A 57671-nucleotide genomic window follows, 5' to 3' on the forward strand; every position below is an offset into this window, starting at 1 on the left:
CATAACAGTGTGTATGCAATACATAATATCTATAAATATCTGACTAAGAAAATCTAAATATTTTTTTGAAACTCACTCCTCTCTGATTTTAATAGTTAACTATTCCTCTTCTATTCTCAATTGTAATAATACGATTCACTTATCCAAAAAAATCCGTGCCACATTTCCGTGCCACTTTGAGAAAATCATGCACAATTATAGACCATCTACATTGATTCAAGTCTCCAAATTTTTAGAGAAATATTCTAACTACAAAAAAGAGAAACACTGATTTATCAACGTTTCTCTTTCATTATCTATGAAATTTGGGCAACTCTTCTATTCTTCTGAAAGGCTAAAAGACGTGCAGTCACAGTAGTAGCATATGTGTTCACAGAAAGGTATATGTATATACGCAGAAATATTTTGCGCGCTTTTTGTAGATGGATCGTTTATTGTTTGACCTTCAGGCATTCCTAAGTAATTCTCCTCTACCTTCTTTTTTGCTCCCACCGCTGAGAGCACCGGCACTCATTGTAGCATAGTTCTTAGAATTCTCCTATCACTTGGACTATTTTTAAGCAAGAAAAAACACCACTTCCAAGAAGTGATGTCTTCAAATATTCATAGAAAAAATAAAGAGCACTACTCTTATTAAGTACGGTAAAATACCGCTTTTGTTCTTATCCCGCCCAGAAAAAAATCTGTTTGTTACAAGAACTAACACTTCCCCCAAACTGTTAGCGCCACAATAGATAAGCTGTTGTTGACGGCTTACTTAACAAGAGCAGGACTCTTATTCATGAAAGACAATTGCTTGTCTTATCTGACTTAAGTATACCTTTTTAAAAAAATTAAGTCCTATCATCTTTTTCACCAGTCTATGAAAACGATGAGAATCTTCACCTTGGTAACAGTTATAAAATGTGCAGCAAAATATCGATCAGATAGCGGATCAACCGATACGCAATAAATAAGAAGAAAATATTTCCCAGCAAGAATTGAAAGACATTGCCAATCGATCCCTTAAAGGAGCGAAAACTGAAATAACGCGACCAACGATTGAACCCGTTTTGGCGGTTTCGTTTCAAACGATACGCTTCATCATACTTCATCTCCAAGAGGTCATAATAAAAAATCATCAAGGGTTGTTGCACAAAGAAAACTTTTTTATAGCCTGCCATCAACGTGTACTGCTTATTATTGGAAGGAAAGTTGCGATTGCCGTTTTTCTTCACGCGCATCGTTGTTCCATCATTCATTTGGAACGCATAATGATCCTCAAATTCTGTCAGTTGATGAATTTGCGGCACCTGATTTTCTTCTTCGAAAGCAAGTACGACCTCACTCGCTCGCTGATAAAGTGAAACCAACCACGCCATTATGCCTAGCAATATAACTAGTAAAATGATATTTAAAAGCAAACTTTCTTGTAACAAAAGTAAATAACCTAAGATAATCAAAATCGCCACACCAAGGGCAATCATTCTTCTACGGAAATAACTGCGATACATCAATTCAAAAGAGCGCCGATAATAGGCAAAATCTTCTTTAACAAAATCCATTTTTTCCACATCTTTCTGTGTTTAGGTTGCTGATAATGTATCAAAGATCCTTTTGAAAGTCAATTTCCCTCAAAAGTTTCAGCGTCTGATTTGTTTCAAACAAGAAAACGTTTTATAATGGAAGATGTAACAAAAAAAAGCGATGAAAGTAGGTTGAGATACGTGATATTACAAGAAACATTTACCTTGCAGAACAAACTGGCAATTCCTAAGATTGGCCTTGGAACCTGGCAATCTTCTCCAGAAGATGCTTACAACGCAACAAAATTTGCCATTCAAAATGGTTATCGACATGTCGATACAGCGGCAGCTTACAAAAACGAAGAAGCGGTTGGGAAAGCTGTGCGCGATTCAGGCGTTGCCCGCGATGAAATTTTTGTTACCACGAAAGTACCTGCTGAGTTAAAGACCTACCAAGAAGCGGTTGATAGCATTGATGCCTCTCTAAAAAAACTTGACTTAGGGTATATCGATTTGATTTTGATCCATGCCCCTCGTCCTTGGAAAATCATGGGAAACAATCCAGAAAACAAAGATTTTTATCTTGAAAACATCGATGTTTGGAAAGCATTAGAAGAAGCCTACTTAAGTGGAAAAGTAAAATCGATTGGTGTTTCCAACTTCGATCAAAAAGATTTGCAAAATATTTTTGATCATTGCGATGTGAAACCGATGGTCAACCAGTTTATTTACCATATTGGCCGCACAAATGAAGAACTATTGACATTTTGCAAAGCGCACGAAATTTTAGTGGAAGGCTATTCACCAATCGCTACTGGTCGTTTACTCGGTAACGATGCAGTGAAGACGATTGCTGAAACCTATGGAAAATCTATTCCACAACTTTCAATTCGTTACTTGCTACAAAAAGACATTCTGCCATTGCCAAAATCCGTTCATGAAGAATACATTGCTGACAATGCCAAAGTTGACTTTGAAATTTCTGAAGAAGACATGAAGAAATTGGATGAGTTGCAAGCTTAAGAATACTTGCGTTTAATTGAAAAAAGCAGTCCGATCAAGTCCAGTAAATGCTGGTCATGGATCGGGCTGCTTATTTTCTTCTACAACTCTGTTTAGAAAAACAACCGTTTCTTAGTCTGTTAAAACTGAATTCTTCTTATGTTAGTTGTTCAAAGGTACCCCACACTTTTACTTCTTGTTCTTCTACCATTGTTCTGCCTTTTGCTAGAACCGTTTCTACTGCTAATGAGTCTTTGTTCAGCAAGCAAATATCAGCATCCATCCCTGCTGCAAGACGTCCCTTTTGATCAAGCTTCAATACTTTCGCTGGATTGGAAGTGATTGCTCGAATGGCGATCTCCAATGGAATCTGCTCTTTTTGGACTGCTTCTTTAATGCCTACCATCAGCGCTCGCGAACTGCCGACACCCAGACCTATGAATTGATTGTTTTCATCAAAGTACGGGAGGCTGCCTTGCCCATCAGAGGTCATGGTAAATTGATCCAGGCCGATCCCTTCTGCTAACAAACGTTTCAATCCTTTACTGAAGCGAACCTCATCGTCTTCTTTTTCCCAGAAATCAGGATCTTCACTCGCCGTAAAATCAATCGTTCCACCCATTTTTGCAAAAGCAATACTTGCTTCGAAAAGCTCGCTGGTCCGATTGGCATGTGTCGGTAAAAATTGGCTGATTGGAATCTCTGTCTCTTCGATGGTTCGTAAAAGCAGCTCATATTTTTTCTTTCCTCCACCTAAGTGGACGTTTACGATACCTGCTTTTCCAGAAAGCATCCCACCAACACGAGCATCCGCAACCGCGCGGGTAAATTCTTCGAAACTTGGTTGTGAAGAACGATGGTCAGAAACGGCAATTTCACCGATACCAATAATTTTATCGATAGTCAAAAAATCTTGGATGATGGAATCCGTGACGGGCGCCAAAGGCAATCGATACGAACCGTCATAAAGATAAGTCGTGATGCCTTCCGCCTCTAGTCCACGCGCCTTACTGATCAAGGCAGTCATATCTCTGCCTACTCCGTCAGTACCTAAACAGCCAACCACTGTCGTTACTCCTGCAGAGGTCAATTGACTCAATTTCACTTCTGGTGTCCGGTTTTGAAAGCCGCCTTCCCCGCCACCTCCTAAGATATGAAAGTGGCAGTCAATAAAGCCGGGCACAGCGAGTAACCCTGTGCCATCGATTTCTTCAAGAGGAACACCTGAGAATCCTCCTTCAATCGAATCTTGAATAGCAATGATCTTGTCTTCATTTAATAAAATATCTTTTTTTCCTAAATAGTCAGGAGCGTAAACCTCTGCTTGTCGTATCACCTTCATAAGTGCTTCCTCCTTGTGGCTGATTACTTCTTATTGCAAGCCGATTGCGACCGCAATAAAGATAAAAATCGTTCCTAATACAAATAAGAAACCTTGCATTTTGATCTGGAATTTCGCCCATTTCACCCATTCGATTCTTGCGACACCTAAGACACCGATCAGACTTGCCGATACTGGAGTGAAGGCATCCATAAAGCCCGAGCCTAATTGATAAGCCAAGACAGCGATCTGTCTAGAGACACCTAAAAGATCGGCTAATGGCGCCATGATCGGCATGGTTAATGCAGCTTGACCTGAATTTGAAGTCACGATCAAATTGAAGAAGCTTTGGAAAATGTACATGAACCAGGCACCAATAAAAGCTGGAACATTGCTTAACAATCCGCCGATGCTGTGCAAAATCGTATTCAACGCTGACGGCACATTGGCATCAGAACCGCCGAGAACCAGAAGAATCCCTTTGGCCATCCCTACAACGATTGCAGTTCCTGCCAATTCTGAGGCACCAGATTGAAAGGCACTCGCCACATCATTCAAGCCCATATTTTCTAATTTGAAAAGAACCGCTATGATTCCTGCCCCTAAGCCCATAACAAAGAATTGAGAAGCAATCTCGGGAATATAGTAGCCTTTCTGCGTCACACCCCATACGATCCAGATCAAAACCGCCAGCATTTCAACCAAGATCAATTTATGACCTAATAAAAATGGTTTTTGCTCACTGGAGGTTTTTTCAAGATGATTTCTAAAATACGCATCCGATTGATACGTTAGCGATTTCTCAGGATTCTTGCGAATTCTTTCGGCATAGATCATGAGGTACCCTGCGGATAGTGCGGTAACCACGACCCACATGATGATTCGGAACGTTGCGCCTGAAAGAACGGGAATACCTGCGATCCCTTGAGCTACTGCCACACTAAACGGACTCATCCACGAGGTGGCATTTCCAATCTGGGAGGCGACATAGGTGACGGTGACCGCCACGATCGAATCATACCCCAATGCGATCACGAAAGGCACCATGACCATCGAAAACGGAATGACTTCTTCTGCCATCCCAAAGGTAGCGCCCCCAAATGAAAAAGCAAAGAACAACAGCGGCAATGCCAAGCGTTCTAATCCACGAGTTTTGCTGATAAATGCAAAGATCCCCGCATCAATCGCTCCGGTTTGCATGATAATACCAAACGCACCACCGACCACTAGGATCAGTGCTGCGATCCCAACTGCTGAGCCGTATTTATCACCAGAAACCAATCCTTCAAAAACAAAATTTAAGAAGCCGAAACCGTTAAAGTCATCAGTTCCCCAAACCTTGGCTGTTTTGTGCAGTTTTTCAGAAGTATCATAAATTTTTTCGCCGTAAAGACTGTAAAGCGTGTCATCGGTCAGTCCCACCTCATCTAATTGACTCTGGGACAACTCTTTAGGCCCTTCAGCTAGAACAGCTGCTAAAGCCTCAGGATCGACATCTAATTCTTCCAACTCTTGTGGATCGTCTTCCAATTGATTCAACTGTTGATAGACGTATTCGTTATCTAACGGGTAGGCATAACGAAACGAATCTTGCATCAAGACCGTTCTGGTACTTATTTCCCCATTTGCATCGGTATACTCGATTTCTTGTGTACTGAATTTTCCAGCGGGAACTAAGAAAGTCAGCAACCACGCCAACAATACGACCCCAAAGATGATGACATACGTATGAGGCGTTTTCATTTTAGTTAAATCTTTCTTTTCTTTCCCCTTTTTCGCTTTTTTTCCAATTGTCACTTTTTCTCTCCCTTTCCCTTTGCAGCGTTCTGCATAAATTATCATTTTTGCCTATTTTTTAGTATATCGAAAAAACGTTTTTTCCTCATGGGGAAAGCATTAGAATTCAAATAAACTACGTTATAAAAAGAAAGAAAAAGAAAAAGTGAAAAGAAGCCAGAAACGCTTCTTTTCACTACGAATGCTTAGTTTTCTTCAGAAAGCCCATCAAAATAAGTTTCAGTGTCTCGTTCATCTTGCTTTAATTGTTCGATCAACGCTTGTGCGCCATTGAAAGCGACTTGATCACGTAAGAAATGATGCCAGCGGATCGCCACGGTTTCACCATAGATATCTTGGTGAAAATCGAGAATATAGATTTCAACTGTTAACTGGCGCCCCTGACCAAACGTATCATTGTGACCAATCGATCCCATCGATGGATACCACTTGTCACCGACTTTGATTTCCGTCACATAGACGCCTTCTTTTGGCAACCGAACGGTGCTCTTTACTTTGATATTCGCGGTTGGAAACCCAAGTTCTCGTCCTCTAGCATCACCGTGAACGACGGTTCCTTCAAATTCATAAATATACCCTAACAAGCGATTGACTTGTGCCATATCGCCATTTTGTAGGGCAGAGCGAATGCGTGTGGAGCTAACCTTTTCTTCATCAAACGATTCTTGCGCGACAGTCACAACTTCAAAACGATTTTCTGCATATGTTGGTAACAGCGCCATGTTGGCTATCTCTTTCTTGCCGTAGGTATAGTCGAATCCAGCAACAACAACTTTTGCATGCAGACCGATCATGTATTCATCCACAAACACCTGTGGTGCCAGATTTGCAAAAGCAGAAGTAAACTCAATGATATAAAGAATATCTACTCCAAGCTTTTCCATATGCGCTTCCTTTTGAGCCAAGCTGGTCAGGTATTGCATTTTTTCAGGATCGACTTTTTGAAAAACGATCGAGGGATGTTGATTAAAGGTCATTAATGCCAATTTTAACCCTTTTTCTTCTGCGATCTTTCGTCCTGTTTCAATGACTTTCTGATGACCTAGATGTACGCCATCGAAAAAGCCTAACACTAAGACGATCTCCTCATCAGGAATCGTTTCGTGATCATAAGGGTGTCTCATTTCAATGATTTCCATGTTCATTCTCCTATTTCTGTACGGATGACTTTTACCGGTTTCATCATATCTTGGTATTTGTCATGAGCTTTATAGATACTGATCAATTGTTCTCGATAAAAAATCGCCACTAATTCCTCTGGGCGCTTTGGTAATCCAAACACGCTGAAAGGCAAGCGCATGCCATTTTTTACTTTCTGCCAGAGGTCCGCATCGATCGTCACTTGAACAAACTCCGATACCCCATATTCCACCGATAGCAGTAGTTCCGAAACACGTTGTTCATCGACTGCCTTTTGCACCTCTGCAATCGTGTAAGATTGTTCTTTAGAAAAACCACCGCTTTTTAAGCGAGTCAAATCAGACATATGCGCGGGTACACCCAGCAATTTTCCTGTGTCGACCGCTAACGTGCGAACATAAGTCCCTTTTCCACAAGAAACTTCAAAACGCCAGCTTTGCGTATTGTCCTCATGAAAAACCGGTTCTGAAATTCGTTTGAAGGAATAAATTTCTGCTTTGCGCTGTGGTCGCTCGACAGTTTCATTGTTGCGAGCATATTCGTAAAGTCGTTTGCCATTGACTTTGACCGCCGAATACATCGGCGGGATCTGGGTAATCGTCCCCGTCAACTGTTTCATTGCCTGATCGATTTCTGTCTTCGTAAACGGACGAGTTAGTGCTTGTTGTTCAACGATATCCCCCGACCGATCTTCTGTAGTGGTACTGAAGCCCAAGGTGATTTCCCCGGTGTAGACTTTTCCAGAATCAACCAAGTATTCGACGATCTTCGTTCCTTTTCCGATACAAATGGGCAAGACACCATCCACGTCAGGATCTAGTGTGCCGCTGTGTCCGATTTTTTTTGTCTTTAATATTTTTCGTAATTTAAACACGCAGTCGTGACTTGTTTGTCCACGCTCTTTCCATAATGGTAAAATCCCGTCCATCGTATTCCTCCATTTCACTTCAACTTGCTTATTATAACATATAAAAAAAATTCATTGCACGACAAAATCCTTTTCGCTCCTTCTCATTACATGATAAACTAAGCATATAAGGAGGTCCTAAAATGGTTGTTTTAACGATAGGGTCATTTATTGGATTTGCCATCTTTTTGATCATGATTCAGCTCGGCACGATGCAGCGTTGGGAAGAAGCGTTTGCTTTGCAGATCATCCAAAGCCGTACGCCTTCTTTGACGCGCATGATGCACTTTTTTACCAATTTAGGAAAAGCCTTTCCGACAGTTGCGATCGCTTTACTATTGTTTGTCTTTCCATCATCGCGGGCGGATCTTGCACCAAAAACAGCAGTCAGTATCTTCATAGTATCAGCAGCTGCTTACCTGATCAAACGGATCGTCCGACGAGATCGTCCGATCGATCATCGTTTAGTTGAAGAAAAAGATCACAGCTTTCCTAGTGCCCATGCTGCCACATCCGCTGCCATGTACGGAACGATCGCCTTGAATCTTGGACAATTGGTTCCCTCAGCAGTCCTTCCGATGACTCTGCTGGCAGTTTTGTTAAGCTTTATGATCGGCTTTAGCAGAGTCTACTTAGGGATCCATTTTTTAACAGATGTGATCGGAGGCTGGCTCTTGGGGACAGGTGTTGCTGGACTGGTAACTTTACTGATGAATACCTGATGCTCTTTTCAAATAAAAAAGAACAGCTTCGATTGGAAGCTGCTCTTTTTTTTATTCTTCTGAGTGCAATGCGCGAATCATTTCATCAATTTTATTCCCGTATTGTACTGATTCATCCAATTCGAATTGGATTTCTGGAACTTTATAGAGCGTTAACGCTTGACCTAATTCACGACGAACCAAGCCAGTTGCTTTTTCCAGTCCTGCTTGGGCTTTTTGCTTATCTGAAGCTAAGTCCGTTAGGGTGCTGTAAAAGATCGTTGCTTGCTGTAAATCTCCAGTTACTCGTACATCTGTGATCGTCACATCTTGCACGCGAGGATCACGAACTTTTTTACGAAGAATTTGATTGACTTCTTTTAAGATTTCTTGTGCCACTCGGCGATCTCGATAGTTAGCCATTCAAAAAGCCTCCTTGTATAGTTGTCATTCCGTTATTTTGTCGGTACTTCTTCCATGACATAGCCTTCGATCACGTCATCAACTTTAAGATCGTTGAATTTCTCGATCATCGCGCCACATTCAAACCCTAGCTTCACTTCTTTGACATCATCTTTGAAGCGTTTCAAGCTGGCAAGTTTGCCTTCATAGATAACGATGCCGTCACGGATCACGCGGACGCCACTGTCACGGCGAATACTGCCTTCCGTTACGTAGCAACCTGCGATCGTGCCCACTTTAGATACTTTGTATGTTTCACGAACGATCATTTGACCAGTGATTTTTTCTTCGAATTCAGGATCAAGCATCCCTTTCATCGCAGTTTCGATTTCTTCGATCGCTTTGTAGATGATGCGATGCAAACGAATATCGACTTTTTCCGCTTCCGCTTGCTGTTTGGCTTGCGGTGTTGGACGGACGTTGAATCCGATGATGATGGCATTACTTGCTGCTGCTAGCGTTACATCACTTTCATTGATTGCACCAACAGCTGAATGGACGATGTTCACTCGCACACCTTCAACATCGATTTTCTTCAATGAAGCAGCTAATGCTTCAGCTGAACCTTGTACGTCTGCTTTGATGATGACATTTACTTCTTTCAGTTCGCCTTCTTTTAGACTTTCAAACAAGTTATCCAATGTCACACGACTGCTTGATGCGCGTTGCTCCATCAAAGCACGTTTTGCACGTTCTTCACCCGCTGCTCGAGCTGTTTTCTCGTCTTCAAAAGTAACGAAACGATCACCTGCTTGAGGCACATCATTCAATCCTGTGATTTCGACTGGTGTAGCAGGTCCAGCTGCTTTATCACGACGACCTAAATCATTCGTCATTACGCGAACACGACCGAAAGTATTCCCTACAACAATTGGATCACCTACATGAAGAGTCCCTTGTTGAACCAATAGTGTTGCTACAGGACCTTTTCCTTTATCAAGGCGCGCTTCAATGACTGTACCGATCGCCCGTTGGGTAGGATCAGCTTTCAAATCTTCGACTTCTGCTACTAAGAGGATCATTTCAAGCAATTCTTCAATGTTTTGCCCAAATTTCGCTGAGATTTCAACGAAGATCGTATCGCCACCCCAAGCTTCTGGGATCAACTCATGTTCACTTAATTCTTGCATCACATGTTGTGGGTTAGCACCTGGTTTATCGATTTTGTTTACTGCAACGATGATCGGCACTTTTGCTGCTTTCGCATGGTTGATCGCTTCCACTGTTTGTGGCATCACTCCATCATCAGCTGCGACAACAAGAATCGTGATATCGGTGATACTTGCTCCCCGTGCACGCATACTAGTGAAGGCCGCGTGTCCAGGAGTATCTAAGAAAGTAATTGGTTTGCCATTGATGTCGATTTGGTAAGCGCCAATATGCTGCGTAATTCCCCCAGCTTCACCACTTGTTACGCGTGAATGACGTAAAGTATCAAGCAATGTTGTTTTCCCGTGGTCAACGTGACCCATGATCGTCACAACAGGTGGTCGTGATACTAAATTATCTTCAATTTGTTCTTCTGCTTCGAAGAATTTATCGATGTCTGCGATATCCACTTGAACTTTTTCTTGTGGTTCGATTCCGTAATCGGTAGCAAGCAGTTCAATCGTATCTTTATCTAAAGGTTGGTTTTGATTGACCATAACCCCCATCATAAAGAGTTTCTTGATGATCTCTGCTGGTTCACGGTAGATTTTTTTCGCGATATCCGCTACGTTCATGCCTTCTGAATATTCCAATACTTCTGGTAGCTCACGGAATTTACGTGCTGGAACTGGCGGTTTCTTTTCCGTCTGCTGACGGCCTTTTTTGCCTTTTTTATTGAATTTGTTGCGATTGTTATTGTTGAAATTATTGTTGCGTCCACCGTAGTTTGACTTGCCGCGGTTTTGATTTCCTCCACGAGAATCATTCGATCCTTGCGGACGGTTATTGTTACGGTCTGCCCCTTGCGTATTTCCTGCAGATTGAGCGGCCGGACGGTTTTGTTGCCCTTGGTTATTTGGACGGTTTTGCTGTCCTTGGTTTGTTGGGCGATTTTGTTGCCCTTGATTATTCGGACGGTTTTGTTGCCCTTGGTTTGTTGGGCGATTCTGTTGCCCTTGATTATTCGGACGGTTTTGCTGTCCTTGATTGTTCGGACGATTTTGTTGTCCTTGGTTGTTTGGACGGTTTTGCTGTCCTTGATTGTTCGGACGATTTTGTTGCCCTTGATTATTCGGACGGTTTTGCTGTCCTTGGTTTGTTGGGCGGTTTTGTTGCCCTTGATTGTTACGATTCTCTTGGTTATTCACTCGATTATGACTTCCTTGGTTATTTGGTCTGTTACTTCCTTGACTGTTCGTGCGATCTACTTGTCCTTGACCAGCAGGACGGTTATTGCTTTGCGTAGTTCGCTGTTGACTTTGATTGTTATGACGGTTTTGGAAGTTAGGATTATTTCTTTGCGTTTTAAATTTCTTTTGTTCTTGTTTTTCCGGCTGGTTGGCTGGTTTCTGATTTGCGGGATTTGAGTTTGCAGATGTTTTACCATTTGGATTGCCGCCTAATGACTGCTGCAATTTTTGCGCCTCTCCATCTGAGATCGCGCCCATATGATTTTTGACATCAAAGCCTAAAGATTGTGCTTTTTCAACAACCTCTTTGCTCGACTTATTCCATTCTTTTGCAAGTTCATAAATTCTTTTTTTTCCCATGCAATCACCTTCCTAACCTAATATTAATTCCTGCACCTTCCTTGCAAATCCTTGATCTAAGATGCCAATGACCATTCTTGGTTTCCCAATGGCCGCACTGATTTCATCAGCAGAAAATGCATCTAGGAGCGGAATTTCGTAATAAGAACTTTTGTCCTTAATTTTCTTTTGTGTATTTTTACCAGCATCACTGGCGATAATGACTAAAGCAGCTTTCTCATTGCGAATCTCTTTTAAAGTCATTTCTTCACCAGTTACTAATTTCCCAGCACGCATGGCTAGTCCTAACATATTTAATGCTTTGGTTTTATTCATTTGCAAATAACTCTTTTCGCGCTTTTTGGTGCGTTACATAGTCCAATAGTTCTTGGTAAAATTCATCTGTCAATTTCGTTTCCAGCACTCGATCCAAGATACGCTTATCCCATGCTTTCTGGGCTTCAGCCGGTTCGATCGCTATATAAGCTCCCCGACCTGGCATTTTTCCTGTCGGATCGATGGAAACAACGCCTTCTTTTGAACGAGTGATACGAAGCATTTCTTTCTTAGGTAGCATTTCGCCTGAAATCACTGATTTTCGTAAAGGAATTTTTCGTTTCTTCATCACGATCTCACCTCAACTATTTTTCGTCAAACTCAACATTTTCATAATCATCCGCAGTCATGTCTGATGGAAGGATCGCTTCATCAACTGTTTCTGCAGATTCTGTTGCTTCTTTACTGATTTCTTCAGCAGCTTCTGAAGCATTGGCATCATACTCATCGATATAGTCGCCTTCATCCAGCTTCGCATAAAATTCTTCCATGTCTGTTTCTGATTTGATATCGATTTTGAAGCCAGTCAATTTGGCTGCTAGGCGAGCATTTTGTCCGCGTTTACCGATCGCTAATGATAGTTGGTAATCAGGCACGACAACAGTACAAGCCTTCGGATTATCAACATCAAAAATAACGTCGCTGACTTCTGCTGGATTCAACGCATTGGCGATGAAGATCGCTGGATCTTCATTCCATTCCACGATGTCCATGTTTTCGCCTTTTAGTTCATTGACGATCGCTTGAACCCGTTGACCTTTAGGGCCAACACAAGTGCCGACTGGATCGACGTTGGCATCAAAGGAACGAACAGCAACTTTGGCACGATCCCCTGCTTCACGAGCAATACTTACGATCTCTACAGTACCATCATATACTTCTGGCACTTCTTGTTCAAATAATCGGCGCAGCAAATCTGGATGGCTGCGGCTAACGAATACTTGAGGTCCTTTTGAAGTATTTTCAACACGAGAAACGAATACTTTGATCCGATCATGGGGTTGATAAAACTCATTTGGCATTTGGTCTTGTTTTGAAAGCACGGCTTCAATTTTGCCTAAGTTTACATAGATATAACGATTGTCTTGGCGTTCAACGATTCCTTGCAAAATGTCTTTTTCGTACGCACTAAATTCGTTATAGATAATGTTTCTTTCCGCTTCACGGACCCGTTGCAAAATGACTTGTTTTGCCGTTTGCGCCGCAATACGACCAAAGTCTTTAGGCGTTACTTCAAAGCGGATTTTGTCGCCGATTTCATAAGCGGGGTTGATTGTCATCGCTTCTTTTAATGAAACCTCTAGTTGCGAGTCCATGACTTCTTCTGTCACTTCTTTGACTGCATAGACGTGGATATTGCCTTTTTTCTGATCAAATTCTACTTCCACATTTTGTGCTTGCCCGTAATGACGTTTGTACGCTGAAACCAATGCCGCTTCCAAGGCATCGATGACAATCTCTTTTGAAATGCCTTTCTCTGCTTCTAATGCATCCAATGCATTCAACATTTCTTTACTCATGATTCTTTCATTCCTCCGTGTTTAAAATTGAATGGCTAAACGAGCTTTGGCAATATTTTTCCGGTCGATCGTTCGTTCTTTTTCTCTGGTTTTGATTCGGGTCTTCATAACTAGCTGATTTTCGTCGAATGACTGTAAAAAGCCTTCGAACTGTTTTTCTCCATCAATCGGTTGATATAAAGAAACATGAATGTACTCGCCGACTGCCCGTTGATAATCTGCTTCTTTCTTCAATGGACGCTCGGCGCCAGGGGAAGAAACTTCCAAGAAATAGGCCTGTGGAATAGGATCAGGTTCGCATTGGTCTAATTGTTCACTAAGTTGTTCACTGACAAAGGCACATTCCTCGATATCGATTCCGCCTTCTTTATCAATGAACACACGAAGAAACCAATTTTTCCCTTCCTTCACGAATTCTACTTCAACTAATTCAAATTTTTGCGCATCCAGAATAGGGGTCACTATATCTGTAACAGTTTCCACTACCGTACTCACAACATCGCCTCCTTTATTTCTCAACGAAACGAACTTCATTCCATTAAAAAGAGTGAGCGAAAAAACCGCTCACTCACTCTAAGTATCATTACATTGTAAATATAACACAATTTTCATAAAGATTCAACTACTGTCGCATGTTCCCTTCGCTTTCAGAAAAAAACAAAGTATTTTCTTAAAGATTTTTAATGCTTGGGTGAATGGCTGTTAGTGAATCACTTGACCAATCCGACGTAGTAGTTGTGGGAAAATGCTCTCTGGATCAAAGTCCATTGGCGCGTCATGTGGGAAATGAAGCCAGAGCCGACCACCATAAACCACTAGTACCAAAAGTGTCAATGTCACCCACAGGTTGTGACTGTAGTAAAGTTTGCTGATTTTCGGATTTTTTTTGAATAAAACAATTCCGAATACGATCGGCACTAACCAAAACAAGGGATGAAAATGCAGCGCACCTTCAAGATCACCCTGAAATAAGTGCAAATAGGCGCGCGTCATGCCACAACCTGGACAAGGAAACCCCGTTAACCATTTAAACGGACAAATCAATAATCTACCCAATCATCTGAATCAGACGAATCGTTTGTATTGTTAGATGAGGTCATGGCATTTTGATCAGCCGCTTCCCACATTTGGTTCATATCACCTTGTAAAATCGCCATGTTGATGAAATCAAAAGCAAACAGGCTCAAGACGACAAAAAGAATTTTGTTGTCACTCAGACGAGGCATATTCGCTCGTTGTTGTGCACTCATAAAGATATCCGCAATTCGGTACCACCAATAAATTTGATACAATCCACAAGTAAGGATCGTGAGTAAAATCGACGTTTCTGGCGAAAGACGATTATCCCCGCTGTATTCTGCCAGCTCTTTGGTTGTTTGGTACATCCAAAAGAATGTATAAATGCCACAAGTAATAAATGTTAATAAAATGACCGATACAACCGATTTCTTTCTAACTCCGTAATTATAATTCATCACAAACTCCTTCTAGTTTATTCCTTTTTATCACTTACTAATTATACACGATTTTATTCACAAAAACAAAAAAAATCTAATTATTTTATTTTATATAGATTAAAAAAGGTAAATAGCACCTGCTGAAAGCAGGTGCCTATACTATAAAATCATTCGTTTTCTTTGAACCAAAAGCTATGCTCGACTATAATTTTTCACTTCAGCAGCCATTGCATCAACAAACAGATTCAATTCTTCGACTTGGGTCTCCTTGCTGCCGTAGCGACGGATATTGACTGTCGCATCATTGACTTCTTGATCCCCAACAACAATTTGGTAAGGAATTTTTTGGGTTTGTGATGCACGGATCTTATACCCCATTTTTTCGTTGCGGTCATCCACTTCCACTCGCAGTCCTTGCGCTTGCAGGCGTTCTTTGATTTCGTAAGCATAGTCGCTGTGGGCTTCGACTGAGACCGGAATGATCGATGCTTGGATTGGTGCCAACCAAGTCGGGAATGCCCCTTTATAGACTTCTGTCAGGTAAGCCACAAAACGTTCCATCGTTGAAACGATTCCGCGGTGGATCACCACTGGACGGTGATTGTTTTCGCCATCTTCACCAACATATGTTAGATCAAACCGTTCAGGCAATAAGAAATCCAATTGGATCGTTGACAAGGTTTCTTCCATACCTAAAGCTGTTTTCACTTGGACATCTAGTTTAGGTCCGTAGAAAGCTGCTTCACCGTCAGCTTCAAAATAATCCAATTCTAATTCATCCATGGCCGCTTTTAGCATTGTTTGCGCATTTTCCCACATCGCATCGTCATCAAAATATTTGTCTTTGTTTTGTGGATCGCGATAACTTAAACGGAAACGATAGTCAGTAATATTAAAGTCTTCGTAAACGCCCACCATAAGATCCAGTGTCCGTTTGAATTCTTCTTTGATTTGATCAGGACGAACAAATGTATGACCATCATTTAAGGTCATTTCCCGAACCCGTTGCAACCCTGATAGTGCCCCTGATTTTTCGTAGCGGTGCATCATTCCTAATTCAGCGATCCGAATTGGTAGTTCACGATACGAATGGATGTCATTTTTGTAAACCATCATGTGATGCGGGCAATTCATTGGTCGTAGAACCAGCATTTCGCCATCCCCCATATCCATTGGTGGGAACATGTCCTCGTGGTAATGATCCCAGTGCCCTGATGTTTTGTATAAATCCACGTTTGCCATGATTGGTGTGTATACGTGTTGGTACCCAAGGCTAACTTCTTTATCCACGATATAACGCTCGATCGTACGACGGATCGTTGCTCCTTTTGGCAACCAGAAAGGCAAACCCGCGCCGACTTCAGGGGACAACATAAACAATTCTAATTCTTTCCCTAATTTACGATGATCGCGTTCTTTTGCTTCTTCTCGTAAACGAATAAATTCCTTCAAGTCTTTCTTATCGAAAAAGGCTGTTCCATATACCCTTTGCATCATTTGATTATCAGAACTTCCACGCCAATAGGCTCCGGCTACTGATAACAATTTGTACACTTGGATACGACCTGTCGATGGGACATGAGGGCCGCGGCATAAGTCAACAAATTCTCCTTGCTGATAGGCAGTAATCGTTTCGTCATCTGGTAATTCTGTGATCAACTCAACTTTGTATGGATCTTCAGCAAAAAGAGCCAAAGCTTCCTCTTTTGTTAATACACGTCGTTCAATTGGCAGATTTTCTTTAATGATTTTCATCATTTCTGCTTCGATTGCTGGTAGATCTTCCGCAGTTACTGGGTTTTCCCCATTGTCTGTGTCATAGTAAAAACCAGAATCAATTGCAGGTCCTACTCCAAAATGGATCGATGGATAGAGTCTGCGCATGGCTTGAGCCATTAAATGAGCTGTCGAATGACGAAGTAAACCTAAGGCGTCTTCATGATCGGGTGTCACGATCTCAATCGTTGCATCTTCTTCGATCGGACGTGAAAGATCGATCAGTTGTCCATTGACTTTTCCAGCTAAGGCTTTTTTTGCAAGACTTTTCGAGATGCTTTCAGCAATCTCTTTAGTTGTTACCCCAACAGCAAATTCTTTTTTTGCGCCATCAGGAAATGTAATAAATAATGACATATGAATGTCCTCCTTTGAATGATTTCAATCAATAAAAAAGTCCTAGTATCGGTTACGATACTAGGACGATCACTCGTGGTTCCACCTATTGTTCGAAAACAGAAAAAGTCTGTTTTCCTCTTCATGAGATAACGGTTCAACCGCCTCCGTTTCGACAGAGGTCTAAAAAAGTGGTCATCCTTTGGTTTTCTTCCAGGAAATTTTCAGCCAAGATTTCCCTCTCTTATCGAAGACTCTCAAACTCAGGTGTCTTTTTTATTGATCGATTATGGCTCAATTAAACCACTACCTACAAGAAAAAGCAAGAGAATTATTTCCAATCGCCATTCACAGCATAGGTTCCTTGCTTCATTTCATTGATGATGACATGGATATGCTCCTTAGGGGCACCCGTATTTTTATGGACCGCCTCAGTGATTTCTTTCATCATATTCGTCAGTTGTTCTTGCGAACGCCCTTCAACTAGTTCGACATGAATAAATGGCATACGATTTCCTCCTTTGTTTGCTTTTGATTATACACCTTTTTCAAAAAGACAAAAGCTATTCCCATGATTTCCAAAGAAAAACGTGTCTTTATTCCTCCTGATACACGACAGAAAACTTTTCACAAACGCATAGCATTTGATCGTGAAAAGACAACCCCGCTGAGGCATAAGCTCGTCGAAAAAAAGCTTCATGAACACGGCGCCAATAAGCCAAAGTGCGATCTCCTTCCCCTTCTAAAAAGGCAAACGCTGCTGTCACTTCATCAAATGGCACGATCGACACTGACTCTAAATAAAGAACAGCTCTTGGTACATCCGAACCATCTAAAAGGACACTATACGTTTCTGATTGTGGCAATGCTTCTTGCTCGATTTCATAGAGCGCAGCGGCGGAGGTCGTCGCTGTCTTTTTGCCAGCTAAAACAAGTGCTGCCAGTTCATCCGCCATTTCTGAAGTATCACCAAAGGACCAAGCATCTTCATAGGTCAGAGAAGATTGATTTCTTGGATTTGCTTTTAAAAACCGCTGCCAAAACGCTTGAATCTGACTGTCTTTTATTTTTGGTTCTCTGGTCTCATCTGCCAATTTTTTTCACTCCAATACTTCGTATATGTTTGGACATTCTCAGCTTCTTGCCAATCATAGGCCAACCCTAATTTCTCGCTGATTTTCTTTGCTTGCTTATCAAATCGTTTTTGCATCTTCAAAAGGGACTGACCGCAAGCAGTGATCGTGGGAAAATCAAGCAATGAGGTCAATTCCCGCCACTCCTTTTCCGTTAGAAACGACTGCAGGTATTTATGATTTTTCCCAGTACTCACCTGAAATTGCTGAGCATGGGCAACAAACAAATCTTCTATCCATAACAATTCTTGCCAACAAATGGTGTATAAATGATCCGTAGCATAAATTAGTTGCTTTCGAAGCAGCCCTTTCACGACATACGTGCTTACCCACCAAAATTCGTTGCAGTGTTCTTGAAAAGCGGCTTGGGTTGGGCGCTTGATCCAGTAATGCGAATGATTTGCTTGATTAGCAAAACTTAGTAATTGGTCTGGATCAAGCAGCGGCTGCAAGCCTGGTTCTTTAGCAAGACGATCGACCAGTGCAAGTGGACATAGCATGAGATCGATTCTTACTCCGTCTAAAAAATGCATCAAGTACGTAAAACACCCGCCCAAACTCGGCGGATAAATCGTGCTAGCTTCCGGTGTTTGCCTGATCATGATTGATCCAAAGGCTTCTAACCATGAAGAATCATCGACCAAAGGCTGAATATCCTCCATCACGAAGACCACGTCAAAATCCTGCAAAATATCTTTTGGCGCCTGTGGATCGGTCCGTGAACCAGATAAACCGATGGCACGTGCCCCAACACGTTTCCCAACAGACAGGATCAATTGGCGCAATTCTGCTTCTTCTCTCACCTTTTCCACCTCTATTTCGTTTCGTTTTTGAACACCTAAGCTCTTTTTATAAATATTAGCATAGTTTCTTTTTTTCCACGACATTCACAGGGAAAATATGCTATAATTTTATGTCGCAATTTTTTTAAGGAGGATCCTTCGTGAACGAACGTCAAAAAGAACAACAACATGTCAATGAAACCATTGCTCTGATCCACAGAGAACAAGCGATCCTTTCGCAGCAAAAACAAGAATTAGCCGCTAAAATGGATGATCAATTAAAAGAAATCGCCGATAAGAAAATTCGCGGAGGCGACAGTGAAGCCTTTTATGAATCAGTTATCGAGTACCAGCAGCATGAACAAGAACTGCTGATCAAGTATCAAACCGCAGAATCACAAGAAAAACGCGTCAAAACCCTAACAACGATGGCAGGCAATCCCTACTTTGCTCGAATCGATTTCAAAGAAGAGCAAGAAACCGAGACCCTCTATTTAGGGATCGCTTCTTTACGAGACAAAGAGGAAGAAACGATCGTCATTGACTGGCGCGCACCGATCGCTAATCTTTACTATGAAGGAGAACTTGGTGAAACATTCTACGAAACAGACACCGACCGTTTTACTGTAGAGCTGCTCTTAAAACGCCAGTTTAAAATTCAAAATGGTGAGATCTTATCGATGGTCGATACTTCGGAGATCATCAATGACGAATTTTTATTGGAAATCTTGGATGAGGCCTCTTCTTCTCAAATGCGTAACATCGTTTCAACGATCCAAAAAGCACAGAACCAAATTATTCGTGATACCACCAATAAATTTTTACTGATCGAAGGGATTGCTGGAAGTGGGAAAACCTCTGCTTTATTGCAACGGGTCGCCTTTTTACTTTACCGTAATCGCAAATGGCTGGACGAAAAACAAGTCTTGCTGTTTTCACCCAATCATTTGTTTTCTGACTATATATCCATGGTCCTGCCTTCATTAGGGGAAAGTGAAGTGCCCACAAGAACCTTCCACCACTTTATCCAATTGATTCTGACTGGCTATGAAGTAACAAAAGAAACCCAACAAGAAGAGAACTTTTTACGCGGCGACGATGATGCCATTGAAAAAATCAAAAGTAGTCTTTTCTTGGTGGAAAAAATCAACCGTTATGTCCGTTCGATTGCACCGATCGGCCCCTTGTTCCGTGATCTAAAAATCCAAGGGCAAACCTATTTGACAAAAGAACAGATTCGCCGCTGGTACCAAGAAACCAATCATGAATTGCCGATTTACCAAAGAACCCAACTGCTTCAAACAAAATTATTAAAAAAAATCGGCGGCTTGGAAAAAGATGAAGCCAAAAAAGACTGGGTCAAAGAAGCGACCGAAGAGCAATTGCAACAAGTATTTACCAACGATCCTCATCAAGAATACAGCGAAGAAAACGAACGCCGTTTGCGGAAGAAACTCAGACAGCAGATCGTCCGCAAGAAATTCCGTTCCTTGACGCGGGGAGTGAAAAACTTTCAGTTTATCAACCAAGCCAAGCAATACTTACACTTTTTACAATCGGTTGAGTCTGCTGCAGTCAAAGAAACTGGCATCGAGGCTGCGGCTTGGCAGCAAAGTATTGCCAACATTCGCCAAGGAATGCGCCAAAGACAAATCAAACAAGAAGACGCCGTTTTGTTTTTCTTACTGATCAAACAGCTTTATCCTGTTCACGTCGAAGAAAAAGCTCGGTTTATCTTTATCGATGAAATGCAGGATTTTCCACCAGCACAAGTGGCTCTGCTGCGTCAGCTTTATCCAAAGGCTGGTATCACCCTGTGCGGCGATTTGAACCAAAAAGTTTATGGCAATGAAACGATCGTCGGAGCATTAGCAGAATTATTCCCCCACGAAAGCGTGAAACGTTATCAATTGAAAACCAGCTATCGTTCGACTAAGGAAATCACAGATTTCGCCAATCAATTTTTAGTTGGCAGTGATCAAGTGGAATTGACGGCTCGTAAAGGTGCGGTACCAACAATTGTTAAAGGAACTGAATCTGAAAATCTGGCTTTCCTAGAAACCAGTATTCGAAAGGCAGCGGAGAATCAGCGTTGGCGCACCGCGATCATTTGTAAAACCGCAAAGGATTGCCAGCAGTTATATGCCCAGCTGACAGAAACAATGCAGGAACAAGTGCAGCTGATCACCTCTGAAGAAGACTTCATGAAACGCAATGTCATGATCTTCCCGGCCTTTTTAGCAAAAGGGCTAGAGTTTGACCAAGTATTTGTCTGGACACCAGGTGCCACTTTCGCGACTGAACAAGACCAATTGATTTTTTATACAATGGCGACACGGGCGATGCATCAGTTGACCGTCCTTACCCAAGAAGAATTGCCGCTTCTAGTGAAAGCTGATCCTGCCACTTATCAGTTTCAAGAAGCATCACGGATTGACGAATAACCTAACAAAAAAACATCACTTTCGACTGATTCTCAAATGAAACCAGCCGATTGTGATGTTTTTTAGCCTTTTAATTCGCCAATAAATAAGCGGGTTTCTGGATAACGCATCCCAACGATTGTTAAAATCATCTGCAGCTCAGAAACGTGTTCCGGATCTTCTGGAACAAATAATTTTGTATGACGTCCGATACTGCCATTATCGATCAAACGATGGGTACGATTCCATTGACTAAATTCCTCGATCGTTGTAAAGCGACTAAGAGGAAAACCAGCACCGTCGAGAATTTCCGTCAATCGAAAAAGCACATAAGAACTATCGATCACCAATTCTTTTCTGTGAGGTAAAGCACGCGTTCGCTTATAATCAATAATTGCTTTTTCTGGTCGGTGTTCCAAAAGCCAATCCAACAGCATGAAGAACCCTTCCATTCGATAATCATCGATAAAGAGCCGTTCAGAGTATTCCGACATGCGAAAGACCAAAGGAATCAAGAATCGCTCTTTATAAATTAACAAGGGTGCGCGATCAACGACGACATTTAAATAACGATTCAAATAAGAAGAACCACGATAATCGCCTAGACGATACCCTTCCACCCCATACTTTTGATATTTCCGACAAAGAGCCGAGCAGTCAGAAATCGATACAGACACTTCTGCTAGCTTTTCAAAACCACTTAAGATTCGATTAAATGGCTCTAAAACGATTTTTTCTTCCATGTCTGCCCCCCTAACGAGTTGTTTGCTTATGTAGTAAATCATAACATATAAAATGTCTGGAAACCAACTGAAAAGACGATGAATATTGAAGAATTTTCAAGAGAAGTGCTTCTCGCTCTCTTGTTTTTTTCACTTGACTAAACAACGGAAGGTTGATGAAAAAAACACCAAAAACTGGCAGCCAGATCACCTCTAGGCTGCCAGTATGTCTTATTCTTCAGCGTCTGCCACATTGTGATAGACATTTTGAACATCTTCAAGATCTTCTAATACATCGATCATTTTTTCGAATTTTTCTAGATCATCGCCAGTTAAGGTTACTTCATTTTGAGGAATCATTTGCATTTCAGCAATTGAAAATTCGGTGATTCCTTTTTCTTTCAAGGCTTCCTGAATGGCATGGAAGTCACTTGGTTCACCGTGAACGATAATTTGTCCATCTTCTTCAACAACATCACGAACATCGATCTCTTTGTCCATCAAGTATTCTAAGATCTCATCGGCATCGTCACCAGCAAAGCCAAATAATGCTGTGTTATCAAACATATAAGCAACTGCCCCAGAAACACCCATATTCCCGCCGTTTTTACCAAAAGCGGCCCGAACATCGGCTGCGGTACGGTTGACGTTGTTTGTCAAAGTATCGACGATCACCATTGATCCATTTGGTCCAAATCCTTCATATCGAAGTTCTGAGTATTGTTCATCGCCAGAACCTTTGGCTTTTTCAATCGCACGGTCAATAATGTGTTTTGGCACATTGTAGGTTTTCGCACGTTCGATAACAAAGCGTAATTTTTGGTTCGCGTGAGGATCAGGATCACCCGATTTTGCTGCTGCGTAGATTTCGATTCCAAATTTTGCATAAACTCGGCTATTGTTTGCATCTTTAGCAGTTTTTTTCGCTACGATATTTGCCCATTTACGACCCATGATTTCACTTCGCTTTCTTGTTTTTAAAAATCCTTATTCATTATACTTGTCAAATGGCGTTCTGTGAAGCAATTTTCACTTATTTATCAATAAAAAGCGGAATTCTTCGAAAATTTTGTTCTGAGATTTGAGCATTCCCTTGCTGATAAATCTGGTCGATCCGCAATGACAAGCCGTAGCGCTGTGCTTCTTTCTTACCGAATTTAGCGATCAGCGGCAGGGTCAGCTCTTTTTTGACTTCTTTTAAATAGTGCTGCCCTTGCTTTGTATAGCCTAAGACTCGAATAAAGGGATGTGCTTGGGCTTCCTTCATTTCAGCTTTTGTCACTTGGAACAATACATAACAAGCAAGACGCTGCAGTCTCGTTTGGGTATAGCGTTTTGTCTTTAACAACTTGATAAAATCTGCAAACAAATCCGCCGCAGTCACATATTGTTTTAGTCGATATTCTAGTCCTTCTTCCATCTGGTAAATAGCAGCTAATTTTTCGAGGGGGGCAGAAATGATCTGGTATTGAAGATAAGGCCAAAAGGCTTCCCAGTCGACTGTTGTTTGCGAAAGAAATTTTTGTGTTGCTTCAGGAACAAAATCCACAACAGCTTCACCTTGTTTGAGTCCTTGACGAATGGCTGTGGCACTAGCGATCGTTGGATGCTTAAATTGTTCTGAATGATAAGAGGCCGCAATTCGTTGAATGGGAACAAGCCTCATTGGTTTTTCATAACACAACACTTCCCGTGCATACGCCATACCCAACAGATGATTCGGCTGGTCTTTTTCTGCATGGTACTCAGGATAAAGCTCACTGAGGACCATACTCATTTTTTGACTATAGGTAGCATTTTGCCTAGCTATGCGTTGAAATGCGTCATCGATCATCCGCTGATTTTCTTTTTCAAACTGAGCGAACTTTGCATAGTCAAAGGGTTGTTTCGCATCTGTACCAAAACACAAAGAATCACATTGCAGATTTTGTAAGATCCTAATCGCTCCCGCTGCAAAAAAATCAGCAGACTGGACGGCCCAAGCGGATGGCAGTTCAACGACCAAATCGACGCCATTTTGCAATGCCGCTTGGGCTCGTTGCCATTTATCGATGATCGCCGGTTCACCACGCTGTAAAAAATTTCCACTCATCACGGCTACAATGACATCGGCGTTGGTTTCTTGCCTGGCTTTGTCCACGTGGTATTGATGGCCATGGTGAAAAGGATTATATTCTACGACTAGTCCGCAAGCCTTCATCGACATCCCTCCTGTTTTACATAACGGTTACTTATGGCAGACAAAAAACCAGCGACGGCTTTTTTCATTTGGTTTTGTATCGATAAAATCAGCGTAGCATTCAACATTAGCAAAACCAGCATTTTCTAACATTCTTAAATAGCTTTCGAGAGGATAGGTTCTTTCTTGATGAAGCTCATCTAAGCGTTCAAACAACCCATTCTCTTGTGCAACAAAAAAGGTCAAGAAATGTTCAATGCTATGGTCTTTTTCTCCTTGATAGCTTTCCCAAAGAAAGGCAAATTCATCCGTCTGGTAATGGTAGCTATAATCAGGAAACACTTCATTGATTTGATATAAGGAATGCACATCAAATAAAAAGACGCCATCTTCTTCTAAACAACTGTAAACACCATCAAAAACTTGCTGCACACTCTGCTCGTCTTCCATGTAGCAAAGGGAGTCAGAATAGCAAGTAATAGCTTGATAGGTGCCAATATCTACGAGATCCAGCATGTCACCCGCAACAAATTGCACAGCCGCCTCTTCTTTTTCAGCCCGTTGACTAGCGATCATCAGCATCTCTTCTGAAAGATCTAACCCAGTCACATCAAACCCAGCCTTGGCAAATTCAACGGCTAACGCACCGGTTCCACAAGCCAATTCTAACAGCTGTTTTCTTTTTCCTAAATGACGACAAGAAAAATCCAGCCACTTTTTATAGAGACTGGAATCCATTACTTCGTCATAGACAAATGCGAAGGTTTCGTAAGCCATTACGCCACGACCCATTCATTAAGATCCACAAGCGGCGCATCAGACCATAATTTTTCTAGGTTGTAAAAAGCACGTTCTGAGGCACTGAATACGTGAACGATTACGTCACCTAAGTCGATCAAGACCCATTTTCCACCATCTTTTCCTTCGACACGGCGAACAGATACTTGACTTTCTTCTTCTTTATCGATGACTTCATCAATGATCGCATTGATTTGACGTTCACTATTTCCTGAACAGATCACAAAGTAATCTGCTAGCAAAGAGATTTCCCGCACATCTAATGCCATAATATCTTCGGCATGTTTTGAATCGGCGGCTTTTACAGCAATTTCTAATATTTTCTGACTATCTATGGTAATTCCCTCCTATATTTGGCTACCCAAAAATTGTAGGTTTCGATCGTTTTTGGGTAGATAACTGCTTCTGTTTCGATCAAATGAAGCAAGGTATGTTTCGTTTCGTAAGCAACAGCGGCATCTAAGTCGATCATTGCGATTTCCCTAGCCTCAACGACTCCAGGAAACGTACGCCCGGGTTCGATATAATCTGCTACATAGATGATTTTATCTAGTAGGCTCATCTTGGCAGCTCCGGTTGTGTGCAAACGGATCGCTTGTAAGATTTCTTCGTCATCGATTTCTAATTCTCGTTGAACGAAATCAGCACCGACGAGTCCATGCCAGATAGCATTGTTCCAGTTCAAGAGATCCAATTCAAATCCGTCTCTACGAATGACTAATTGAAATTCTTCATCGCTGCGTTCCTTCGCATAATCATGCGTCAAAGCAGCGATGCTGGCTTTGACCGGTGAAGCACCATATTTTTCCGCAAGGGCAACGGCCGTTTTTTCGACACCCAACACATGCTCAAAGCGCTTTTGACTCATCTGCATTTGGACCTTTTGCATCAAAAGTTCCCGTTCTGCTTGTGTGTAGTGTTCACTCTTCATCCAAGTACAACCCCTTTTCTTGAATATAGTGTAACACATTATCTGGCAATAAGTAGCGAACCGAACAACCTTGTTGCACTTTTTTACGAATTGTTGTTGAGCTGACATCCATTAGAGGAATATCGATCCAAATAATCGGGTATGGGCTATCGATCGGCACTTCCGGGCGGCGAACCCCCACAAAAGTTACCAATTCCATCAGCTCATCGATTTGATGCCATTTTGGTAAATAGTTCACCATATCTCCGCCAATGATAAAATAATAATTAGTATCTGGATTCTTAGCTGTCAATTCCCGCATCGTATCAACCGTATAACTCTTACCTTTTCGTTCCAACTCAATGGTCTCTACAGCAAATCGCGGATTATCGGCGATCGCCAACTTCAACATCGCTAAACGATGCTCAGCGGGGATTGTCTTTTTCTCATCAACATGAGGCGGTAAATACTCAGGCATGAAATAAACTTTATCCAGCCCTAATGCTTGCCCTACTTGCTCACCCATGACCAGATGTGCGTAGTGTACTGGATTAAAATTTCCACCAAGAATGCCCACTTGCTTTTTCGGTACAAGTTCTTGTGTTTGTGTCTCTAAAACCGTTTGTACCTTTCCAAATGTTTGTCCTTGCATGCCTTCTCCCTCCTAAATTGAACGAACTTTGCTTGAAATCGTTTGGTATTTTTCTTTACTAGACGGTTTGAATAAAACGATCACTCGTCCGATGATCTGGACCACTTCACAGCCAACTTTCTCACGGATCGTTTCAGCTGCTTCGTCAGCAACCTCATCGGTATTTTGGAGTAATGAGACTTTGATCAATTCTCGTTTTTCTAGTGCTTCTTCAATTTGCGCCATCATCGCGTCATTCAAGCCGCCTTTGCCGATTTGAAAAATCGGGTTTAGATGGTGCGCTTCACTTCGTAAAAATCTTTTTTGTTTTCCTCGTAAGTCCATATTCTTCCTTCTTCCTTATACTAATGCTTTACGTCTAAGCACATCGACACCCTTTGGCGCCCACCCGGCGATGACACATGGTTTGGTGATCGTGATCCAGCCAAGTCCAGCAAAAACGATATCGGTTTTTTCTTTGATTGAAAATTCGAAACGGACGAGTTCAGGAAAATCCGCCACTTCATCGGCTCGTGGCGGCTGCAGCAGCCCACCAACATGTTTCTCATAAAATTCATCGGCTTTACTTAATTTGGTCCGATGGATCGCCACATCATTCGCTACATAGGCAACAAACGAACTTCGTTCTCCTTGTATGAAATCAAAACGGGCAAGTCCCCCTAAGAACAAGGTTTGTTCAGGGTTCAATTGATACACTTTCGGTTTAATTTCTTTGGCTGGTGCCACGATTTTCAGATCTTTTTTACCTAAATAGTGTGCCATTTGATGACGATGAATGATTCCTGGTGTGTCGATCAAAAAGTGCCCGTCGTCCAATGGAATCTCAATTTTATCCAATGTAGTTCCAGGGAATCGCGAAGTGGTGATCAGCTCGTTGATCCCTGCTGTTTGTTTGATGATTTGATTGATCAATGTTGATTTTCCAACATTCGTCACACCAACCACATACACATCACGACCTTCACGATACGTTTCGATCGCTTGTAGCAACGCTTGGGTTTCACCCGGTTTCTTGGCACTCGTCAACAATACATCGACGGGTCTTAAACCGACTTCGTGAGCCCGTTCCTTCATCCATTGGGTCATTTTCGATTTTTTCAAAGATTTCGGTAAAATATCCACCTTGTTGCCCACTAATAAAACAGGATTATCACCAACAAAGCGGTGCAGTCCTGGGATCAATGAACCATTAAAGTCAAAAATATCGACGACATTAACGATCAAGGCGTCTTTTTCCCCGATTTCATTCAGCAAACGTAGGAAATCATCGTCTGTCAGCGCGACATCTTGAATCTCATTATAATGGCGCAAGCGGAAGCAGCGTTGACAATAGACTTCTCCTGATTCAAGTCCTTTTTCTAATGCAGATTGCGGGGTGTACCCCAATTCGTTAGGATTTGTTGTTTGAATCAATGCCCCGCAGCCGATACAGTGAATTTGTTCGATTCCTTCTGTCATATTAAATTCCTCCACGCCATTTTAACTCTGGGTTGTGTTTCAATAAATAGTTCATGATTTTTCTTTCTGCTGCTCGATTAAACTGGGTTTTCCAAGAATCCGTTGGGATCACTGGTTTCACTAGAATGCTGCGAACACCAGCACGATTGGCACCTCGTACATCCGTCATAATCTGATCGCCGATCATGACAACCTCTTCTTTTTTCAAGCCTAATTGCTGATACCCTTGTTTGATCCCTCTTGAAAAAGGTTTTAATGCGCGGTGTACGTACTTTAAACCAAAAGGCGCAACAGCCCGTGCCACGCGTTCACTATTGTTGTTAGAAACGACAATCACCGGTATGCCAGCGTTTTTCATTTCCAATAACCAGTTTTTTAATTCTTCGGTTCCATCAGGATTATTCCAAGCAATCAAGGTATTATCAAGATCGGTCAAAATCCCTTTGATCCCCTGTGCCTTTAGTTGGCTAGGGGTGATTTTATAAATCGCATCGACCATCCAAGTCGGTTTATAATTTGAAAACATAGAATCTCCTTTACTATCTGATTTCTTCGCATGTTAAAAGTCGGCGACTAGTCATCGATCCACATAGTCGATCTTTAAAAAGAAACCGTACTAGCTGTTGACAAGCAAGCAGGCAGTTTCTAAAAGGATCAGACCTCTTCAACCTGTAATTATACAATAGAATCTTTTTGAATACTAGCAAGTGCGCTAGTTTCTGCAGGTTTCTTGTAAAAGAACTGAAAAACGAAGGTGTCGAAACAACAGTTTGTTCCATCACTTCTTTAAAGTAGTCTTTTTTTCCGTCAAAAAAGCATCCTTTTACTGAAAGGATGCTTAGAAAAAGTCCAAAATTGTCATTTGCAACTGCGAGCTTCTCGCATTTTACAATACTTTACTTAAAAAATCAATGGTTCTCGGGTTTTTCGGATGATCAAAGAGCTGTTCTGGCGTTCCTTCCTCCATAATGATTCCCTGATCCATAAATAAAATCCGATCCGCGACTTCCTTCGCAAAGCCCATTTCATGAGTGACGATGACCATCGTCATTCCTTGCTGAGCCAAACGCTGCATAACGGACAATACTTCGCCAACCATTTCAGGGTCTAACGCAGAAGTCGGTTCATCAAAGAGCATCACATCCGGTTCCATCGCCAAGGCACGTGCAATAGCGATCCGTTGCATTTGTCCACCAGATAGACTTTGTGGATAGGAGTTTGCCTTATCAGGCAGACCTACATCATTCAATAGTTGCTTTGCTAGTGTTTCAGCAGCTGGTTTTGCTACCTTTTTGACTTTCGTCGGGGACAAAGTAATGTTTTCTAAAACCGTCATATTCGGAAAAAGATTGAAATTTTGAAAAACCATGCCCATTTTTTCCCGCATTTTATACAAATCATTCTTTGGATCGGTAATATCGGTTCCTTCAAAAAAGATTTTTCCGCTTGTCGGTACTTCTAGTAAGTTTAAACAGCGTAAGAACGTGCTTTTTCCTGAACCAGATGGTCCAATCACCACAACGACTTCTCCTTGCTCGATCGTCGTTGTGATCCCTTTTAGCACTTGATTGCTGCCAAAGGTTTTGTGTAACTCTTGAATATCTAACATCATAGCTTGTCTTCTCCTTTTAACGACGATAGCCTTTTCCTAGTTTCTTTTCCCATAAACTCAATAGTCGCGAAGTCGTAAACGTCAAGATGAAATAAATGACCGCCGCCACATAGAAAGGCGTTAATGGTTGGAAAGAACTGGTGACAACGATCTGCGCACTGTTCATCAGCTCGTAGATGCCGATCGTTGAAAGCAAAGAGGAATCCTTGATCAAAACGATAAATTCATTGCCTAGTGGCGGCAAGATGTTGCGTAGTGCTTGTGGCAATACGACATAACGCATCGTTTGAAAAGGCCGCAGCCCTAAAGAACCAGCCGCTTCTGTTTGACCGTAATCAACGGCATTGATTCCCCCTCGGACGATCTCAGCAACATATGCCCCAGAATTAAGCGAGAGCGCAATGATTCCAGGAAATAACCGCCCAAAATCAAGACTCAACACACCGATCGAGACTGTCGGCAAGGCAAACATGCCTTGCAAAAGACCAAAAGCGATCAATATCTGCACCAACATTGGTGTGCCGCGGATGACTTCAATATACGCATTAGCAAACCAGCGCAAAGGCGTCACTTTTGATAATTTCATTAGGGCAAAAATCACCCCTAGAATCGTTCCAAAGATCACGGTGATGATAGAGATCACGATGGTGATCACCACACCAGAAAGAAAATAAGGGTAATATATCGCTAAAAAGGATAAATCCATAATTGTGTCTACTCCGTTCTATCTATTGCGCCGCATTTTCGTTGGCTAGATCTGTGTTCTTTTGTACATACTCATCGATTGTACCATCTTCAATCAATTCTTTCAAAATACTGTTTAGCTCTTCTTGTAGTTCGGTACTCCCTTTAGGTAAAGCAATTGCATAAGAATCGCCTTCAGACGCTTCTAATGCTACATCAGTGATCACGAGGTCATCATTTTGTGCAACATACGATTCAGCCACCGCACTTTCAAGCACCAAACCGTCGATCGATCCTTGTTTCAATTCATTGACTAGATTCGGAACTTTGGCGATGGAAACCAATTGCGAATCCGCTAATTGGTCTTGAACGATCATTTCTTGGATCGAGCCTTTTTGAGCGCCCACCTTTTTGCCAGACAAGCTTTCGATTGAATCAAATGCCGACTCATTGTTTTTATTAACAACTACTTTTTGTTCTGGTGTAAAATAGTTATCGGTGAAATCAAAAGTCTGTTTACGTTCGTCAGTTGCTGAGATGCCTGAAACAGCGATATCGGCTTTTCCTTGTTGCAAAGCAGTCAAGACAGCATTGAAATCAAGGTCCAAAATATTCACTTCGACACCAAGACGATCAGCGATCTCATTGACCATATCGATATCTGCGCCCACGATCGTATCTTTGCCATCAATCAAGGCATGAAATTCAAAGGGGGCAAAGTCAGCAGAAGTTGCCACATTTAACACACCGGCTGCTTTGATGGCTTCCAATTGGTTATCCGCCGAACCGCTGGCACTAGAACTGCCAGTACTCGATGAGCCGCCATTTCCACAAGCTCCTAAAACCAAAATCCCCGTCAATACAACAAGTGCTCCAAATAATTTTTTCATTAAAAACGCTCCTCTTCAAAACAAATATTTATGCAATATAATCTTCTTATATTCAGAATATATACATAATAGCACAGAATAATTAAATTTTAAACTAAAAACTTCGTCATTTGCACGATTTATTCAATAACACTTTTAATAAAAAAATACTAGGATACCCTCTCTCTAATCAGAGTGGATATCCTAGTTGTTAAAATCGGCGAAAACGCTGATACCTTGCCTCAAGCAATTCTTCTGTTTGCAACGTAGAAAGTTCAGCGAGTTTCGTTGAAATTGCCGCTTTCATCTGTTCCATCAATTGCTCTTTCGGTAAAAAGGCCTCTTCATGGGTTTCAGCAATCACTTTTTCAATAACGCCTAATTCAAATAGTTCTTGGGCAGTGATCTTCATTAAACCAGCAGCTTCTTTGGCCCGGCTACCATCTTTCCATAGGATCGAAGCAAAGCCTTCGGGAGATAAAATGGCATAGATCGAATGTTCCATCATCCAAACCTCATCGCCTAATGCCAGTGCTAAGGCACCGCCGCTGCCGCCTTCACCAATGATGATTGCCAAGATCGGCACCGTTAAATCGGACATTTCCATCAAGTTACGGGCAATCGCTTCACCTTCTCCCCGTTCTTCCGCGCCAATACCACAAAACGCCCCTGCTGTATTGATCAATGTGACCACAGGTCGCTGAAATTTTTCTGCTTGCTTTATTAGGCGTAACGCTTTTCGATAGCCTTCAGGATGTGGTGAGCCAAAGTTTCTGCGTAAATTTTCAGGTAGATTACGGCCTTTTTGAATACCGATCACGGTCACTGGCTTGCCATCTAAACAAGCTATCCCGCCAACAACGGCTTCATCTTCGCCAAACAGACGGTCTCCATGAAACTCTTCAAACTCAGAAAAAATGCCTTCAAAGTAATCCAGTGCCGTCAAGCGGTCTTTGCTGCGAGCGAGTTCAACGATTTCGTGGGCTGCTCTAGTCATTGCGATTCCATCCTTTCCGCGTATGCAAAGAAATCAAATGGTAGATTTTCTCCCGCAAGTTCGTCCGTGGAACGATTTGATCGACAAAGCCATGATCTAACAGGAACTCTGCCTTTTGAAAATCTTCAGGTAGTTCCTGACGAATGGTTTGTTCAATCACACGTCGTCCAGCAAAACCGATCAATGCTTGCGGTTCTGCCAGGATGATATCCCCTTCCATCGCAAAACTAGCGGTAACGCCACCGGTGGTCGGGTCCGTTAAAACCGTTAGATAAAACAAGCCAGCTTTACTGTGGCGTTTTACCGCCGCAGAGATTTTTGCCATTTGCATCAGTGACAAAATCCCTTCTTGCATCCGAGCCCCACCCGAAGCGGTAAAAAGAACAACTGGTAGCTGTTTTTCGATCGCACGTTCAAACAAACGGGTGATTTTCTCCCCCACGACCGTTCCCATACTGCCCATGATGAAATTCGCATCCATGACACCGATTGCTAACGGCAATCCTCGAACTTTGGCTTCTCCCGTTAGAACAGCCTCATGCAAACCAGTTTTTTCTTGCATTTGTGCGACTTTATCCAGGTACCCTGGGAAATCAAGGGGATCTTTTGTGGTAACATCTGTGTCCCATTCTTCAAAACTTTTTTCATCAATCGTGATAGCGATCCGTTCCCAGGCGCTGATCCGGAAATTATACCCGCAGTGGGGACAGACTTTTTCTGCCCCCATCTCCTTCGTATAAAGCGTTCGTTTGCAACTAGGACATTTCGCCCAAAGATTATCTGGGACGACTGGTTCGTTCGTTGGCAGCTGACCTCGATTAGGATTGATGCGAATGTAGTTTTTTTTCTTAAATAAAGCCACTCAACTTCCCTCCTATTGTTCAGGTGTCCAATTTGGCAAAAATTCCTCTTGTAAAAAGGCGGTTGTATAGTCTCCCGCAATCACTTTCGGGTGACTGATCAAGTCCATTTGGAATTCTGCATTCGTAATGACACCATCGGTCACTAATTCAGCTAATGCCCGCTGCATTTTCATCAATGCTTCAAAACGGTTCTCGCCGTGAACGATCACTTTAGCGATCATGGAATCATAATAAGGCGGGATCGTATAGCCGGAATACATGGCACTGTCTACCCGTACACCCAAGACTCCACCAGGCAGAAATAAATTGTTGATCTTTCCTGGTGACGGTGCAAAATTGAAGGCTGGATTTTCTGCATTGATCCGACATTCGATTGCCGCACCTGTCATCTTGATGTCTGTTTGTGTCAAGCCTAGCGGTTCACCACTAGCAACTTCGAGTTGTTTTTTGACTAGATCAATGTTCGTCACCATTTCAGTGATGGGGTGTTCCACTTGGATTCGAGTGTTCATTTCCATGAAATAAAACGCCCCAGTGTCTGCCATTAAAAACTCGATCGTGCCGGCATTGCGATACCCTACCGCTTGTGCGGCACGTACCGCTGCTTCTCCTAGCTCTGCTCGTTTGCTTTCAGAAATCACCACAGAAGGAGATTCTTCCAACACTTTTTGGTTGTTGCGTTGCAGCGAGCAATCGCGTTCACCAAGGTGGATAATATTACCAAAAGAATCACCTAACACTTGCACTTCTATGTGTCGAGCAGGGTAAATGATTTTTTCAATGTACATTTCATCGTTGCCAAATGCCGCTTTCGCCTCTTGCTGTGCCGAAGCAAAATGATGTGGTAACGCTTCTTTATCGGCGACTTTCCGTATCCCTTTACCGCCACCGCCGGCTGCTGCTTTGAGCATGACCGGGTAACCAATCTCTTCAGCGATCGTTAAAGCTTCTTCCACATCAGAAATCGCGCCTTTGCTTCCGGGAATGACCGGTACTTCTGCTTCGATCATCAAGCGTCTTGCATTGATTTTGTTTCCCATTGCATCGATAGTCTCACTCTTTGGCCCAATAAAGACGATATTGCATTCCTCGCACATCGCAGCAAAACGGCTATTCTCTGAAAGAAAGCCAAAGCCGGGATGGATCGCCTCAGCCTTTGTGACGATCGCAGCGCTTAGGATCTGCTGTACATTCAAATAAGAGTCAGCTGCTTTGGCAGGTCCGATACAAATCGCTTCATCGGCAAGCTCTGTGTGCAACGCTTCTTTATCTGCTTCTGAATAAACGGCGACCGTTTGAATACCTAATTCGCGACAAGCGCGAATGATACGTACGGCGATTTCGCCACGGTTTGCGATCAATACTTTAGAAAACATATCTCACCTATCCAATCATGAAAGTCAATTCTGCTTCCGCCACTTTTTTCCCATCAACATAGGCAATTCCTTTGCCGATGCCGGCTGCAGATTTTACTTTGATTATTTCTACTTCTAAGATCAAGGTATCGCCTGGTGTTACTTTTTTTCTGAATTTTGCTTTGTCTAAACCGCCAAAGTAGGCAGTTTTCCCACGAAAGTCTTCCAATGACAATAATGCCACAGCACCTGCTTGCGCCATTGCTTCCACGATCAATACTCCAGGCATCACTGGTTCATGGGGAAAATGGCCTTGGAAAAACGGCTCATTAATGGTAACGTTTTTCTTCGCAATGACCCGTTTGCCTTCTTCTAACTCCTCAACGCGATCCACTAAAAGCATCGGATAACGATGAGGGATGATTTCTTTGATTTCTTGAATCGTTAATGCGCTCATTGCTTTACCCTTCTTTCACACGGAATAATGGTTGATTGAATTCAACGATTTGTTCGCTTTCAACCAAGACTTCAACCAATTCGCCATCGACGTCGCTGACGATTTCATTCATGACTTTCATCGCTTCAACGATACAAAGAATATCGCCTTTTTTCACGTGATCGCCGATTTGCTTAAAGTTATCTTTGTCAGGACTTGGTTTCAAATAAACGACACCCACTAATGGCGAGACAACTTCTTTGCCCTCTAAGACAGGTTTTGCCGCTTCTACTGTGTCAGGTGTCGCTGAGACAGCAGGCGTTGGTACAACAGGAGTTGGCGCAGCATTCGCTGCAGGAGCAGGCGCAGGTGTAGATTGTGCATTTTGTAGCCCACTTGTCGTATTTTTATTAAAATAAAGTTCAAACGTCTCTTTTTTTAATTGAAGCTCAGTTAACGTCGATTGATCGAATTGGCTGAGCAGCTCTTTTATCTCATGTGTTTCCAATTACGCTTCCTCCCAACGTTTCAACAAGATCACTGCATTATGACCGCCAAACCCAAGTGAATTACTCATGGCATAGGTCAATTCTGCTGGTTGGCTTTGATTGATAACAACGTTCAAGTCGATCTCAGGATCTTGTTCTGTCACGTTGATGGTTGGTGGAATAAATTGATGTTGTAATGCTAATAGTGAAGCAATGGCTTCGATTCCGCCAGCCGCCCCAAGCAAATGACCAGTCATTGACTTTGTACTGCTAACATATGGTTTTTTATAGTCTTCGCCCAATCCGTATTGGATCGATGTCGCTTCTGCACTGTCATTGGCGGGCGTGCTTGTACCGTGGGCATTGATGTAGCCAACTTCAGCCGGGGTGATCGATGCTTCTTGCATCGCCAATTTCATTGCTTTTCCGGCACCTGATCCATCAGGATTTGGCGCAGTCATATGGTAGGCATCACAGTTCGCACCGTACCCTACGACTTCACCTAAAATCGTTGCCCCACGTTTTTGCGCATGCGCCAATGATTCTAAAATGAAGACGCCAGCGCCTTCACCCATGACAAACCCACTACGATTTTTATCAAACGGAACGGAAGCTTTGTCAGGGTCTGATTCAGTGGTTAACGCCGTCAGAGACGCAAAACCAGCGATACCGATTTCACAGATCGTCGCTTCTGAACCACCAGCGATCATGACATCTGCGTAGCCATGCTTGATGTTCCGAAAAGCTTCACCGATTGAATGGGTACCAGAAGCACAGGCGGAAACAGTCGTCGTACAAATGCCTTTCGCACCTACCCGTAACGCAATGTTGCCGGCAACCATATTTACGATCGACATCGGTACGAACATTGGTGATACCCGATTTGCTCCTTTGTCATGCATTCGAATCACTTGGTCTTGAATCGTTGGCAAGCCGCCGATCCCCGAACCAACCATCACGCCAAAACGATCCACATCAATGGTTTCTGTATCTAACTTCGCCATTTCCATCGCTTCTAAGGCCGCATAAATTCCATAAATGGAAAAAAGATCCATCCGCTTCGTATCTTTTTTAACGAAGTACTTTTCTAACGGAAAATCTTTGACTTCAGCGGCAACTGAGATCCCTGTTGCTTCTGCGTCAAATTTTGTAATCGGGCCGATGCCGTTGGTCCCGTTTTGTAAACTTGCTAAAAAAGTTTCTGGGTCATTTCCGATTGGAGAAGTGACGCCGTATCCTGTAACTACTACTCGATTCATCTTTTCTTCCTCCTACCCTTGCATTGCCATCCCGCCGTCTACACTGATCACCTGACCAGTGATGTAGGGGCTTTTTGCTAAAAAGACTGCTGTTTGCGCAACATCCTGTGTGGAACCAAAACGCTGTAATGGAATATTTGCCAATGATTGTTCTTTGACTTTATCCGACAGCACTTCAGTCATCTCTGTTTCGATAAATCCTGGGGCGATCGCATTGCAGGTGATCCCCCGAGCGGCACCTTCACGAGCGGCAGATTTCGTAAAACCGATCACGCCAGCTTTACTTGCCGCATAGTTGGCTTGCCCGATATTTCCCGTCAAGCCGACCACACTCGTCAAATTGATGATGCGGCCTTCTCGCAACTTCATCATTTTTTTCAACGCGTGCTGCGTCATATTGAAGGTACCAGTCAAATTGATTTTGATCACTGAATCAAAATCTTCGGGTTTCATTCTCAACAATAATTTGTCATTCGTGATTCCGGCATTATTGACTAAAATGTGGATCGGTCCGACTGCCGCTTCTGCTTCCAAAAGCATGGCTGCCGCTTGATCAAAATCAGAAATGTCCCCATTGATCGCTACACATTTCACGCCGTAGCTGGTGATGCGATCGATCAGTGACTGGGGAATTTCTTTTCGTCCATTTAAAACGATATTCGCTCCTTCTTTGGCAAAGGCTTCCGCGATGGTAAAACCGATCCCTCGCGAGCTACCAGTTACAAAGACGTTTCTATTTTGCAGATCCATAAATTCCTCCTAGTTGAATCGGGCTAGTGTATCTGCCAACGTTTGGCTATCTTCTACACGCGCAGTCTGGATTTCTTTGTCTATTTTCTTCATAAAACCGCTCAATACTTTTCCTGGTCCGATCTCGATGACTTGTTGGATGCCAAGCTGCTTCAGTGTCGCAATGCTTTCGTAAAAACGCACTGGCGATTTCACTTGCAGCGTCAACAGTTCCTTGATTTGGTCTTGCTGCATCGGCTGCGCGGTCGTATTGCTGATGACAGGTACTTGCAACTCATCAAAGGTAATTTGAGCTAATTCCTGTGCTAATTGCTGCGATGCCGGTTCCAACAAAGCAGTATGGAAAGGACCGCTGACATTTAAAGGAATCACCCGTTTGGTTCCAGCAGCTTGTAACAATTCCACCGCTTTATCCACTGCCGGCGCTTCACCGCCAATGACGATCTGCTGCGGCGTATTGTAATTCGCTGGTGTCACGATCCCCACTTGACTTGCTTCTTTACAGATTTCTTCAATCGTTTCAGCGGGTGTGTTCATCACAGCAACCATTTTCCCAACACCTGCAGGCGCCGCACTTGCCATATACCGACCGCGCTTTTGCACCAATGCGACTGCGGTCTTGAAATCAAGCGCGCCACTAGCGACTAAGGCTGTATATTCACCTAAACTTAAGCCAGCAACAGCATCTGCTTCGATTCCTTGCGCATCCAAAAGTCGCCAAAAAGCTGTGCTTACTGTTAAAATGGCAGGCTGTGTATATTCCGTCTGGTTTAAACGTTCGTTTTCAGTAAAGCATAACTCGGCCATATCATATCCTAGAATAGTGCTGGATTGTTCAAACGTCTCACGAACGATTGCTTCTTGGTGATAGAGCTCTTCCCCCATTTTGGGGTACTGTGCACCTTGACCGCTAAATAAAAAGGCTGTCTTCATCTTGCACTCCTTCATTACTTTGTTCGTTGTTGTTGGAGAACATGGATTCTTGCAGTTCGTCTATGAATCAGCAAAAACACGTTCTTAAAAAGGAAAGGCTAGGCTGTCTGCCTAGCCTTTGTTTTATGCTTGTTGTTTTTCTACATATTTAACTAGATCTTCAACGGTTGTGATACCATCTTCTGTTTCGATCTTCACATCGAATTCATCTTCGATCTCGTTAATGATTTGGAAAAGATCCAAGCTGTCTGCTTCTAAATCTTCTTGGATGTTCGTGTTCAATTTGATTTCTTCTTTTTCTTTTCCTAATTCTTCTGCTACGATTTCTTGAATTTTTTCGAATACCATGTGTATATTCCTCCAATGTGTTTTTCAATAGTAATTTTGTTTCGTGAACAAGTTATAAGGTGGCTAACATAGTTCCCCATGTCAATCCGCCGCCAAAACCTGAGAACACCACTTTTTGACCACTGCCAAGGGACAGTGTACCTCGTTTGATTTCTTCATCTAGCAATAACGGAATCGAGGCTGCCGAAGTATTGCCATAATCTTGCATATTTTGCAAAAATTTCTCACGGGGTTGCTTCAGCTTGCGAGCAACTTTGTCTAAAATGCGTGAATTTGCTTGGTGAAGCAAAAAATAATCAATTGCTTCATCTTGTATCAGATCATTGATCGAGGCGACCACATCACGCGTCGCAAAATCAAAGATTTCTCGTCCAATCATTTGCATACAAGCACTATACGCCGGAGCGTTTTGTGAAAAAGGATTCTCATTCGTGCGAAAACCAGATGTTAAGGACATGCCTCGCGTCCCATCTGCTTTTAAAGACTCTTTGAGCAAATGCTGCTCTGAAGATGCTTCCAACAATAGACCGCCGGCACCATCTCCGAATAAAACAGCCGTCGAACGGTCGTTCCAATCCAAGACTTTTGAAAGTACTTCTCCACCGATGACCAATCCTTTTTTAGCGCCCGTTCGAATCAGTTTTTCAGCCATAGACAATGCATACACGAAACCAGCACATGCTGCACTGATATCAAAAGCAAAGGCATTGACTGCCCCAATCGCCCCTTGGACTTGGCAAGCAACCGCCGGTGTATTGAAATCCGGTGTGATCGTCGCTACCAAGATAAAATCCAGACTTTCTGCTGAAAGCTGAGCATCTTGCAAGAGCGTTTGAGCGACGCGAATACAAAGGTCTGAAGTGTTTTCGCCGACAGCGACTCTTCTTCGTTTGATTCCCGTGCGAGAATGGATCCATTCATCTGAAGTATCCATCAAATTTGATAGATCATCATTTGTTACGATTTTTTCTGGAACATAACTTGCAGTCGCGGTAATTTTTCCAAACATATTCATCCATTATTCTCACTTATAATCTTGTAAAAAGTCATGCAGATTTTTCAGTGCTTTCAACAGTGCCTGTTCCTCTTCAGGAGACATCTGACTCAAGACACCCTTCACCATCTCACGATGAAAATGCTGATGAACACGATAAAGGAGTTTTCCTTTTTTCGTCAAACCTAGTTTGACGACTCGCCGATCATCTTCACTGCGAATCCGTTCTACATATTCTTTTTTCACCAAACGATTGATCGCGATGGTCAAAGTCCCAACAGTGATCGAAAGCTCTTTGGCAACTTCAGTCGTGGTCTTTTTTTTGTACATCCCGATGGCTTCGATGGTATGCATTTCGGTAATTGAAAGGTCTTTGAATTGAGATTTTTTCAATTCAGATTCTTCAATCACTAAGATGTCATTAAAGACGCTGACTAAGTAGTCATTAACTGTTTCTAAATTGGGTTCCATAACCTTCACCATCCGAATACTTTGATAATCAAATCATTTGATAGTCAAACTATATCGGAAGTTATTGAGAAATGCAAGAATTTTTTCGAACTTTTTTTATTTTTAAGCGCATTTTTATTTAAGAATTGATTTTCTAAGATTTTAAAAGCTGCGAGTTGACAAAATAATCCGTTTCCGTTATAGAGAAATTTCCTTTGAATGTCAAAGTTTATCATTGCGTTGCTTCCACTCTATTTCTAATTTTTTCTTGTCAATGGCCAGCAAACGTTGCTCTCTTAAGCTTCATCTGCTACTCTTTGAAGGAAGGAGAGGAAAGATCGATGAATCCGAACAAAGAGTTTCTAAAAAACAAAGCAAATGCACTCCCTGAAAGGCCTGGCGTTTATCTAATGAAAGATCAACACAACGAAGTCTTGTATGTGGGAAAAGCCAAATCATTGAAGCAGCGTGTCGTTTCCTACTTCCGAAAAAACCAGCAGCATGCCAATAAGGTACTTCGACTTGTTTATAATGTCGTTGATTTTGAAACCATCGAAACAGATACCGAATTGGATGCACTATTACTTGAATGTCGTTTGATCCAAGCTTTTCATCCTATCTACAACCGCCAAATGAACCATTCAGCGAACTATTGCTTTGTTGATTTGACGAATCATAGCTTCACGATCACTCAAACACCACAAATTGGCAGTTATGGCCCCTTTCGACAAACAAAAAAATTGCCTGTGTTGTTTCAATTATTGTCAGAAACGTTTCAATTGCCGACTGTCAACGAACTGACGCTATTAACCTTACGTAAGCAACTCCCTCAAATGGAGGCGTATTCCTTGGAAGAGAAGTGGCGAGAGATCGGCTGTTTTTTTGCAGGAAAGAAGACCGACTGTTTTTCACTCCTTAAAAAACGCTTGGCATACCTGATTGATCACTTATTGTTTGAACAAGCTAGTGTACTGCAGCGAGAGATCCATTTAGCAGAAAGCTTTTACCAAGAAATCGTGAGGGTCAATCAGTTCATTCAAGAACCGGAAGTGATTTTTTCGATTCCCCTTGACTTAGAGGAGCCAGTATCACAGACGACTCAACTCAAATACTATCAAGTCAGCTTTGGTAAGTTGATCCAAACAAACATTCTTTCTCCCGAAGAAACATTCCAGCCACTTCCGCCAGCAAGCGCTGCGCTGCCTTTAGCCCCGGAAGATCTCGATCCATTAGGGATCATCCTTAATCACCTGTACCGCCAAGAAAAAGCAGCAGATAAATAAAAAACAGCAAGCCCAAGTAGGCTTGCTGTATAGATATGAGTCAAAGACATCAAAACGTCCCACTCATTCTTATTGGATCAAATCATAGATTTCCATGGCTACAATATCAACATTATCAAATTGATAAGATTGACTTGATTCTGCTTCCGTTAATTCAAACGTTTCTGTCGAATTGTCATAAGTAACGGTACATTTTTCGACGCCTTCTTTTTCAAAACGACGTACTTGAACTTCATTGTCTTGCGCTTCGACCATCGCTTCTAAACGTTTGATGATAGCGACTAATTGCGAACTTTTCATTCGTAAGCCTCCTTTTTCTGTCCGTTATATTGTATCAAAACATCCTCTATCTTGCATTGATTTTTCGTATTTTTTTTGTCATTTTAAGATTTTTTTCCATCTTGCCACCAAAGTTTAATCAGCGCCTGCGTTCCGTCATTTTCATAGCCTTTTTCAGCCAACTGATCATACAATTTTTTAGCTAAAGTGGTGCTCGGCAAATCCAATCCCATCTTCTTAGCCTCATCCAAAGCGATCCCCAAATCTTTGATGAAATGTTTGACAAAAAAGCCTGGTGAATAATCCTCTTTTAGGATACGAGGACTGTAATTCGTCATGGACCAATTGGCTGCCCCACCGCCAGAAAGCGTGTCAATCACTCGTGGTAAATCAAGACCGGCTTGGTTCGCATAGACCAGCATTTCTGTCATCCCCGTCATGGTTCCGGCAATCATGATCTGATTGGCCATTTTCGTATGCTGACCCTTTCCTGCCCCTCCTTGAAGTTGAAACGTCTTTCCTAATACTTCAAAAAGTGGTTTTACTTGTTGGTAAGCTTCTTCATCGCCACCAACCATAATCGTTAGCGTGGCGTTTCTCGCACCAAGATCACCACCAGAAACTGGCGCATCAATACTCGCTGCTCCTTTTTCCTTCGCTGTCTGGTAGATTCGTTCTGCCAAATCAGGTGTACTGGTGGTAAAATCCACCAATGTTTTGCCCGTCACAGCCGTTTGAAAAATCCCTTGAGGCCCATAGTAAACTTCTTCAACGTCGGATGGATAACCAACCATTGTAAAGATGATTTCACTTTCTGATGCAACTTCTGTTGGGGTGTCACACCAAATTGCTCCATTCGCAACGAGTTCATCTGTTTTTGCTTTCGTCCGATTGTAAACATTCACTGTATGTCCTGCAGCTAAGAGATGACCAACCATCGCTTGACCCATGACACCAGTACCGATAAATCCTAATTTCATGCAGATCCCTCCAAAATAAAAAAGTTCATGTCTTTAGTATACGCTAAAAACATGAACTTGCGAAAATTTTCTGTTTAATCGATCGTTCGGCGAAATGCCTTTAATTTTACTTTGAATTTTTCTAACGTCTGCTCGGTTTCTTTCTCGATGCGTTCGGTTTCATAATAGGCAACCATATCATGGTAGAAAGACAGCATCGACTCACCAAAGCGTAATGCCGAGATCTCGTACATCTTCCTAGAAAGAACTTCGGGATCAGCAGGAATCTTTTGTTCATAATAATCAATAAATGCTTTTGCGAAATCCCGATCACTCTCATAGGTGACGCCTAACGATGGATCATCGATCAAGGTGTTTAAGTAATCATTGCCTTCAACGACTAATGGGGTCCCAGCAGCCATTGCTTCCGTGTATGTCAGTCCTTGTGTTTCTGAAGTAGAGGCACTGACGAAGTAATCGGCAGCGTGGTAATAGATCGCCACTTTATCATTCGCCACTTCGCCGACAAATTGAACATGGTCAGTTAGCGCCATATCCACCACTTTTTCTTCTAATTTTTCTTTATGCGGACCTTTCCCAACGATCACTAATTGCGCATCAGGAATCTTGGTTAGAATTTCCGGCATCCCATCGATGATCGCTTGGATATTCTTTTCATAAGAAATACGACTGAGGGAAAGCAGCATGGGTTGATCCTCAGTGATGCCTAATTTCTCCCGCAATTCTTTTTTCATTTCAGATGTAATGTCCGGTCGACGAAACTTCTCGACTTCGATCCCTGTGGGGATGATCCGCATCGGTGAAACCACACCATACCCCCTCAGCGTATCGATGACTCGTTCACTTGGACAAACAACACCTGTCGAGTGGTTGGCAAATAGCCGCGAAAGATATTTCACGTGAGACGGCCGTAAGACCTTCCCATTGGCGATGTAGTGCAAGTAGTCTTCATACATCGTATGGTAGGTATGGATCACAGGAATTTGCAATTTGCGCCCCACCATTTTCCCTAACATCCCAGAGCCAAACTCGGTATGGGTATGGATCAATTCCAACTCTAACTCTTTGGCGATCAAATAGGCATACAACATGCCGCGCACTACGATTCGCCGATCTTTGAAGGACACAAACGGGACACTTGGCATGCGAATGATATCTTCTTCGTCCAGATCAGCATTGGGATCGGTCGTAGTAAAGATATACACTTTATGGCCTTTTTTCTCAAGCTCTTCTTTCAATGTCTTGATCGATGTCGCCACACCACTTACCTGGGGGAAGTAGGTGTCTGTAAAAAATCCGATTTTCAAAACGGTACCTCCAAACTTTACATTAGTTTCTTTATTCCGTATTCATCACTTTTGTATAAACTTCTTTTAGCTCATATCCGATTTCATCAATACTCTTTTGCTTGGCCGTTTCATAACCCGCTTCACTTAACTGTGGCAACGTGCCATCTACGATTCCTTTGATTTTCTCGATAAACCCTTGATTGGTTTTCTCCATGTATGCATTGTGCCCATTGCTTAGCCACCCTTTATATACTGGAATATCCCGAACAAGCACATTTTGGTGGCTGGCTAACGCCTCAAGGACCACGATCCCTTCTGTTTCTTCATAGGAAGGAAAGAAGAACAGATCAGCCGCTGAATATGCCCCTTCGATGATGTCTCCTTTGATATAGCCGGGAAACAGCACATTTTCTGGATGGTCTTCATTGACAAGGTCGCGGATCTGCTTAGGAATCGTCATCATTGGTGTATGACCAAACCAGATAAACGTATATTCAGGCAATTGTCTAGCTATCTCTACAAAATCAAGAATGCCTTTTCGTTCAAAAAACAAACCGACCGATATAATGACTTTTTGATCAGGTAAAAGCTGAAAATACTCACGAAAGGCTTTTTCTTTCTCATGATCCGGCTGATATTTGTCAAGATCGATCCCGTTTGAGATCGCTTCGATCGGCACTTGGATACCATACCCTTCCAAAAGTTCTTTCGAATAAGGGGTCGGGGTGATCAATTGATCGGCTCTGGAATAAAGATTGATCAAATATTTTTTATATAATGGCGAAAGCTGATTTGAACCGATAAATGAATTTCGAAAATCCTCTTCTGTAGAATGGGCATGGTAAATCACTTTTTTTCCTTGTCTTTTGGCTTTATTGACCATATGCATACTATTGATTCCATACGTGTTGATGTGAAGAATGTCATAATCCTCATCATTTTTATCAAGAGTAAAAGGAATCCCGACAGATGTCAGCGCTCGTTGCTGATGGGCCAATGCGCGACCGATACCTGATTTAGCTAATAATTTTTCTCCTTCAAAATAAAGAAGTACTTTCAAAGATGATTCCTCCTTGGAAATGCTTATATCTGATATTAGTATACCATAGGCGATCGCAGAGATACTCCTACCATGGTCCTAGATTTTGTTCCCCATTTAACCATGATACGGGAAAAGCTCAGAGAATCATAGCTTAATTCCAAGATATGACAAAACTGTTCGTTTTCTGAAAAAAGTAGTAAGTTGTTGCAAGTCAAATCAAACAAAATGTCTTCTTAAAACAAAAAAAGGCAACAAGCAAAAATTGCTTGTTGCCTAGAAATGATTATTTTACATACTGTTCGATTAACTCTACAACTTCTTCCATTGTATCGCAATCTTCTAAAGCACGTTTTGCTAATTCTTGCATGTCAGTGGTTGACAAACGTTTCATTAAGCTACGTGTTTTCAGAACAGATGTTGCACTCATTGAGAACTCATCTAAGCCCATACCTACAAGAAGTGGCACAGCAGTTTGATCGCCGGCCATTTCTCCACACATACCAGCCCATTTGCCTTCAGCATGCGCTGAATCGATCACGTTTTTGATCAAGCGTAAGATGGATGGGTTGTATGGTTGGTACAAGTAAGACACGCGTTCATTCATGCGGTCTGCAGCCATTGTGTATTGGATCAAGTCATTAGTACCAATACTGAAGAAGTCAACTTCCTTCGCAAACTTGTCTGCTAAGACAGCTGCTGCTGGAATTTCGATCATGATTCCGACTTGGATCTCGTTAGAAATCTCAACGCCTTCGTCAATCAATTTTTGACGCTCTTCTTCATACATTTTCTTCGCTGTACGGAACTCTTTCAATGTTGCCACCATTGGGAACATAATACGTAAGTTACCATGAGCAGAAGCACGTAACAACGCACGAAGTTGGGTACGGAACATGTCGTCCCCAAGTTCAGACAAGCTGATACGCAATGCACGATAGCCTAAGAAAGGATTCATTTCATGAGGCAATTTTAAGTAAGGAAGTTCTTTATCGCCACCGATATCCATTGTGCGGACAACCACTGGTTTTCCAGCCATTCCTTCTAGAACTGCTTTATACGCTTTATATTGGTCTTCTTCTGTTGGGAAATCAGGAGAATCCATGTACAAGAATTCAGTACGGTATAAACCGACTGCTTCTGCACCATTGTTGTGGACACCTTCTAAATCTTTTGGTGTACCAATGTTCGCAGCTAATTCAAAGTGCTTACCATCAGCCGTAACTGTTTCAGCATCTTTTAATTTTTCCCACTCTGCTTTTTGATCTGCGTAGGCTTTCCCAGCTTCAACAAATTCAGCCGCTTGGTCATCTGTCGGGTTGACGATAACGTCACCGATAATGCCGTTAACAGCTAAGATGTCGCCCGCTTTCACTTTTGCAGTGATCTCCATCGTTCCAACGATTGCTGGGATTTCAAGAGAACGTGCCATGATTGCGGAATGAGAAGTACGTCCACCGATATCTGTTACAAAAGCTTTAACAAAGTTGCGGTCTAATTGTGCGGTATCACTTGGTGTCAAGTCATGCGCAACAACGACTACTTCTTCGTTGATCATTGAAGGATTAGGCAAAGTCACATTCAACAAATGCGCCAAGATACGTTTAGCAACATCTTTGATGTCAGCTGCACGTTCTTGCATGTAAGCATTGTCATCCATTGCTTCAAACATACCAATATACATGTCAGTAACTTCTTTCAATGCAGCTTCTGCATTGACTTTGTTATCTGTCACGTTTTGTTTGATTTGACCGATCATCTCAGGATCTGAAAGAACCATTAAATGAGCATCAAATACTTGTGCTTCTGCTTCACCTAAAGTTTGCGCTGCTTTGTCGCGGATTTGTTGTAATTCCGCTGTTGACTTCGCTAACGCATCATCTAAGCGTGCTTCCTCTGCTGCAGTATCTTCAACTGATACTTTTGAAAAAGATAAATCAGGTTGTACTAACAGGTAGGCTTTCGCAACGGCTACACCATCACTAGCAGCAATTCCTTTTAGCATCTCAACCATTATTCAGACAAACCTTCTTTTTTCATTGTTTCTACGATTGCAGCGATTGCATCTGCTTCGTCAGCACCTTCAGCAGTGATAGTTACATCAGAACCTTGGCCAACACCTAATGACATTACGCCCATGATTGATTTAAGGTTTACTGATTTACCTTTGTACTCTAAGTTGATATCAGAGTTGAATTTGCTTGCTGTTTGAACCAATAATGTAGCTGGACGTGCGTGAATCCCTGTCTCAGCAACTACGTGAAAATCTTTCTTTTCCATATTGATCAATCTCCTTTATGATACGTTTTTTTGTGTGAAGGCAAAATTTCCATGCATGCAATGATACCCGAAAAAAATCGCCCTTTCAACTGTTAAGATTACCATTTTTTTCCTCGATAGACAACCGTTTTCTCTTAAATAAACGATTGAAATAAATGTCCTATTTATTTTCTTGCACGTAACGGTAGATGATCTTCCCATTTAACCCCGCTTCTCCGACAAAAGAAGACCGGTCTTCCAACTGGAGCCAGACATCTCTAAACGCCAGAAATTCCAGCTGTTGGACAATCAATTCTTGGATCTCTCCATTGCGTAAACGTACTACTTCTGCAGCAAAATCTCTGTTCTCCAACGTCTATTCTCACCTCTTTCTTTCTATTATATAGGAATTACTTTTTATTTAAAAGACCGCTTCTATAAGTGAAATCGAAGGGAAAATTTTTAAAGGTAAAATTCTTGCAGTCTGACAAAAAGTTAGTATAATAGAATTATGGTCAGTAAAGGTCAATATCACATTACCTTGAAGGTGACCGTTACTTTGCCCACAGCCCCTTTTCTTTTACAAGCAATCAAATGCGCCGTAAAATAGGGTTGTTGGAACAAATATGAAAGGTCGTGAATCTATGCTTTGTCAAAATTGCGGCAAAAATGAAGCTTCAATTCATTTATATGCCAATGTCAATGGTCAAAGAAAACAACTCGATTATTGTCAAAGTTGTTACCAAAAATTAAAAGAACAATCTGGGAATGCTACAGCTGCAATGGCGCAAGATCCTTTTGGATTTGGCAATCTTGATGATTTATTCCGTCAAATGTCTCGTCAAATGCAGCAAGGAAATACCCCTTATGAACAAACCCCACCGACACAAACTGGCGGTAACGGTTTTGTTGGCGGGCAACCACCACGCAATAACCAAGCACCTGCGGGTCTGCTGGGAGAATATGGCATCAATATCACTCAAATGGCTCGTGATGGTGAAGTCGATCCAGTGGTCGGTCGTGATTCAGAAATCAAACGCGTGATCGAGATCCTTAATCGCCGAACCAAAAATAATCCTGTATTGATTGGTGAACCTGGGGTTGGGAAAACTGCCGTCGTTGAAGGGTTAGCCCAAAAAATCGTTGATGGTGATGTGCCACAAAAATTGATGGAAAAAGAAGTTATTCGTTTGGACGTTGCGTCGCTTGTTCAAGGCACAGGTATTCGTGGCCAATTTGAAGAACGCATCCAAAAATTGATCGAAGAAATCAAGCAAGCGGAAAATGTGATCTTGTTTATCGATGAAGTCCATGAAATCGTTGGCGCTGGTGCAGCCGGCGACGGAAATATGGATGCTGGAAACATCTTAAAACCAGCTCTTGCCCGTGGAGAACTACAAATGGTCGGAGCAACGACGTTAAATGAATACCGCATTATCGAAAAAGACGCCGCTTTAGAACGGCGTTTGCAACCAGTACGTGTGGATGAACCTTCTGTGGAAGAAACCATTCGTATTTTAAAAGGCCTACAACCGCGTTATGAAGATTATCATCATGTGAAATATACGGATGAAGCGATCGCAGCTGCCGCTACCCTTTCTAACCGTTACATTCAAGACCGATTCTTGCCTGATAAAGCGATCGATCTGCTAGATGAAACAGGTTCGAAGAAAAACTTGACGATCCAAATCGTTGATCCAAAAACGATCGAAAAGAAATTACAAGAAGCGGAAGAACAAAAACAAGCTGCCTCTCGAGAAGAAGATTTTGAAAAAGCTGCTTACTATCGCGATCAAATCAACAAGCTGCAAAAAATGAAAGAACGTCAAATCAGCGAAGAAGAAACGCCAGTCATCACCGAAAAAGACATGGAACAAATCGTTGAAGAACGGACAAATATCCCTGTTGGGGAATTAAAAGAAAAAGAACAAACCCAGTTGAGGAATCTTGCGGATGACTTGAAAGCTAAAGTTATTGGTCAAGACGAAGCAATCGACAAAGTTGCAAAAGCGATCCGCAGAAATCGGGTCGGTTTAGGCAAACAAAACCGTCCGATCGGCTCTTTCCTATTCGTCGGTCCAACCGGTGTCGGGAAAACCGAATTAGCAAAACAATTAGCTTATGAAATGTTTGGTTCTGAAGAATCAATGATTCGTTTCGACATGTCAGAATACATGGAGAAACACAGTGTATCCAAATTGATTGGTTCTCCTCCAGGCTATGTTGGCTATGAAGAAGCAGGTCAATTGACTGAAAAGGTTCGTCGGAATCCTTACAGCTTGATTCTATTAGATGAAGTAGAAAAAGCCCATCCTGATGTATTGCATATGTTCTTGCAAATTCTCGATGATGGTCGCTTGACCGATGCTCAAGGACGTACCGTCAGCTTTAAGGACACCTTGATCATCATGACAAGTAATGCCGGAACCGGCAAAGTTGAAGCTAACGTTGGCTTTGGTGCGGCGCGTGAAGGTATCACTCGTTCCGTTTTGAATCAATTGAATAATTACTTTACACCAGAGTTTCTCAACCGCTTTGACGGCATCATCGAATTTAAAGCTTTAAGCAAGGAAAACTTGTTATCGATTGTGTCTCTCATGCTGCATGAAGTCAATCAAACCCTTAACCAACAAAAACTGCATATCGACGTTCCACAAGACGTGCAAGAAAAATTGGTGGATCTTGGTTACAGTGCAACGATGGGGGCTCGCCCATTGCGTAGAACCATCCAAGATCAAATCGAAGACGGCATTGCAGAATTTTATCTTGAGCATCCACAAGTACATCAACTAAAAGCACAATTAGAAGATGCAGATAAAATCATCGTGACCTCCGCTGAGTCCCCTGCACCTCTTGAAGAAGCCAATCCGGCTTCTGAAGAAGAAGCATCGGGAACAAACGAGTAACAAGCTGCCAAAACGTGTAACGAAACGTTTCCTTTGCCAGACAACCATGTTTTGCCAAAAAATTGGGTAATTCCGAGTTGTCTGGCTTTTCTTTTGAAAAAAAACGCCCTATAATGTTATTAATAAATACATAGAATGTGAGGTGAGTCTGGTGAAATTAATCAATGTTACGAACAGCCATTCTCGACTAGTATTGAATCAACTTGAAAATACCGACGCGGAACTTGTAAAGGTTTACACAGCCGGAGATACAACCGTGATCTTTACCTCAGCGCCGAACCACAATGAAATTTTGCTGATCAATAAAAAAAGAACTATTCGCCCGACGGAAGTTGAAGAAATCAAAAATTACTTCTTGAAAAAATTACCTGATGGCTCTTATGATCCTGCAACGATCTCTGTGATCCAAATGCCCGAAGTGGTGGAAATCTCCATCAAAAAAACGCTATCCTCATCACGTTAGCTTTGCCTGATCATGGGTTTAAAAAATATCTATAAAAGGTGACTGTCGCAGCCCTCTTTTATAGATATCTTTTTTTGTCTTCTCTCTTCCTTCTTTTGGTTAGTACTTCGATCAACGACACCTGATGTTCAAGTAAAAAAAGAGAGCCATACGCTCTCTTTTTAAGTATATTTATTAGAAATCATCGACTGGATCATCACATTTAGATTGTGCCAATCCTTGGTACTATGAACATTGCCAAAAAATGTGAATTTCTGCGACTCATTATGGATTAGCACGCCATCAGAAACCAATATATCTGAGTCTCCTAAATTCGAACTAAAGTGAATCACATTTTCATTGTAAATTTTCAACAGTTTGTTTTTAATGACCGGAATATATTCTGGATGGTTCAAAAGAGAAATACCAATGCGAATCGGTTCCTCTTCCTGGATAGGTAAATAAGACGCTGTGATCTGAGCGATTTTCCTTAAGAAGAGGGCTTCTTTTTCTATTACAAACGAATGGCGCTGCAAGGCAGCTGCAATCAGCTCTTCCACCTCTAATACTCGTTCGTTCGTAGAGGACAAATCTTCAGTAGACACAAAACTATCCAAAAAGAGATGAAGACAGCCCCATGTATTCATCACTAATTCATAGGTAATGAATTCTTCGATCTCTTTAGAAAGATTATACTTTTGCGACAAGACAGCTACAACATCGGCAGAAAATTCGACCAGCGGATTTCCTAAAAGATTTCTCAGCTTTTGGCCCAAAAGTAGTTTTTCTTGATCCGAGATCGTTTCAGGTATGAAAAGAAAAACCCAGAAATGATAAAAAATCTGTTCTTTCTCAATATCTTGCTGACTTCTGATCGGCAGCAGCTTGATCACTTGCTTTTCCCCATCTAGTTGCTTGATTTGCTCATAAATAGTGATGGAAGCATCGTCTAACTCATTGACAATATAGCCTCTCAACACCGCATTTTCAATGATTGAAAACATAATGTCGTGCTTCACTTTTGTGGTTTTTAACGGCTCATATTCTTTAGCTGCTAATTCAACGCTGGCACGGGTTCGCTGATTGATGTATACATTACAAGCCATGATCTCAACTAAATAATGGTACATCCTCACACACGGCTCTGCCCCTGTCAAATCAATGGAATCTGTATTGTTATTGATAGTAATCGGAACATTTTGGATAACCAGCATTTTCTTAAGATAGCTGATCAATTTATAACAATAAGAAATACTAAAAATCAATTCTTCCGAGATGTCCACCATACGGGTCTTTCTTTTTCTTAACAAATAGGATAATAGACGATAATAAGGAGATTCTAAGAAATATTTTTTCTTTAGATTCACAAAAATATGCAGGCTTTGTTCTTCATTTAATTCTCGTGACAAATAAACAGTTCTCTTTTTCAGCAAAAAAATTGACTCGTCAAAAGTCGTAAACTCTCTCATATCTTCGGCGATTTCATTGATCAATATTTTCACCTGATACAAAGATTTGTTTGTCGTTTCACATATTTTATCGAGAGATAGCTGCTTCTCCAAAATGATATTTCTAACAATAGTTAATTTATCTACCTGTTTTTTGGTTAAATAAAACCTATACAATTTTTCTATATACTCCAAAATTTTTTACCCGCCTTATTTAAAAAGTATCCCAGTATCCAATTATAGTAAAATAAACTTAAATTCAAGCCTCTTTTTTCATTAAACGGACAATTTTAATAAAAACTTCAGAAAAATCCCCTCTTCTTTAAAACAGTACGGGTGAGAAAAACTTGTGAAACAATTCTTATTTTTTGTAACAAAAAAGTGTTGGAAACCCTGAAAAAGAACCTGTGAATTAGCTGTTTCCATAAACTTAGAAAAAATTCGTATTCTTTCATTGATTGGTAAGTGACTTGGAGAGTAAAATCATTTTCTAGCTGGACAAACTTCTTTGAGGAATCAAGTTCATTTCAAAGAGCTTGTAATAAAATATCTTCTCTTTTTAGCCAGCAATCTTTGTATTCATAAATGTTGATGATCGACAATTCATCACTCACTTGATTGATTGACCGCATGATTTCTTCATCATCCGAATCAACATTGCCAATGACATGCAAATCATAATGAACACCAGATTTATCCACGCACTCAACGATATAGCTGATCACATCTCCCCAAAAATGTTCCAATCGATGAGTGCCGCCTGCTTTTTCTAACCTTGAACGTTCAGCGATACACAAAACGTTTTTCGAAGAGTATTGCAAGATGTTGATTTCCCCTAGTGATTGTGCTAAATAGTCAAGAACCGATTGGCGATCATCTTCTTGATCCACAATTAAATTTCTCTCTAAAATCGTATTCGTCTTGTTGCTGAAAAAGCGCACAGTCAACATGGTAGCATTCTTTTGTCGACTGAAATTTATTCTGGTTTGCAGCATTTTGATTCACTCCTTAAAAGAACTTTGATCCTCTGCTATTAAGGATATAGTAAGAACCAGCCGATTTTTATCGTCTTTTTTTCAAAAAAACTACAAATAAAATAATCATTGTTCCTCATTTTTCTTTCTACTGACTTAAAGACCTGTTAATTAGAAACGAGTAGCAACTTCATAAAAATAAAAGAGACAAAAAAACTCTAAGGTTTCTTCAAAGAGTCGTATTGTATATTCTCCTAATATTATGAATCCTACTAAAATCTAGTATTAATGAGATAGTGATTCTAAACAGCTAATTTTTTTGAGATGTTTTTAAAATGAAACAAGTACGGATTTATAATTTTAAGCTTGAAGCAACCTTTAATATTTCTGTCCCGTTAAGGTAGAAGATTTGTAGGTACAGATTACAAATTGAATAAAAACATTAATTGATAATTTTCAAATCTATGACTTTGATTGCCTATTCAATAGAAATGCATAAATAGAACAATACGTTCAAGCCCCACCTATGCAATAGTTCATACTCGTAAAACTACTTCTATAAATAGTATCTTAAAAATGATAGAAGATTGTATTCTACTGAATTGCAGATGTTCACGAAAGAAATAACAGATATGAATCTTCAGAACTGATTCCCCTGACAGCGACTGATTCAGAGCAAATTCTCAGAGACTACGAATAACAATATAATTACTTTGCTAGGTCCAATCCTAGTTGGAATGACAATTCTTTTAACTCTGAGAAGATCTTGACTTAAAATATTAGCCAAATTGTAACATTGCAACAAAATTATTTTCATATAAATCATTACCGCACGGACAATTGCTACACAGAAAGATATGTTGACTTGATAATCAACATCACTGGACTACTAGAAAATTTGATTAAATTATTTTATAAAAAATCAGATTAATAAAATACTTTCTACTTTTTCATTAAAAATAGCGCAAAAACGGATAATAACTTAATACATCATCATTGTATACTTTATTTAAGCAGTAAATCATCTGCAAAAATTAAAGTGAGGTTTTATTATGAAAAAAGTTATTTTGGGTACTACATTGGCAACATCTTTACTACTAGTAGGAGGAATCACTGCGTCAGCAGATGTTGCTATGCCAGAGGTTCCCTCTGTTCCATTTGCTGTTACTATAACAGAAGGAACATCTAGTTTTGCATTTAATGATATGATTTTAAACGAAACGTTCGAAATAAGTCCAGCATTATTTGTCAACGGAACAATGACAGGAACTATTGAAAACGTTGGCGGAACATTAACAAACTTAACTCGTTCAGTTAATAAAGTTACAATTACAGTTTCTTCTGATTCTGAAGGAATCGTTATCACCGAAAATGGTGATGTTGCCGTTGAAGCAGAAGCTATTTCCCAATCAGTAGCTACCAGCGTAGATACAACTTTCACATTCAATCGTCAAACTGCTATGCTAGATGGCACACCCACTATCACAGTTACTGCATCAGATACTACTGACTCAGACAATGGCCAAGACCTTTAATTCTTAAAAAGGATAGCCTATGGATAAAATATCAAAACACAGAGACTCCTTTCTAAGAGTTTCTGTGTTCTTCCTCATATTGACAATAATCGCAAATATAAATATAAGTATTGCAACAGCGAATGAGACAACGAATACTTTAAAACTATCGCTTAGCGATACCGAATATGAAACATCAAGAAATACTATTACTCTTCCTTCTGATGTTGATAAAAAGTATACATTTGAAATTAAATTGGAAAACATCGGAGCTGGTGATTCATCAATAGTGGTCACTCCCTTTGCTTCAACTGCTATTTCAAGAGAATCCTCTATTTTGTACACTTCGAATACAGAGAACCTTCTCGATGATAAATACGACTTTTCAAATTATGTTACTATCGCTTCAGAAGCTATAGACGAAGAGAATCAAATAGAAATTGCCCCTAATGAATCTGTTGGTGTCAGCATTACCATAAATGTTCCAGACGACATAGAGCTTGAAGGTACTGTAATGGGTGGAATTAATTTCAAGCAAATATTAGGTGTTCAAACAGCTGAAGATTCTATTAGTATTGCGTCTGCCTACGAGTCTATCATTTTTATCAACTTAATTTTTAGCAAATATGAGGATATTCAAGATATTATTTATCAAGATTTCTCATTTGTTGCTCTTCAGGACACGGTAAACCTACAATTTTATGCCCTCAACTATAATCCTATTTTAGGCAACTTAAACAATGCGCTCTACGAACTAATAAACCCAAATGGAGAAATAATTGCCTCTGGAGAGTTAGCAGATTCCGTTCTTTTAACGCCGTTAACCAAATCAAGAATGCAGATTCCTTTAATAGACGATAGTGAGCTTATTGAAGGCGAATACCGTTTAACAATAGAAACAACTAGAAAAGCGATCACCACTACTTTTTCTTATGAGAAAGAGGACTTGGATAACTTCAAAAAAGAGAACCGTCCAACGAACACTGCCAACGTTCATACAAATAATCAAATCCTTATCTGGATCATCTTTGTTCTCATTGCAGCGCTGGCAGCTGCAGTCATCTACATTTTAAAATCAAAAAGAAAAAGAGAGGGCTAGTTCCTCTCTTTTGTTCTGCTTCTACTTATTCCATTGGTCATCAATTATTGAGAGATTCCTTTTTAAAGAAATGATGCGTATCTTCTCTCCATGGTTTCCTCTTTAAAAAGAAATAGAAGAAGTGAGACAAGAAAAACCGCTCATATCAAATAAGCGGTTTTTCCTAATATAAATCTAAACATATTTTTTTCAATGATCACTTCTTTTGAAAAAAATGTTGCTGTCTCACATTGGCTTTTCTTCCCTAAAAAAAACTCAGTACCAGCCTCATCCTCAACATCACTGATTGAATCTTCTAGTTTGGTAGAATCCTTATCAAGCGAGTCTTCTTCCAAGTTTGCTTGCTCGTCGTAAATAGATTCTGCTTCTTCCTTTTGGCTCTCAGAATCATCTTCGATGCCATTGTCTTCTTGCTTTTCATCGTCTTGGTCTTCAGTCATTAAGTTCTCATCCGATATCTCTTCTTTTTCCTCATCCGTCTGATTCATTTTTATATCTTTCGTAAAGGTCTCTGAATCATCAATTGCTGTAAAAGTGACTGATAGGTAGTACTCAGAGTTGGAATCAAGATATTCCTTTATGTTCAATGTTGCAGCTACGTTAAGAATCATTGATGCTTCATCAGTATCCTCAATCTGAATGATTTTCTCTTCCGAACCGTTCACGCTGTTTAGTTCTGCTGAAAATGCCTTCCCGACAGCTGTGATCTCTACGCCAAAAGCACCTTCACTGCCGTTGCTATCGACGGTCAACTGAAGATCTTGTGTGGTTTTCAACAAATAATAGTGTTCGTCCTTAAAGTCAATCGTGTTCAAATCAAAAATCAAAGTTTCGGAAACCTCATCAGCCGCAGCCTCTACTGTTGGAAAGAAAAATATCGCCGAAAATATGAATAACAAACTTTTTAACACTACATGGTCCCCTTTCTTCTTTCAGAAATCACTTTTATTTAACAAATAATCATTCGCTTTAGCAAAATCGATCTATAGATAACTAGTAGACTAGCAATGAGACTAATTCATTTTGGAGTTATGAAGCCATGGTTCACCAACTGAAAACTTAAGCCATCTGTTAGAAGTGCTTCAAATGAAGTTTTAAGGGCTATAACCGAATCATGCTCAGATAAAGAAAGTTTAGTCTTCACTAGTAGCATCTGACAAAAAGAACTTGTCCCTCGATCAAATGATTAAATGACCTCTATCACTGGCAATCTATTCTCTGCTTTCCCTCTACTTTCAAACAAGTGAAAATTTCCTGAATCACCAAATGTGCCTATGATATTTTTCTATTCATTTCAAGTGCACTTCCTTGCGGTCATCTTTAATACTACGCTCTTTTTCCAACTCTTTTTATCTTCTTTTAAAAGAATGCTTATAAATTAGGATAATTGTCTGATCATTGGACCATTGCCCCAATCACACAGCCTTCCTTCTGTATCAAAAGCACGTTTTCAGCAAAAAAAGCCCCTTCTTATCCATTTTGATAAGAAAGGACTTTCTACGATCGTTCAATTCAAAAAGATCAGCCTTACGTACAGAGTTGCGCATACCTAGACAGGCTCGCGGGAAACGGCTCTTACATCAAGCTCTTCAATTCGACATCTGGGTACTTATCTGCGAACCAACGCATCGCAAATTGATTCTCAAACAAGAACAATGGCTGGTCGAAACGGTCTTTCGCTAAAATGTTACGACTGGAGCTCATACGCTCATCCAAGTCTTTCGGATCGATCCAACGGGCGATCTTGTGGCCCATTGGGGTCATGATGACTTCCGCATTGTACTCATTCATCATGCGATATTGGAAAACTTCAAATTGCAGTTGCCCGACAGCACCGATGATATACTCATCACTAAGATACGTCTTGTACAACTGGATAGCCCCTTCTTGGACCAACTGATAGATTCCTTTATGGAAAGATTTTTGCTTCATCACATTTTTCGCAGTAACTTTCATAAAGAGTTCCGGAGTAAACGATGGCAGCTCTTCGTAAGCAACTTTTAGTTTTCCTTCATAAATCGTGTCACCGATTTGATAATTCCCCGTGTCATAGACACCAATGATATCTCCGGCGACAGCTTCTTCAATATTTTCACGGGTATCAGCCATAAATTGAGTCACATTAC

The 57671-nt window shown here is 41.3% G+C and carries 60 protein-coding genes (1 of these 60 only partly in view); 8 read left to right on the forward strand and 52 right to left on the reverse strand.

Translation table 11 applies throughout. The features are described from left to right. Positions 1-896 precede the first annotated feature (896 nt). The gene (locus A5882_RS14570) at positions 897-1544 is read right to left on the reverse strand and encodes a hypothetical protein (protein ID WP_005235640.1); all 648 of its coding nucleotides are present in this window, start codon (positions 1542-1544) and stop codon (positions 897-899) included. A gap of 117 nt (positions 1545-1661) precedes the next feature. Between A5882_RS14570 and A5882_RS14575 the strand changes: the two genes are divergently transcribed. Continuing rightward, positions 1662-2528: an aldo/keto reductase gene (locus A5882_RS14575; protein ID WP_086373026.1), complete on the forward strand. Its 867-nt coding sequence runs from the start codon at positions 1662-1664 to the stop codon at positions 2526-2528. A gap of 136 nt (positions 2529-2664) precedes the next feature. On the opposite strand, the gene iadA is transcribed toward A5882_RS14575, so the two are convergent. The 4 genes from iadA to truB form a co-directional block, all read right to left on the reverse strand. Next, on the reverse strand, positions 2665-3849 hold the full coding sequence (gene iadA / locus A5882_RS14580) for a beta-aspartyl-peptidase (protein WP_016620344.1): 1185 nt from the start codon (positions 3847-3849) through the stop codon (positions 2665-2667). Between the two features lie 30 nt (positions 3850-3879). Continuing rightward, positions 3880-5571, reverse strand: coding sequence for a putative basic amino acid antiporter YfcC (gene yfcC / locus A5882_RS14585; RefSeq protein WP_176273503.1), 1692 nt, complete (start codon positions 5569-5571; stop codon positions 3880-3882). Between the two features lie 239 nt (positions 5572-5810). Next, entirely contained in the window at positions 5811-6764 is a 954-nt protein-coding gene (gene ribF, locus A5882_RS14590; RefSeq protein WP_008378129.1) for a riboflavin biosynthesis protein RibF, read from the reverse strand. A 2-nt stretch (positions 6765-6766) separates the two neighbouring features. Continuing rightward, positions 6767-7693, reverse strand: a complete 927-nt coding sequence (gene truB / locus A5882_RS14595; RefSeq protein WP_086373027.1) for a tRNA pseudouridine(55) synthase TruB — start codon at positions 7691-7693, stop codon at positions 6767-6769. A 122-nt stretch (positions 7694-7815) separates the two neighbouring features. Here truB and A5882_RS14600 point away from each other — a divergent pair, with 122 nt between their 5' ends. Then, entirely contained in the window at positions 7816-8394 is a 579-nt protein-coding gene (locus A5882_RS14600; RefSeq protein ID WP_005235629.1) for a phosphatase PAP2 family protein, read from the forward strand. 51 nt (positions 8395-8445) lie between these two features. On the opposite strand, the gene rbfA is transcribed toward A5882_RS14600, so the two are convergent. The 12 genes from rbfA to A5882_RS14660 form a co-directional block, all read right to left on the reverse strand. Next, entirely contained in the window at positions 8446-8796 is a 351-nt protein-coding gene (rbfA, locus tag A5882_RS14605) for a 30S ribosome-binding factor RbfA (RefSeq protein WP_005225925.1), read from the reverse strand. Positions 8797-8828: 32 nt separating this feature from the next. Beyond that, positions 8829-11534: a translation initiation factor IF-2 gene (gene infB, locus A5882_RS14610; RefSeq protein WP_086373028.1), complete on the reverse strand. Its 2706-nt coding sequence runs from the start codon at positions 11532-11534 to the stop codon at positions 8829-8831. A gap of 12 nt (positions 11535-11546) precedes the next feature. Then, positions 11547-11849 carry a YlxQ-related RNA-binding protein gene (locus A5882_RS14615; RefSeq protein WP_005235626.1) on the reverse strand — a complete coding sequence of 101 codons (303 nt, stop codon included), beginning with the start codon at positions 11847-11849 and terminating at the stop codon, positions 11547-11549. Continuing rightward, a complete protein-coding gene (rnpM, locus tag A5882_RS14620) occupies positions 11842-12138 on the reverse strand; it encodes an RNase P modulator RnpM (protein ID WP_005225922.1) in 297 nt (98 codons plus the stop codon). Before rnpM ends, A5882_RS14615 begins: the two co-directional genes overlap by 8 nt. 16 nt (positions 12139-12154) lie before the next feature. After that, complete coding sequence (nusA, locus tag A5882_RS14625; protein WP_086373029.1) at positions 12155-13369, reverse strand: transcription termination factor NusA; 1215 nt, start codon at positions 13367-13369, stop codon at positions 12155-12157. Between the two features lie 21 nt (positions 13370-13390). Continuing rightward, a complete protein-coding gene (rimP, locus tag A5882_RS14630; RefSeq protein ID WP_008378146.1) occupies positions 13391-13864 on the reverse strand; it encodes a ribosome maturation factor RimP in 474 nt (157 codons plus the stop codon). Between the two features lie 207 nt (positions 13865-14071). Next, the gene (locus A5882_RS14635; RefSeq protein WP_170927565.1) at positions 14072-14410 is read right to left on the reverse strand and encodes a DUF2752 domain-containing protein; all 339 of its coding nucleotides are present in this window, start codon (positions 14408-14410) and stop codon (positions 14072-14074) included. Further along, a complete protein-coding gene (locus A5882_RS14640) occupies positions 14410-14844 on the reverse strand; it encodes a DUF4234 domain-containing protein (protein ID WP_008378150.1) in 435 nt (144 codons plus the stop codon). The genes A5882_RS14635 and A5882_RS14640 overlap by 1 nt, the downstream gene beginning before the upstream one ends. 174 nt (positions 14845-15018) lie before the next feature. Beyond that, positions 15019-16959: a threonine--tRNA ligase gene (gene thrS, locus A5882_RS14645; protein WP_005235617.1), complete on the reverse strand. Its 1941-nt coding sequence runs from the start codon at positions 16957-16959 to the stop codon at positions 15019-15021. A gap of 310 nt (positions 16960-17269) precedes the next feature. Then, positions 17270-17446: a 2-hydroxymuconate tautomerase gene (locus tag A5882_RS14650; RefSeq protein ID WP_005225916.1), complete on the reverse strand. Its 177-nt coding sequence runs from the start codon at positions 17444-17446 to the stop codon at positions 17270-17272. 88 nt (positions 17447-17534) lie between these two features. Next, positions 17535-18032: an ASCH domain-containing protein gene (locus A5882_RS14655; RefSeq protein ID WP_005235615.1), complete on the reverse strand. Its 498-nt coding sequence runs from the start codon at positions 18030-18032 to the stop codon at positions 17535-17537. Further along, the gene (locus A5882_RS14660; RefSeq protein ID WP_086373030.1) at positions 18002-18874 is read right to left on the reverse strand and encodes an aminoglycoside 6-adenylyltransferase; all 873 of its coding nucleotides are present in this window, start codon (positions 18872-18874) and stop codon (positions 18002-18004) included. Before A5882_RS14660 ends, A5882_RS14655 begins: the two co-directional genes overlap by 31 nt. 140 nt (positions 18875-19014) lie before the next feature. On the opposite strand from A5882_RS14660, the gene helD reads away from it, so the two are divergent. Continuing rightward, the gene (gene helD / locus A5882_RS14665) at positions 19015-21297 is read left to right on the forward strand and encodes an RNA polymerase recycling motor HelD (RefSeq protein WP_086373031.1); all 2283 of its coding nucleotides are present in this window, start codon (positions 19015-19017) and stop codon (positions 21295-21297) included. A gap of 62 nt (positions 21298-21359) precedes the next feature. Here the strand turns inward: helD and A5882_RS14670 are convergent, their stop codons facing one another. The 24 genes from A5882_RS14670 to A5882_RS14790 all read right to left on the reverse strand — a co-directional run bounded on the left by A5882_RS14670 (position 21360) and on the right by A5882_RS14790 (position 40054). After that, the gene (locus tag A5882_RS14670; protein WP_008378159.1) at positions 21360-22019 is read right to left on the reverse strand and encodes a hypothetical protein; all 660 of its coding nucleotides are present in this window, start codon (positions 22017-22019) and stop codon (positions 21360-21362) included. A gap of 210 nt (positions 22020-22229) precedes the next feature. Continuing rightward, positions 22230-22952, reverse strand: coding sequence for a YebC/PmpR family DNA-binding transcriptional regulator (locus A5882_RS14675; protein ID WP_005225911.1), 723 nt, complete (start codon positions 22950-22952; stop codon positions 22230-22232). A gap of 79 nt (positions 22953-23031) precedes the next feature. Further along, positions 23032-24198, reverse strand: coding sequence for a nucleotidyltransferase (locus A5882_RS14680; RefSeq protein ID WP_086373032.1), 1167 nt, complete (start codon positions 24196-24198; stop codon positions 23032-23034). A 27-nt stretch (positions 24199-24225) separates the two neighbouring features. Next, a complete protein-coding gene (locus tag A5882_RS14685) occupies positions 24226-24954 on the reverse strand; it encodes a class I SAM-dependent methyltransferase (RefSeq protein WP_016612181.1) in 729 nt (242 codons plus the stop codon). After that, positions 24954-25295 carry a ribosome silencing factor gene (rsfS, locus tag A5882_RS14690; protein WP_034878521.1) on the reverse strand — a complete coding sequence of 114 codons (342 nt, stop codon included), beginning with the start codon at positions 25293-25295 and terminating at the stop codon, positions 24954-24956. The genes A5882_RS14685 and rsfS overlap by 1 nt, the downstream gene beginning before the upstream one ends. 11 nt (positions 25296-25306) lie before the next feature. Next, positions 25307-25906, reverse strand: a complete 600-nt coding sequence (gene yqeK, locus A5882_RS14695; RefSeq protein WP_008378167.1) for a bis(5'-nucleosyl)-tetraphosphatase (symmetrical) YqeK — start codon at positions 25904-25906, stop codon at positions 25307-25309. Then, positions 25896-26537, reverse strand: a complete 642-nt coding sequence (locus A5882_RS14700; protein ID WP_016620357.1) for a nicotinate-nucleotide adenylyltransferase — start codon at positions 26535-26537, stop codon at positions 25896-25898. The genes yqeK and A5882_RS14700 overlap by 11 nt, the downstream gene beginning before the upstream one ends. Before the next feature lie 12 nt (positions 26538-26549). After that, entirely contained in the window at positions 26550-26861 is a 312-nt protein-coding gene (gene yhbY, locus A5882_RS14705; protein ID WP_005225905.1) for a ribosome assembly RNA-binding protein YhbY, read from the reverse strand. 15 nt (positions 26862-26876) lie between these two features. Next, on the reverse strand, positions 26877-27995 hold the full coding sequence (yqeH, locus tag A5882_RS14710) for a ribosome biogenesis GTPase YqeH (RefSeq protein WP_061054243.1): 1119 nt from the start codon (positions 27993-27995) through the stop codon (positions 26877-26879). A gap of 1 nt (position 27996) precedes the next feature. Further along, on the reverse strand, positions 27997-28521 hold the full coding sequence (locus A5882_RS14715; RefSeq protein WP_008378174.1) for a YqeG family HAD IIIA-type phosphatase: 525 nt from the start codon (positions 28519-28521) through the stop codon (positions 27997-27999). A gap of 360 nt (positions 28522-28881) precedes the next feature. Next, complete coding sequence (locus A5882_RS14725; protein ID WP_016612186.1) at positions 28882-29607, reverse strand: amino acid ABC transporter ATP-binding protein; 726 nt, start codon at positions 29605-29607, stop codon at positions 28882-28884. Positions 29608-29623: 16 nt separating this feature from the next. Further along, positions 29624-30313: an amino acid ABC transporter permease gene (locus A5882_RS14730; RefSeq protein WP_005225900.1), complete on the reverse strand. Its 690-nt coding sequence runs from the start codon at positions 30311-30313 to the stop codon at positions 29624-29626. Between the two features lie 22 nt (positions 30314-30335). Continuing rightward, positions 30336-31181 (reverse strand): transporter substrate-binding domain-containing protein, encoded by an 846-nt coding sequence (locus A5882_RS14735; protein ID WP_005235588.1) that lies wholly within the window; start codon positions 31179-31181, stop codon positions 30336-30338. A gap of 190 nt (positions 31182-31371) precedes the next feature. Then, positions 31372-32157 carry an acetyl-CoA carboxylase carboxyl transferase subunit alpha gene (locus A5882_RS14740; protein ID WP_086373033.1) on the reverse strand — a complete coding sequence of 262 codons (786 nt, stop codon included), beginning with the start codon at positions 32155-32157 and terminating at the stop codon, positions 31372-31374. After that, positions 32150-33019, reverse strand: coding sequence for an acetyl-CoA carboxylase, carboxyltransferase subunit beta (accD, locus tag A5882_RS14745; RefSeq protein ID WP_005235586.1), 870 nt, complete (start codon positions 33017-33019; stop codon positions 32150-32152). Before accD ends, A5882_RS14740 begins: the two co-directional genes overlap by 8 nt. Before the next feature lie 12 nt (positions 33020-33031). Continuing rightward, positions 33032-34396: an acetyl-CoA carboxylase biotin carboxylase subunit gene (locus tag A5882_RS14750; protein ID WP_086373034.1), complete on the reverse strand. Its 1365-nt coding sequence runs from the start codon at positions 34394-34396 to the stop codon at positions 33032-33034. Positions 34397-34403: 7 nt separating this feature from the next. Beyond that, entirely contained in the window at positions 34404-34832 is a 429-nt protein-coding gene (gene fabZ, locus A5882_RS14755) for a 3-hydroxyacyl-ACP dehydratase FabZ (protein ID WP_061054244.1), read from the reverse strand. Between the two features lie 4 nt (positions 34833-34836). Continuing rightward, positions 34837-35319, reverse strand: coding sequence for an acetyl-CoA carboxylase biotin carboxyl carrier protein (gene accB / locus A5882_RS14760; protein WP_016612188.1), 483 nt, complete (start codon positions 35317-35319; stop codon positions 34837-34839). Beyond that, the gene (fabF, locus tag A5882_RS14765) at positions 35320-36558 is read right to left on the reverse strand and encodes a beta-ketoacyl-ACP synthase II (RefSeq protein WP_005235583.1); all 1239 of its coding nucleotides are present in this window, start codon (positions 36556-36558) and stop codon (positions 35320-35322) included. A gap of 12 nt (positions 36559-36570) precedes the next feature. After that, positions 36571-37308, reverse strand: a complete 738-nt coding sequence (gene fabG / locus A5882_RS14770; protein WP_008378189.1) for a 3-oxoacyl-[acyl-carrier-protein] reductase — start codon at positions 37306-37308, stop codon at positions 36571-36573. A gap of 9 nt (positions 37309-37317) precedes the next feature. Continuing rightward, a complete protein-coding gene (fabD, locus tag A5882_RS14775; RefSeq protein WP_034878519.1) occupies positions 37318-38241 on the reverse strand; it encodes an ACP S-malonyltransferase in 924 nt (307 codons plus the stop codon). Between the two features lie 123 nt (positions 38242-38364). After that, a complete protein-coding gene (locus tag A5882_RS14780; RefSeq protein ID WP_005225890.1) occupies positions 38365-38589 on the reverse strand; it encodes an acyl carrier protein in 225 nt (74 codons plus the stop codon). A gap of 52 nt (positions 38590-38641) precedes the next feature. Beyond that, the gene (locus tag A5882_RS14785; RefSeq protein WP_005235580.1) at positions 38642-39604 is read right to left on the reverse strand and encodes a beta-ketoacyl-ACP synthase III; all 963 of its coding nucleotides are present in this window, start codon (positions 39602-39604) and stop codon (positions 38642-38644) included. Between the two features lie 9 nt (positions 39605-39613). Continuing rightward, entirely contained in the window at positions 39614-40054 is a 441-nt protein-coding gene (locus tag A5882_RS14790; protein WP_008378199.1) for a MarR family winged helix-turn-helix transcriptional regulator, read from the reverse strand. 320 nt (positions 40055-40374) lie between these two features. Between A5882_RS14790 and A5882_RS14795 the strand changes: the two genes are divergently transcribed. Next, positions 40375-41316, forward strand: a complete 942-nt coding sequence (locus tag A5882_RS14795; RefSeq protein ID WP_086373035.1) for a GIY-YIG nuclease family protein — start codon at positions 40375-40377, stop codon at positions 41314-41316. 69 nt (positions 41317-41385) lie between these two features. Here A5882_RS14795 and A5882_RS14800 read toward each other — a convergent pair whose 3' ends face one another. From A5882_RS14800 to A5882_RS14835, 7 genes are all read right to left on the reverse strand, one after another. Beyond that, positions 41386-41616, reverse strand: a complete 231-nt coding sequence (locus tag A5882_RS14800) for a YkuJ family protein (RefSeq protein WP_005225886.1) — start codon at positions 41614-41616, stop codon at positions 41386-41388. 83 nt (positions 41617-41699) lie between these two features. Further along, on the reverse strand, positions 41700-42575 hold the full coding sequence (locus tag A5882_RS14805; protein WP_005235572.1) for an NAD(P)-dependent oxidoreductase: 876 nt from the start codon (positions 42573-42575) through the stop codon (positions 41700-41702). 74 nt (positions 42576-42649) lie between these two features. Then, the gene (locus A5882_RS14810) at positions 42650-43882 is read right to left on the reverse strand and encodes a glycosyltransferase family 4 protein (RefSeq protein ID WP_008378207.1); all 1233 of its coding nucleotides are present in this window, start codon (positions 43880-43882) and stop codon (positions 42650-42652) included. A gap of 31 nt (positions 43883-43913) precedes the next feature. Continuing rightward, positions 43914-44924 (reverse strand): glycosyltransferase, encoded by a 1011-nt coding sequence (locus A5882_RS14815; RefSeq protein WP_005235568.1) that lies wholly within the window; start codon positions 44922-44924, stop codon positions 43914-43916. A gap of 265 nt (positions 44925-45189) precedes the next feature. Further along, on the reverse strand, positions 45190-46917 hold the full coding sequence (gene ptsP / locus A5882_RS14820; protein WP_008378209.1) for a phosphoenolpyruvate--protein phosphotransferase: 1728 nt from the start codon (positions 46915-46917) through the stop codon (positions 45190-45192). Next, a complete protein-coding gene (locus A5882_RS14825) occupies positions 46917-47183 on the reverse strand; it encodes a phosphocarrier protein HPr (RefSeq protein WP_003126335.1) in 267 nt (88 codons plus the stop codon). Before A5882_RS14825 ends, ptsP begins: the two co-directional genes overlap by 1 nt. A gap of 160 nt (positions 47184-47343) precedes the next feature. Further along, entirely contained in the window at positions 47344-47535 is a 192-nt protein-coding gene (locus A5882_RS14835; RefSeq protein WP_086373036.1) for a hypothetical protein, read from the reverse strand. Positions 47536-47806: 271 nt separating this feature from the next. On the opposite strand from A5882_RS14835, the gene A5882_RS14840 reads away from it, so the two are divergent. Beyond that, positions 47807-50068 (forward strand): ATP-dependent Clp protease ATP-binding subunit, encoded by a 2262-nt coding sequence (locus A5882_RS14840; RefSeq protein ID WP_176462048.1) that lies wholly within the window; start codon positions 47807-47809, stop codon positions 50066-50068. 151 nt (positions 50069-50219) lie between these two features. Next, entirely contained in the window at positions 50220-50531 is a 312-nt protein-coding gene (locus tag A5882_RS14845) for a DUF1827 family protein (RefSeq protein ID WP_008378223.1), read from the forward strand. Between the two features lie 161 nt (positions 50532-50692). Here A5882_RS14845 and A5882_RS14850 read toward each other — a convergent pair whose 3' ends face one another. Both A5882_RS14850 and A5882_RS14855 read right to left on the reverse strand, forming a co-directional pair. After that, entirely contained in the window at positions 50693-52012 is a 1320-nt protein-coding gene (locus A5882_RS14850; protein WP_223347168.1) for a helix-turn-helix domain-containing protein, read from the reverse strand. Between the two features lie 473 nt (positions 52013-52485). Next, positions 52486-52953, reverse strand: coding sequence for a hypothetical protein (locus tag A5882_RS14855; RefSeq protein ID WP_086332436.1), 468 nt, complete (start codon positions 52951-52953; stop codon positions 52486-52488). A 1031-nt stretch (positions 52954-53984) separates the two neighbouring features. On the opposite strand from A5882_RS14855, the gene A5882_RS14860 reads away from it, so the two are divergent. Continuing rightward, the gene (locus A5882_RS14860) at positions 53985-54467 is read left to right on the forward strand and encodes a hypothetical protein (RefSeq protein WP_086373038.1); all 483 of its coding nucleotides are present in this window, start codon (positions 53985-53987) and stop codon (positions 54465-54467) included. 19 nt (positions 54468-54486) lie between these two features. Then, complete coding sequence (locus A5882_RS14865) at positions 54487-55545, forward strand: DUF916 domain-containing protein (RefSeq protein WP_086332438.1); 1059 nt, start codon at positions 54487-54489, stop codon at positions 55543-55545. 140 nt (positions 55546-55685) lie between these two features. On the opposite strand, the gene A5882_RS14870 is transcribed toward A5882_RS14865, so the two are convergent. Both A5882_RS14870 and A5882_RS14875 read right to left on the reverse strand, forming a co-directional pair. Continuing rightward, positions 55686-56456 carry a hypothetical protein gene (locus A5882_RS14870; RefSeq protein WP_016620417.1) on the reverse strand — a complete coding sequence of 257 codons (771 nt, stop codon included), beginning with the start codon at positions 56454-56456 and terminating at the stop codon, positions 55686-55688. Between the two features lie 664 nt (positions 56457-57120). Then, positions 57121-57671 carry the 3' portion of a peptide chain release factor 3 gene (locus A5882_RS14875; protein ID WP_008378231.1) on the reverse strand. 1030 nt of this gene lie beyond the right edge of the window, so the window shows 551 of its 1581 coding nt (coding positions 1031-1581); its start codon lies beyond the right edge, outside the window; the stop codon is at positions 57121-57123.

The organism is Enterococcus sp. 4E1_DIV0656 (genome assembly GCF_002140695.1).
In the GTDB taxonomy this organism is placed as follows: domain Bacteria; phylum Bacillota; class Bacilli; order Lactobacillales; family Enterococcaceae; genus Enterococcus_D; species Enterococcus_D entomosocium.

Excerpts from the sequence above, each read along its gene's own strand:
- yqeH (WP_061054243.1), bottom strand. The coding sequence starts at position 27,995 with ATGACAGAAGGAATCGAACAAATTCACTGTATCGGCTGCGGGGCATTG.
- A5882_RS14675 (WP_005225911.1), bottom strand. The coding sequence starts at position 22,952 with ATGGGTCGTAAATGGGCAAATATCGTAGCGAAAAAAACTGCTAAAGAT.
- thrS (WP_005235617.1), bottom strand. The coding sequence starts at position 16,959 with ATGTCATTATTTATTACATTTCCTGATGGCGCAAAAAAAGAATTTGCT.
- A5882_RS14735 (WP_005235588.1), bottom strand. The coding sequence starts at position 31,181 with ATGAAAAAATTATTTGGAGCACTTGTTGTATTGACGGGGATTTTGGTT.
- A5882_RS14730 (WP_005225900.1), bottom strand. The coding sequence starts at position 30,313 with ATGGATTTATCCTTTTTAGCGATATATTACCCTTATTTTCTTTCTGGT.
- A5882_RS14615 (WP_005235626.1), bottom strand. The coding sequence starts at position 11,849 with ATGAATAAAACCAAAGCATTAAATATGTTAGGACTAGCCATGCGTGCT.
- truB (WP_086373027.1), bottom strand. The coding sequence starts at position 7,693 with ATGGACGGGATTTTACCATTATGGAAAGAGCGTGGACAAACAAGTCAC.
- ptsP (WP_008378209.1), bottom strand. The coding sequence starts at position 46,917 with ATGGTTGAGATGCTAAAAGGAATTGCTGCTAGTGATGGTGTAGCCGTT.
- A5882_RS14575 (WP_086373026.1), top strand. The coding sequence starts at position 1,662 with ATGGAAGATGTAACAAAAAAAAGCGATGAAAGTAGGTTGAGATACGTG.
- fabF (WP_005235583.1), bottom strand. The coding sequence starts at position 36,558 with ATGAATCGAGTAGTAGTTACAGGATACGGCGTCACTTCTCCAATCGGA.
- fabZ (WP_061054244.1), bottom strand. The coding sequence starts at position 34,832 with ATGAGCGCATTAACGATTCAAGAAATCAAAGAAATCATCCCTCATCGT.
- A5882_RS14800 (WP_005225886.1), bottom strand. The coding sequence starts at position 41,616 with ATGAAAAGTTCGCAATTAGTCGCTATCATCAAACGTTTAGAAGCGATG.
- A5882_RS14840 (WP_176462048.1), top strand. The coding sequence starts at position 47,807 with ATGCTTTGTCAAAATTGCGGCAAAAATGAAGCTTCAATTCATTTATAT.
- A5882_RS14685 (WP_016612181.1), bottom strand. The coding sequence starts at position 24,954 with ATGGCTTACGAAACCTTCGCATTTGTCTATGACGAAGTAATGGATTCC.
- A5882_RS14650 (WP_005225916.1), bottom strand. The coding sequence starts at position 17,446 with ATGCCATTTATTCATGTCGAACTAGTTGAAGGGCGTTCGCAAGAACAA.
- fabD (WP_034878519.1), bottom strand. The coding sequence starts at position 38,241 with ATGAAGACAGCCTTTTTATTTAGCGGTCAAGGTGCACAGTACCCCAAA.
- infB (WP_086373028.1), bottom strand. The coding sequence starts at position 11,534 with ATGGGAAAAAAAAGAATTTATGAACTTGCAAAAGAATGGAATAAGTCG.
- A5882_RS14795 (WP_086373035.1), top strand. The coding sequence starts at position 40,375 with ATGAATCCGAACAAAGAGTTTCTAAAAAACAAAGCAAATGCACTCCCT.
- A5882_RS14725 (WP_016612186.1), bottom strand. The coding sequence starts at position 29,607 with ATGATGTTAGATATTCAAGAGTTACACAAAACCTTTGGCAGCAATCAA.
- A5882_RS14805 (WP_005235572.1), bottom strand. The coding sequence starts at position 42,575 with ATGAAATTAGGATTTATCGGTACTGGTGTCATGGGTCAAGCGATGGTT.
- yfcC (WP_176273503.1), bottom strand. The coding sequence starts at position 5,571 with ATGAAAACGCCTCATACGTATGTCATCATCTTTGGGGTCGTATTGTTG.
- fabG (WP_008378189.1), bottom strand. The coding sequence starts at position 37,308 with ATGGATCTGCAAAATAGAAACGTCTTTGTAACTGGTAGCTCGCGAGGG.
- A5882_RS14750 (WP_086373034.1), bottom strand. The coding sequence starts at position 34,396 with ATGTTTTCTAAAGTATTGATCGCAAACCGTGGCGAAATCGCCGTACGT.
- yqeK (WP_008378167.1), bottom strand. The coding sequence starts at position 25,906 with ATGAAGAGTGAACACTACACACAAGCAGAACGGGAACTTTTGATGCAA.
- A5882_RS14865 (WP_086332438.1), top strand. The coding sequence starts at position 54,487 with ATGGATAAAATATCAAAACACAGAGACTCCTTTCTAAGAGTTTCTGTG.
- iadA (WP_016620344.1), bottom strand. The coding sequence starts at position 3,849 with ATGAAGGTGATACGACAAGCAGAGGTTTACGCTCCTGACTATTTAGGA.
- A5882_RS14785 (WP_005235580.1), bottom strand. The coding sequence starts at position 39,604 with ATGAATATGTTTGGAAAAATTACCGCGACTGCAAGTTATGTTCCAGAA.
- A5882_RS14825 (WP_003126335.1), bottom strand. The coding sequence starts at position 47,183 with ATGGAAAAGAAAGATTTTCACGTAGTTGCTGAGACAGGGATTCACGCA.
- A5882_RS14570 (WP_005235640.1), bottom strand. The coding sequence starts at position 1,544 with ATGGATTTTGTTAAAGAAGATTTTGCCTATTATCGGCGCTCTTTTGAA.
- yhbY (WP_005225905.1), bottom strand. The coding sequence starts at position 26,861 with ATGGACTTACGAGGAAAACAAAAAAGATTTTTACGAAGTGAAGCGCAC.
- nusA (WP_086373029.1), bottom strand. The coding sequence starts at position 13,369 with ATGAGTAAAGAAATGTTGAATGCATTGGATGCATTAGAAGCAGAGAAA.
- A5882_RS14680 (WP_086373032.1), bottom strand. The coding sequence starts at position 24,198 with ATGAAGGCTTGCGGACTAGTCGTAGAATATAATCCTTTTCACCATGGC.
- A5882_RS14715 (WP_008378174.1), bottom strand. The coding sequence starts at position 28,521 with ATGTTTTCAAATTATAAACCGACTTGGATGGTCGATGCGATTTATAAA.
- A5882_RS14855 (WP_086332436.1), bottom strand. The coding sequence starts at position 52,953 with ATGCTGCAAACCAGAATAAATTTCAGTCGACAAAAGAATGCTACCATG.
- A5882_RS14740 (WP_086373033.1), bottom strand. The coding sequence starts at position 32,157 with ATGACTAGAGCAGCCCACGAAATCGTTGAACTCGCTCGCAGCAAAGAC.
- A5882_RS14640 (WP_008378150.1), bottom strand. The coding sequence starts at position 14,844 with ATGAATTATAATTACGGAGTTAGAAAGAAATCGGTTGTATCGGTCATT.
- A5882_RS14780 (WP_005225890.1), bottom strand. The coding sequence starts at position 38,589 with ATGGTATTCGAAAAAATTCAAGAAATCGTAGCAGAAGAATTAGGAAAA.
- rnpM (WP_005225922.1), bottom strand. The coding sequence starts at position 12,138 with ATGAAGAAACGAAAAATTCCTTTACGAAAATCAGTGATTTCAGGCGAA.
- ribF (WP_008378129.1), bottom strand. The coding sequence starts at position 6,764 with ATGGAAATCATTGAAATGAGACACCCTTATGATCACGAAACGATTCCT.
- rbfA (WP_005225925.1), bottom strand. The coding sequence starts at position 8,796 with ATGGCTAACTATCGAGATCGCCGAGTGGCACAAGAAATCTTAAAAGAA.
- A5882_RS14790 (WP_008378199.1), bottom strand. The coding sequence starts at position 40,054 with ATGGAACCCAATTTAGAAACAGTTAATGACTACTTAGTCAGCGTCTTT.
- A5882_RS14670 (WP_008378159.1), bottom strand. The coding sequence starts at position 22,019 with ATGGAAGAAAAAATCGTTTTAGAGCCATTTAATCGAATCTTAAGTGGT.
- A5882_RS14860 (WP_086373038.1), top strand. The coding sequence starts at position 53,985 with ATGAAAAAAGTTATTTTGGGTACTACATTGGCAACATCTTTACTACTA.
- A5882_RS14700 (WP_016620357.1), bottom strand. The coding sequence starts at position 26,537 with ATGCAAGGACAAACATTTGGAAAGGTACAAACGGTTTTAGAGACACAA.
- A5882_RS14600 (WP_005235629.1), top strand. The coding sequence starts at position 7,816 with ATGGTTGTTTTAACGATAGGGTCATTTATTGGATTTGCCATCTTTTTG.